This is a genomic window from Labedella endophytica, assembly GCF_003990045.1.
Taxonomy (GTDB): domain Bacteria; phylum Actinomycetota; class Actinomycetes; order Actinomycetales; family Microbacteriaceae; genus Labedella; species Labedella endophytica.
The window spans coordinates 1,366,574-1,422,076 of the sequence record NZ_RZGZ01000002.1; the positions used below are offsets into that span (position 1 = coordinate 1,366,574).

Genomic DNA, 55,503 nt, shown 5'->3' on the forward strand with positions numbered 1-55,503 from the left:
TCGGCCCGTCGGTGTCGATCGCGAGGTGTTTGCCGAACCGTCGCACCCCCGTGACAGCGTGCCCCTCGAGTTCACCGAGCGGCCGGGCCCGCGTCTTGAGCGCCCGGAACTCCTCGAGCTCCACGGAGCTGATCTGCTTCCCGAGGGCGTGCTCCCGCAGGAACCCGCCGAGCGCCTCCACCTCCGGCGACTCAGGCATGCGGATTCCCTCCGCCCAACGCCCGTGAGGTGTCACAATCTGCTGCCTCACGAGCCGGAGTGACAACAGATTGCGATACCTCAGGGGAGGGAGAGGGGGGCGTCATGCGCCGGGACCGGACTCGATGCGCCAGCCGGGACCGGCCTTGAGCTGGGAGCGGAGCGCGGAGGCCGCCGAGCGGGCCTGCTCCACGGTGGGCGCCGAGACGTCGATCGCCACGGGGAGCTCGTCCCCGAAACCGGCGACGGTCACCGACGCACGGGCGTCGTCGCGCAGCGGAACGGAGGCGTTCGCGGAGCCGGCGCCGTGCACCTCGGAACGGACGGTCTTCGCGATCGTCGCGAGGACCTCCGGCGCGGTAGCGACGATATGGGCGACGATCGTGACGGTGGTGGTCATGCGGGCAACCGTACTCGCGCCCGTTGCGGATCGCTGCCCCGTTGCGACGGGACGCGGACGAGTGATGACGACGCGGCCGCTTGCGCCTCAGGCTCCCAGTCGCTCGATGACGGCACGAGCTGGGTCCAGTTCGTAGCGGACGAGCGACGCCGTCGAGAGGAACGCCATGTGCGGCGTCACGATCGCGCGCGGATGGTCGCGCAGCGGCGAGTCGACCGCCGGCGGCTCCCCGTCAAGCACATCCGCGGCGAACGCCCCGAGCCGACCCGAATCGAGGGCATCGAGCACCGCCGCCTCGTCCACGAGCTCCCCGCGCGAGACGTTCACGAGCAGCGCGCCTGGCCGCATCGTCGCGAGGCGATCGGCCGAGAGGAGCCCCCGACTCTCGGCGGTAGCCGGGAGGTGCAGGGAGACCACGTCGGAGGACGCGAGCACGTCGTCCAGGGGAATCAGCTCGACCCCGTGTTCCGCCTCGGTTGCGACAGGATCGGCGGCGACGATCCGCGCGAACAGCGGACGGGCGATGCGGGCGAGTTCCCGGCCGATGCGTCCGAACCCCACGAGGCCGAGCGTGAGCGACCCGATGTCGGGCGGAACGGCGGCGAGGTCGCTCGTCCAGCCGCCGGAGACGACGACCGCGCGACCCGCGGGCAGCTCCCGGAGGGCGGCGAGGATGAGCGTGAGCGCGTGCACCGCGACCTCGGCGGTCGCGACCCCGCCGAGGCCGACGACCTCGATACCGCGTTCATCCGCCGCGGCGAGGTCGATCATGTCGACACCGGTGGACGTCGTGCAGAGCACGCGGAGGGCCGGCAGTCGGGCGAGTTCCGCCGCACCGATCGGCGAGAGTCCGACGATCGCGGCGGTCGCGGCTGCAACCCGCTCCGGCAGCGACTCCGCGCTCGATGCGTCGGGAATCCGGCCCGGGAGCACGACGACCTCGAACCCGCGGCTCTCGAGCAGCACGGCTCCCGCGCCGGGGTCGACGTCGTCGGCTTCCGTGAAGACGACGATCGGCCGGACGCCGGGTACGCTGCTCATGCGCCCGCCTCGACGAGCCGGTCGAGGTGCGTCGGTGCGAAGAGCCCGATCTTCTGCGGGAGTACGACGACGGAGGGACCGGACCGCGACAGGGACGCCGCGAGGTCCCCGGCCAGATCGGCCGGAGTCGTGACGACGGCGTGCACCCCGAAGGACGCGGCGAGCGCGGCGAAGTCGGGCATCGCGAGCTCGGTCGCCGTCGCCGCGCCGAACGCGCCCATCATGTACTCCTCGAGGATGCCGTAGCCGCCGTCCGCGACGATGAGCCACGTCACATCGAGGCCGAGCTGCACGGCCGCGCCGAGTTCCGCGATCCCGTACATCGCCCCGCCGTCGCCCGTGACAGCGAGCACCGGCCGAGCCCGGTCGGCGAAGGCCGCACCGATCGCGGCGGGGAAGGCGTAGCCGAGACCGCCGGCGCCCTGCGCGGTTGCGAAGCGCCCGTCCCGGCCCTCCCACGCCGACCAGGCCCAGTAGCCGATCATCGTCATGTCCCAGAAGCTGTCGGCGTCGTCGGGGAGCGCCTCGCGGATGGCCGCGAGGATCCCGAGCTCCGTCGCGAGTCCCTGCCCGTCCACCCGCGCCGCGACTGTCTCGGCGACGGCACGCACCTCGGCGGCCCGCACCGCACGCCGATCCGGATCAGTGGTGGAGGCGAGGCGGTCGGCGATGCGTTCTAGAGCGTCGCGGGCGTCCCCGTGCACGCCGAGGCCGGCATGATTGGAGCCGATGACCCCGAGGTCCGCGTCGAGCTGGATGAACCGTCCGCGCGGGCGGAAGGTGAAGTAGTTGCTCGACAACTCGCCGAGTCCGCTGCCCACCACGAGGAGCACGTCAGCCTCCTCGAGGTACTCCGTCACGGCGACGTCCTCGAGCCAGGACCCCCCGGCGAGCACATGCCCGGTGGGCACGGCGTCGCGCCCGGCGAACGTCGAGAAGACGGGAGCGTCGATCGCCTCGGCGACGCGCATCAGGGCATCGGACGCTCCGGCCCGCGCGGCTCCGCCGCCCGCGAGGATCACCGGTCGGCTCGCGCCGTCCAGGGCGGCGACGACCGCCGCGACGGCCTCGTCCCGTGCCAGGACAGGCCGCGGCTTCACGGCGACCTCGCCGACGGGCGGCACCGCGTCCCCGACGTCCTGGAGCAGCAGGTCCTGCGGGATCTCCACGAGCACGGGTCCGCGCGGCGCGGTGGCCGCGAGTTCCCACGCGGCGAGGAGAGCAGACGGGATCTGCGCGACCGTTCGCACGGTCCAGCTGCCCTTCACGACCTGGGCGAATGCGGCCGACTGGTCGTCGAGTTCATGCAGGTGTCCGTGGCGCGCTCCCCCGAGCCCGCTCACGGGGATCTGCGCGGACAGGGCGAGGACGGGGACGCTCGACCCCTTCGCCTCCATGAGCGCCGGCAGCGCGGTGAGGGCGCCGGGGCCTGTAGAGAGGAGGAGCGGTGCGACCGTTCCTCCCACGCGCGCGAGCCCGTCGGCCATGAACCCGCCGTTGTTCTCCACGCGCGCCGGCAGCAGCTCGATCCCGCCACGGCGGAGGGCATCGAAGAGGCCGAGCGCGTGCTGCCCCGGCGTGCCGACGAGCCGGTCGACGCCGAGCGCCCGTAGGGTCTCGACCGCGACATCCCCGCCGGTGCGGGCCGTGTCCGGCGTCATTCGGAGCGCCCCGAGTCACGCGTGGCGTCGAGGTCGCCGGCGGCGACGCGGGACAGGACCGCGGTCAGCACCTCGAGGCCCGCGAGCATGTCCGCATCGGAGGTGAACTCACGCTCGTTGTGAGAGATCCCGTCCACGCTCGGGACGAAGAGCATCACGGTGGGCACGACCTCCTTCATGTTCGTGGCGTCGTGGCCGGCCACGGTCGCCGAACGGCGGTGGCTGTAGCCGAGGCGTTCGGCCTCGGCGGCGGCGATCACGATGCCCTCCTCGAGGAACGGCCCGCTCGACCACTCGACGAGACCGCGCACCTCGATGTCGACGCGCGCCCTCCCCTCGATCACGGCCATCTCGGCCCGCAGCCGCTCCACGGCCGTCTCGAGCACGCCGCGCTCGGGCGAGCGGATGTCGACGAGCATGCGCACCTCGCGCGCGATCGCGACGGGCGAGTTCGGGTCGAGGTACATCTCGCTCACCGCCGTGTGCAGGAGCTCCGGCTCGAAGCCGTCGACGAGGCGCCGAACGGCGACGATGAGCTCGGCGGCTCCGTAGAGCGCGTCACGACGGTCGGCCATGCGGGCCGCTCCCGTGTGCGATTGCTCACCCGTGACCACGACCTCGAGCTTGTGCGCTGTCCAGGTGGTGGACACGAGCCCGATCGTCGATCCCGTGTCCTCGAGATCCCGGCCCTGCTCGACGTGGATCTCGAGGTACGCCACCACGTCGATGGGCGCGGCATCCCCGCGGCCATCGATCGCGTCGAGGGCACTCGCCACCGTGACGCCGGACGGATCCGCGGTCGCGAGGGCCGTCTCGAGCGGAAGCATCCCGGTGAAGACGGCGCTGCCCATCATGCTCGGCTTGAAGCGGCTGCCCTCCTCGTTGAACCAGTCCACGACGGCGAGGTTGAATGCACCGCCCGGCACCGCCGCGGCCGCGCGCACCGCGTGCGCTCCGGCGAGCACCCCGTAGGCGCCATCGAACCGGCCGGCGAGCGGCTGGCTGTCGAGGTGGGAGCCCACGACCACGTACGGTGCTCCCGGGATCCGCTCGATGAGACCGAAGATGTTCCCGATCGCGTCGACGCGCACAGCGAAGCCGTTGGCCTCGAGCCAGGAGGTGAACCATGCGCGGTTCTCGCCGTCGGCCGCGCTCGCGGCCTGACGTTCGACACCGCCCCCGGGGGTGGCGCCGAAGACGGACATGGTGCGGAAGTCGTCGAGGAAATCGCTCATCCCGCTCAGCTCCAGTCCCGCTGCAGTTCCATCGTGGAGCAGTGCAGTCCTCCGCCGTTCTTGAGCATCTCGCGGAACTCGATCGGTACGACCTCCACCCCATGACGGCTTGACAGCATCTCGGCCGTGCGCTCGAGGTGCGCCGGGAGGAGGACCCGCCGGCGGTTCAGCACGAGGAGGTTCGTCGACCACTCCTCGTCGGGGTGCACGTCGACCGTCTCGATCCCGAGATCCCACAGCGCCGTCATGAAGTCGTACGGGGCGAGTCGCGGATTGACGAGCGCGAGGTCGTCGTCGAGCATGACGGCGCACATGTCGAGGTGGATGAGGTACCCCGGCAGGCTCACCTGCTGAACCCGGATCCCGTAAGGCTCGAGGATGCGACCGAGCTGGCGGCCGCCCTCCGGGTTGCAGCGCACGGACGAGCCGTAGAAGGCGAGGTCGCGGCGCACCTTCATGAAGCTGCCGCCCTCCGCGAGCCCCGCTCCCGTGACGGTGCCGAGGATCGGCATACCGGCTCGCGCGACGGTGGCGGCGATCGACTGCTCCTCGCCGCGCCGCATACGCGGGGCGAGGCGGCCGATGACCGCGCCGCCCGGCACGGTCACGAGCGGGTCGCGCGTGTAGACGGACTTCGTGAACGACGGCGGGAGGTCGGGCGCGAAGACGACCTCGACCCCCTCGCGCTCGAGGGCTCCCACGAAACCGTCGTACTGCGCGTGGACCAGATCCAGGTCCGGGAGGTCCTCGCCCGTCCAATACCAACGGAGGTCGGGGTCGACGAACGCCCCCATGTCGGCGTCATACGCGTCGGTGCGCACGGCGGCGAGCCCTGCGCTCGGCCGACGCATGAGCACGCTCCGCAGCCGACCGACCTCGTCGGCTGCACCCCACCGGCGGCCCCACGATCCCTCGAGCTCGCCGAGATCGTGGAACGCGGGCAGCGCCTCCGGGCCCATCAGGCGGTGGAACCGGCCGTCCGCGATCTCCTTCGTGGAATCCATGATGCTCATGCGCTGACGCTCTTCCGTGTGGGGGCCGACGCCGCGGTGGTCGCGGTCTCGTCGGCGAGGCGGGTGACGATGGAGGAACGCGGGTCCCAGTGCAGGGTGACCGGCTGGCCGACCCCCACGTCGAGCGGCCGGGCGGCATTCTCCCGAGCGATCAGCTCGGCGCCGCCCGCGGTTTCGACGATGATCTTGCGGGAGTCGCCCGCGTACACGATGCCGCTCACGCGGCCGTCGACCCGCGAGTGCGCCTCGGGCGCCCGGCCGGGCAGGGTGATCTCCACGAGGGAGGGCCGCACCATGACGGCGACGGCGCCCGATCCGACGGCGGAGCCGTCGACGAGGGACGGCGGTGAGTAGACGACCCCGTCCGCCACATCGAGCGACCCGTCGCCACGCACGGCGCCGCGGAAGATGTTCGACTCCCCGACGAAGGAGGCGGCCGTGTCGTCGACCGGCCGGTGGTAGAGGTCGTCCGGCGAGTCGAACTGCACGAGGCGCCCCTTGTCGAGCAGGGCGATCCGGTCGCTCATGGTGAGCGCCTCCTCCTGGTCGTGCGTCACGTTCACGACGGTGAGTCCGAGCTCACGACTGAGGCGGCTGATCTCGAGCTGCAGGGCGTCGCGCAGGTTGCGGTCGAGCGCGCCGAGCGGCTCGTCCATGAGAAGCAGTCGCGGCCGGCTGACGATCGCCCGCGCCAGGGCCACCCGCTGCTGCTGGCCACCGGAGAGCTCCGTGATGCGACGCTTCGCGAAGCTCGGGAGGCGCACGGCCTCGAGGGCCTCGGCGACGCGGCGACGGCGCTCGGACGCGCTCACCTTCCGCATCCGCAGCGGGTAGCCCACGTTCTGCTCCACGTTGAGGTGGGGGAAGAGCGCGTAGTTCTGGAACACCATCCCGATGTCGCGGCGGTGCACGGGCACCGATCGGAGTTCCTGCCCGTCGACGAGGAGGGAACCCTCGTCGGCGTCGGCGAATCCGGCGATGATGCGCAGGAGCGTGGTCTTCCCGGAACCCGACGCCCCGAGGAGCGTGACGAACTCGCCGGCCTCGATGTCGAGGCTCACGGCGTCGACGGCGGGCACGTCGCCGTAGCGCTTCGTGATCGAGCGGACGTCGAGAGTGGCGCCGGGGGCGCGGTCTGCTGCTGGACTCATGATCTCGAGCTCCTTCTGGCGAGTCGGGCACGGATGGGCCCGACGGCGAAAACGATGAGGGCGACGCCGAAGGTGACGACGGTGACGATGAGCGACACCGCCGAGACCGAGGGCTCGACGCCCGAGCGGATCTGCCCGTACATGAGTACGGGGAGGGTCTGGAAGCGCGCGTCGCTGAGGAAGGTCGCGACGACCACCTCGTCCCACGAGGAGATGAAGGCCAGGAGGCCGCCGATCACCGTCGCGGGCGCGAGGAGCGGAAGCGTCACCGTCGCGAGCGTCCGGAGCTGGCTAGCCCCGTGGATGCGGGCGGCCTCCTCGATCCGTGGGTCGAGGGTGCGCAGGAGCGCGAGCACGTTGACGAACACGTAGGGCAGGCCGAGAACGCCATGGGCGAGCGCGAGGCCGACCACGTTGCCCGTGAGTCCGAGCCGCGCGTAGACGAGGTAAAAGCCGATGGCCCCCACGACGAGCGGGACGATCATCGGCAGCACCGACACGGCGGTGAAGACGGACGCGATCGCCCCGCGGGCGCGGGCCGCCCCGAGGGCGAGCGCCGCTCCCGCGACCATCGAGAAGACGGCGGCCAGGGCTCCCACGGCGAACGAGTTGCCGAAGGCGCGCATCCAGCGGCGGTCGCCGAGGACGTCCTCGATCCACCGGAAGGAGAACCCCTGCGGCGGGAACGTCACGGCGGACCCGCCCGTGAAGGCGGTGGCGCAGATGACGATCGTGGGGACGACGAGCACGACGGCGATGAGGACACCGACGATGCGGACCGAGACTCCGGCGTTCATCGGGTACTCCTCTCCGTGGCGATGCCGAGCACACGACCGAGCCCGAGGAACCGCGCGGCGACTCCGAGGATCACGATCACGATCACGAGGAGGAGCACGGCCATGGCCGATCCCACCCCCGTGTTCAGCAGGGTGTTGGTCTGTTCGACGATCGACTGCCCGATCACGGGGTTGCCGGCTCCGCCGAGGAGCTGAGGGGTCACGTAGTAGCCGAGCGTGAGCACGAACACGAGCAGGCTGCCGGCCGCGAGGCCCGGCATCGAGAGCGGGAAGGTGACGCTCCAGAACGCGCGGGTGCGTGTGGCGCCGAGGCCCCTCGCCGCCATCGCGAGGTCCGGCGAGATGCCGCGCAACTGCGCGTAGATCGCGAGGATCGTGAACGGCACGAGGATGTGCGTCATGCCGATGAGGGTGGCCGCGGGCGTCCGGATGAGCTGGAGCGGCTCCTCGATCACCCCGATCGCCTGGAGGAGCTCGTTCACGAGCCCGGTGTCGTTGAGGATGACCTGCCAGGCGTAGCTCCGCACGAGCAGGCTCGTCCAGAACGACAGCATGAGCGCCGTCATGAGGATCCGCGACATCGTGCGTCCCGAGCGGGCCATCGCGTAGGCGTACGGATAACCGATCACGGCCGAGCAGATCGTCGTGCTGATGGCGAGCTGCGCGGTGTTGCCGAGCGACCGGATGAAGGAGGCCGAACCGAGTGCGTCCGCGAAGTTCTCGAATCCGGCGTCGAGGCTCCGCTGCACGACGATCGCGAGCGGGACGACGAGGGCGAGGAGGACGAAGAGCAGGCCGAGGAGGCCGACGCTGACCCACCAGCGCCGGCCCCCTCCCTCGATGGTCAGGACGCGACCCATTCGGACACGGTCTCGAGCACGTCGGCGCGGTTGGCGTTCCACCACTCCCAGTCGGGCACGATCGGGGCGTCGTCTCCGGTGCCCTCATTCGCCGTGGGGACCTCGGCTGCGACGTCGTCGGCGATCTCGGCGTTCGGGTTGCCCGGGCCGTAGGTGATGTAGTCGACGAGGTCGCCGGCGTGCGCGGTCGACGTGATGTAGGCGACGAGCGCCATGGCGGCGTCCACGTTCTGGCTGCCCTCGGGGATGGCGACGTAGTCGGCCGACTGGATCTGCTGGTTCCACGACTGGGCGATCGGCAGGCCCTCGGACTGGGCGAGCGTGACGCGGCCGTTGTAGCAGGCGCCGGCCGTGGCCTCACCGGAGGTGACGAGGTCGATGCACTCGGATCCGCTCGTGATGAAGATCAGGTCGTCCTTGATGGGCTCCATGACGGAGAGCGCGCGGTCCACGTCGAGCGGGTAGAGCTCGTCGCGGCTGACGCCGTCGGCCAGGAGCGCGGCCTCCATGAGGCCGAAGAAGCCTTCACCTGCGTTGAGCGCACGCTTGCCGGGGAACGCGTCGGTGTCGAAGAAGTCGACCCAGTTCTGCGGCCCGTCCTCGCCGAAGGCGTCCGTGTTGTATGAGACGTTGGTGGAGTAGATGAACATCGGGACGCCCTTGGCGGTGACCTCCCAGTTGCCGTCGAAGGCGTCGCACTCGACGATCTCGCAGTCGATGTCGACGAGGTTGTCGTTCGCCTCGGTGAGGTCGAAGTCGAGCCCCACCTCCGCGACGTCCCACGTGACGTTTCCGCTCTCGATCATCTGGAGGAGCTTGGAGTTGTCCATCGACGGGTCGAGGATCGCATCGACACCGGTCTCGTCGGAGAACGGGTCGAGCCACGCGGCCGTGATGCTGTCGCCTCCGGCGCCTCCGTAGCCGGCGAAGGTGACCTCGCCGCTGATCCCGGAGCCGGACGCGCCGTCCGAGCCGGAGCCCGAGTCGGAGGAACAGCCCGTGAGGGCGAGGAGTGCGACGACGGCGGTGGACGCGGTCGCGAGTGCCGCTGTGCGGGTTCGGAGCATGGTGGACCTTTCGGGAGTCGATGGTGCAGATGCTGTGAGTTGTGGTGCGGCAGCCCCTCGCCACCTCGGACGTCTCATCGAGGAGCGTGTCCGGTCCGCCTATCCTGTTGGAAACCGATCAGGTGCCGGAATTGGATGAATGTCCGGATTCGCAGCCGGCCGTTGGAGACTTATCCAACGGCGGGGCACCCGCCCGGAGCTTTGTTTCACGTCGGTTACGAGACGTCGCGCGTCACGTTTCCCGGACGTTTCCGTGAGGGGTCGCACGAACCGGAAGGACTACGCATGAACATCGGAGACCTCCTCGCCGACCCCGGCCTCGCCCTCGCCCTGGCGGTCCGCGGCGACCTCGACGCTCCCATCGAATGGGTCCACGCGATCGACCGTTACCCGGCCTCCGAGTTCATGTCGGGCGGCGAGGTGGCGCTCACGTCCGGTCAGTGGTGGCCGGCCACGTCCGCTGACGAGTACGTCCGCGACCTCGCGGAGGCACGGGTACTCGCGCTCGGCTTCGGCCTCACGAGCACCATCACCGAGCTGCCGACCGAGCTCGTCGAGGCGTGCGAGCGCTACGGGCTCACCTTCTTCCTCGTCCCGCTCGAGGTGCCGTTCATCCGCGTCATCAAGTCGTTCGTGCAGGCGCAGCGACGGGTCTGGGAGCGGCCGCTCCGTCGCCACCTCGATTACTACTCCACCTTCGTCGCCGCCCTGCGGGAGGACCGGAGCCTCGGCTCCATGCTCGAGTCGCTCTCCTCGGGGCTCGGCGCTCGGATCGGCCTCGTCGCGGACCGGGAGACCTTCGGGGTGGATGGGACGGACGGCCTCCACCCCATCCCGCTCCTGAGCGAGGGAGTCATCGACGCCGAGCTGTACAGCGAGGTGGACCCCGCCCGCTTCAGCGTCGAGCAGGAGGCGGTCCTCTCCGTCGGCGTGCCGTTCATCGCCCTCGAGATCGAACGCATCCGCTCCGTGCGACGAGCGGTCGACGGGTACACGCGCGAACTTTTCACGTGGTTGCGCAGCGGCGAGCACGACGAGGTGTCGGTGCTCGCCCGGCTGCGGTCCCTCGGCGTCGAGGGCGTGGAGGACCTCGCCGTCGCGGCGGTGTGGAATGCCGACCCGGAGGCCGTCCTGCTCGCCACGCGGCGCGCGGCCGGTCTGCATGCCGCGGCCGCGCGCTTCGACGACGCGGTGCTCGTGTGCGTGTCCGGCGGCGACGTCCTCGATCGCCTCGTCGCCGGGCTCCCTCCGAGCGCCTCGGCTGGCATCGGTTCGGCCGGTGGACCCGACCGTCTCCGGCTCTCCCTCATCCAGGCGGAGCACGCGCTCGCGCTCGCGCGACGGGACGGCCCGGGGACCGTCGTCGGCGCGGACGACCTCAACAGCCCGTCGACCGTGCTCTACTCGCAGGCGTCGGAGCTGATGAGGGAGACGGGGAGCGCACTCCTCAGGCCGCTCCGCGACTACGACGAGTCACGCGGCGGCCAACTCCTGCAGACCCTCGAGGTCTTCCTCCGCACGGGTGGCCGGTGGAGTATCGCGGCGAGCGAGCTCTACATCCACCCGAACACGCTGCGGCACCGCGTGCAGATTATTGAGCAGATCACCGGCCGGAGCCTCGACTCCACGCGAGACCGCACCGACTTCGACATCGCGCTCGAGCTCGCCGCCCAGTCGGGCCCGTGAGGCGGCCCTAAGAAGACGCGGCGAGCGCCAGGCGCTCGCTCGCGAGGGTCGCGAGGCCGAGCGCGAGGTCGCCGAGCACGGAGTCGTCGAAGAGCACCTTCGCCGAGTGGTTCCACGCCGCGGTCACCGGATCGACGTCGGGAGGGGTGGCCGCGAGGAACACGAACGCACCGGGCACCTCGAGCAGCACGCGGGAGAAGTCCTCGGAGGCCATGAGCGGTTCGTTCCGATCGACGACGCGCTCCGCGCCGAAGACCGACGTGAGTGCGGCCGCGGCGCGATCCGCCTCCGCCCCGTCGTTCACGAGCACGGGGTAGTCGGCTTCGAACACCACCTCGGCGCGGCACCCGTGGGCGGCGGCGACGCCGTCGGCGAGTCGGGCCACCTCGACGCGGAGCCGCTCGTCCGACTCCCGCGACAGCGTCCGGACCGACGCCCCGAGGGAGGCCGCGTCGGGGATGACGTTCACGGCGTCCCCACCGCGCAGCTGCGTGACGGTCACGACCACGGGGTCGAAGACGGAGAACCGGCGCGTCACCATCACCTGCAAAGCGGTCACGAGCTCCGCGACCGCCGGGACGGGGTCCGCGGCGGTGTGCGGCTGCGAGCCGTGCCCTCCGGCGCCGTGCATCGTGATGCGGAGATCGGCCGTCCCGGCCATCATCGTGCCGGCCCTCGTGCTGAAGCGACCGGCCGGCCCGGGGATCACGTGAGCGCCGTAGGCTGCGATCGCCCGCTCGCCCGACGCGTCGAGCACACCGTCCGCGATCATGTGGGCCGCGCCGTCGACGCCCTCCTCTCCCGGCTGGAACATGAACACGACGTTCCCGGGCAGGTCCTCGCGGGCGGCGGCGGCGAGCAGCCGGGCGGCGCCGACGAGCCCGGCGGTGTGCAGGTCGTGACCGCACGCGTGCATCGCCCCGTTGGTCGACGCGTACTCGAGTCCGGTCGCTTCCGCGACGGGCAGCGCGTCCATGTCGGCGCGGAGCAGCACCGTCGGCCCGGGACGCCCGCCGCGGAGCACGGCGGTGACGGAACTGCACGTCGACCCCGTCGAGATCTCGAGTCCCAGCCCGGCGAGCGCGTCGAGGACGAGCGCCTGGGTGCGCGGGAGCTGGAGGCCCACTTCGGGGTCGCGGTGGAGTCGGCGCCTCAGCGCGACGAGGTCGGGGAGCAGGGCAGGATCACCCACGAGGGAAGGCATGGAGGAGTCGAGGACGCCGATCGGCTCAGATGCTCGCTGCGAAGCGATGGCTGTCGGCGAGCGCAGCGTCGTCGTCGCCGACCTCGAACTCCAGCGTGACGGACCGCACACCCGGCATCGCGCGCACCTGATCGACGATCGCATCGACGCCCGGGGTCGTCCCGAGCAGCGGGCCGCGCGCGGGCGCCGCGAGGTGGACGAGCGTGATCTTCTCGGCGTACCGCTGCAGGGACTCGATCGGGTCGAGCTCCTCATACGCGAGGTGGTACACATCGGCCAGCAGGCCGGCCCGGTCGTCGTCGATCATCGTCCGCAGGCGGTCGGAGTCAGCGAGCGAGTTCATCAGGAAGCTCTCCGAGCGGCGGAGGCCTTCGAGCGCGAGCGACACGTCGGCCGGCGCGTCGACGAGCACCTCGGAGATCGAGGCGGCGGCGCGCTCGAGGCCCCGCAGGCGGATCTCGTCGAGGGTCCAGGCCGTGTTGCGGCACGCGGGAAGGACGACGAGCTGGGAGGTGCCGAGCTCGTGCGCGAGCTCGAGCGATGCGCGCAGGTACGCCTGCGCCCGGGCCCGCGACGCGGGGTCGGGCGAACCCAATTCGCTCTCGCTGTTCCACGCCCAGCAGAGCGACGGCACAATGAGTCCCGCCTCGGCGAGCTCGTCCCGGAGCCGGGCGACGTCGACGTCCGGCGTCGCATCGAGCTCGATCGCGTCGAAGCCGGCCTCGCGAGCACGCCGGAACGCGGTGGGGCGGTCCCCGAGGACCCATTCGCTTGCACTGATGAACATGCTCTTCCTCACCGTCGTCGAACTCAAACCTTTACGAGTGTTCAGATTATGAGTACGATCGGCGGTGCGTCAAGAGAGCGACGCACCCGGTCCCGATGTGAGGAGCCCCATGCACAGCGACGAGAACCACGACGTGCTCATCGTCGGGAGCGGACTCATGGGATCCGCCGTCGCGCGGATGATCCGCGACGCGCGCCCCGACGTCCGCATCGCCATGATCGCCGGCGGGCCCACGATGGGCACCCGCGCGGGCCAGCACCTCCACGACGTGGCCGACCCCGCCGTGTGGGAGCGCTACAACAAGCGGATCGACTCGGGTGTGCAGGCCTTCTACACGGGCGTCGCCCCGAGCCCCGAGACGGGCGCGACCATGCACGGCGTCACGCCGGGGATGTACCACCTCACGTCCCTCGGCGAGCGCGCCGACGAGATGCCGAGCGCGTCCGTCGCCTGGAACGCCGGCGGCATGGGCATCCACTGGACCGCGGCCACCCCCACGCCGTGGGGGAGCGAGATCCCCACGGACATCGACCCGGAGCTCTTCGACCGCGACCTGAGCCGGGCGTCCGAGCTGCTGCGCGTGAACCGCGAGCCCTACCCGCAGACGCCGGCCGGACGAGCCGCCGTCCGCGCGCTCGGCGCCCACTTCGATCCCGTGTCCGCTCCCGGTCGTCACCTCCAGGACATGCCGATGGCCGTGAACAAGGACGGGACCGGCCTCAAGGAGCGCACGAGCCCCTCCGTGATCTTCCCGCCCATCGGCGACCCGTCGACCGACGCGAACTTCACGTTCGTGGCCGACGCCCTCGCCACGTCCCTCCTCCACGACGACGGTCGGGCGACCGGCGCGCAGTGCCGCCACATCGAGACGGACGAGGCCTTCACCGTGCACGCCACGCATGTGATCGTGTGCGCGGACTCGGTGCGGACGCCGCAGCTGCTGTTCGCGTCCGGCATCCGCCCGGAGGCGCTCGGCCGCTACCTCAACGAGCACTACTTCCTCACCGGGATCGTGAATGCGGACCCGGAGCGCCTCGGCATCGACCTCGCCGAGCTCGACCCGCCGACCGACCACGAGTGGTCCTCCGACTGCCTGTGGGTTCCCCACAGCGACGAGACCCAGCCGTTCCAGGTGCACCTGATGAACAAGGTCGTCGTGGACGAGCATCGTGAGCCCGTCGGCTACGCGGTGGGGATCGAGTACTACATCCGCACCGAGATCCAGCGCGAGAACCGGCTCGAGTTCTCGGACGACGAGGTCGATGCGCAGGGCCTGCCGCGCATCACGGTGCACTTCCGCTACACCGACGAGGACACCGCCAACCTCGATCGCGCTCGCGCCGAGCAGGCGACCGCCGCCCGCCTGCTCGGCGACTTCGACCCCGAGACCCAGTCGACGGCGCTCGAGGCCGGCGGATCGCTACACCTCACCGGCACCGTGCGGATGGGACCGGTCGACGACGGCACGAGCGTGTGCGACCTCGACTGCCGCGTGTGGGGGTTCGAGAACCTCTACGTCGCCGGCAACGGCGTCGTCCCCACGGCCCTCGTCTCGAACTCGACCCTCATCGGCATGACCACGGCGGTGCGCGCCGCCGACGCCCTCCTCGAGGCACTGCGATGACGAGCCAGCCGCGCGGACCGTACAAGACCGGCATCGAGTCGCGCCGTCGACTCGTCGAGAACGCGATCCTCGTCTTCGGCGAGCACGGCTACCGCGGCGGATCACTCCGCATGATCGCGGAGGCGGTCGGGGCCTCGGCCTCCCAGATCATCAACCTCTTCGGCAGCAAGCACGAGCTCCTCACCGCGGTGCTCGACCGCTGGGACGAGCAGCAGGTGGGTGAGGAGGCCCGGGAGGGCCTCGCCTACGTCGACACCCTGCGCGAGCGCATCCGCTACAGCCGCGACAACCCCACGTGGGTCGAGTTCTTCCTCACGCTCGGTTCCGAGGCCACCGGGCAGGGCCACCCGGCGCACGACTACTTCGTCGAGCGCTACGACCACATCACCAATCGCCTCCAGGAGGAGATCCTGCACGCCGCCGCGAGCGGCGAGATCGCCCCGATGGAGGCCGCGTCCGCGCGCGCCGAGGCCCAGCAGCTCAGCGCCATGATGGACGGCCTCCAGCTGCAGTGGCTGCTCGACCCGTCCGTCGACCTCGTCGGGACCTTCGACCGCTACCTCGACGTCGTCGTCGAGCGGTGGCGGACGGGGACCGCTCCCGCGTCCGCCTAGATCCCCGCTCCACCCACTCAGAAAGGTCCGTCATGGCCGTCCAGATCGGAATTCAGCTCTACTCGGTGCGCGACGCCCTCGCCGCCGACCCGGAGGCGACGCTCAACGCGCTCGCCGACCTCGGCTTCACTCGCTTCGAGGGCGCCAACCATCGCGCCCGCACCGAGGACGGCATCGGCTTCGGCATCCCCGCCGACTTCCTCGCCGACATCCAGCGCGAGCGCGGCGTCGAGATCATCGGCTGCCAGATCAACCCGCTCGAACTCGACCGCCTCCCCCAGGTGCTCGACTTCCAGGAGAAGATCGGGAACCCGCGCATCGGCTGCGACATCGAGTTCTACCCGTACGGCGACATCGAGTACGTGAAGCGTCGCGCGGAGTTCTTCAACGAGGTCGGTCGCCAGTGCGCTGAGCGAGGGATGGGCTTCTTCTACCACAACCATTTCCAGGAGTTCCAGCGCTTCGGCGACCGCACCGTCTACGACATGCTCCTCGAATACACCGACCCGGAGCTCGTGGCCTTCGAGCTCGACACCTACTGGGCGTACCGCGGCGGTGCCGACCCGCTGCAACTCTTCCGCGACCACGGCGACCGCTTCGTCATGATCCACCAGAAGGACTTCCCGAAGGACCACCACCAGCCGCTCGACGTCTTCGACGGGGTCCTCGCAGCCGACGCCACGATCACGATGAAGACGTTCGACGAGGTCGTGAAGCCCGACGGCTTCACCGAGGTGGGCACGGGCACGCTCCCCATCCAGGAGATCATCGACGCCGTCGACACGCTCCCGAACTTCAAGTACGTGCTCCTCGAGCAGGACTACGCGCCGGGCCTCGAGCTCGACTCGGTGACGATCAGCCGCGACGCCTTCACGCGCTACGCCAACGTCGACTGGTGAGCTGACGCGACGGGTGAACTGACACGACGACGGGGCGGCGCCAACGGCACCGCCCCGTCGCCCTACACGGAGGCGGCGTGCGCAGCCAATCGGTCGAAGAGCGCGTCGAGCTCGGGGTCGACCTGCTGGAGCTCTGGGTGGGTGTCGTAGTGGGCCAGGATCCGGCGAGCACCCTCGTCGAAGGTGATGGTCGTGCGGAACGCCGGCGACAACTCACGCACCCTCGTCGCGTCGAACACGACCGAGTGGGTCCTGTCGCCCAGCAGACCGGGGCCGAGGTCGGGCGCTGCCGCCGCGATCGTGTCACTCGCGACGTGGACGAGGTCGGGGGCGTCGACTCCCGCGGCGTCGGCGAGCCAGCGGTAGATCTGATCCCATGTGGGTGCATGGGAACCGGTGATCGTGAACGCCTCGCCGATCGCCGCGGGGTTGCCGAGGAGCCCCGTGAAGCCGACCGCGAAATCGTCGCTGTGGGTGAGCGTCCAGAGGCTGGATCCGTCGCCGTGCACGATGACGGGTCGTCCGGCACGCATCCGCGCGATGTCGGTCCAGCCGCCGAGGGTCGGCAGCAGGGTGTCGTCATAGGTGTGCGACGGGCGCACGATGGTGACGGGCAGCCCGCGGTCGCGGTGGGCCGCGACCAGCAGATCTTCGCACGCGATCTTGTCGCGCGAATACTGCCAGAACGGGTTCCGCAGCGGAGTGGACTCGGTGATCGGCAGGCGACGCGGCGGCTTCTCGTAGGCCGAGGCGGAGCTGATGAAGATGTACTGCCCGGCTCGCTCGCCGACCGTCGCGAGGACCGTCTCGACGTGCGCGGGCACGAAGGAGAGGAAGTCGGCCACGACGTCGTACGGGCGCTCTCCGACGACGGCGGAGACAGCATCCGCGTCTCGGACGTCGGCGCGGAGCTCGCGCACACCCTCGGGAAGAGGGCGAGCGCTGCGCCCCCGGTTCAGGACCGACACCTCGTGCCCGGCGGCCACCGCCGCGCGGACGCACGCGGTACTGATCACGCCGGAACCACCGATGAACAGGATGCGTCGTCGCAGAGTCATGCGTCGACCCTAGTCGCGCCAGGCACCACGGGACAGGGGCCGCCGGAAAGGCCGAGGCGAGCGATAACGTCGGAGCATGGCTCCGACATCCTCGCGCACCGCGAACCGTCGGGCGAGCTTCTGCTATGCGGCACAGGCCGTGGCGCTCGCGGTCGTTCTCATCATCACGACACGCACCTCCGCCCTCCCGGTCGAGGCGAACTTTCGCGACGGCACCCGGCTCCTCACCTCACCGATCGGGACGGTCGACCTCGGCTGGGCTCTCGTCGCTGTTCTGCTCGGCGGCGCCGCGACACACGCCCTGGCTGCGGTGTCCGCCACGCACCCGCACGCCGCGCGGCCCGGCGTCCTCGTCATGGCGGGGTGGTCGCAAGGTCTCGGCATCGTCGTCTTCCTGGTCGCACAGTCGAACGGCATAGTGGATGCCGCGGCACTCGTTCCCCTCTTCGCGCTGAGCGCAGGCGCCGTGTGCCTCCTCGCCGTGGACGACGGTTCGGCGACCGGATGGCGCCGGCCCGCCGCGTGGGCCGCCGTGATCGGAATCGTGCCGTGGGGCGTGATCGCGTTCGCACAGATCGGGGTGACGATCACCCTCGGTTCACCGCCGCTCGGTGTGCGGGTCGTCACGCTCGCGGCCCTTGCCGTGGCCGCGCTGAGTTGGTGGATCGCCTGGCGCCGCCCGCGCGCGGCGCGACCGACCGACACCGCCATCATGACGGTAGCGGTATCGGTTCTCGCGTGGGCGCTCGTGGCGCTGAGCGCTCCTGACGCGTGAACCCACGCGGCGTCCCCAGCGATCCCGATGGCAGGCCGGCCGTGACGGGAAAGAACAAACCCCCGGCAGGCTTCTGCCTGACGAGGGTTCCCTCGCGATCGAGGTGGAACATCGGCGGAGACGGCGAGATTTGAACTCGCGGTCCCCATAAGGGGACTCCACCTTAGCAGGGTGGTGCACTAGGCCGGACTATGCGACGTCTCCATGTGTGTCGATCCTGCTGACGCACGGCTACCAGCATAACCCGACCACGGGCGCGAGCCCAACCAGCCGGCGGAACCGCACGGTCAGTTCTTGACGACGCAGCTCTCCTGCGCGGCCGACTGGCCGACGAGGCCCGAGATCACACCGTCGCCGGGAGGCGTCGTCGCGGTGTCGTCGGGCGTCTCGCCGTCGGCGGGCGGGGCCGTCGCGGGATCCGCGGGCTCCTCGATCTCCGCGGGCTCCTCGGGTGGCGCGGACTCCTCGGGCGTCGTGTCCTCCACGCCCACGCGGCGCACGTCCGGATCGGACGAGAACGACGCGTCTGCCTTGATGGCGGCCATGAGCTGATCGGCCGTCTCGGTGCTCGGCACCACGCGGTTCGGGTCGTTCGGGGACTCGCCCACCGGGTACTGCACGAGCTGGATGTTGTCGAGGCCGAGGTTCCGCACCGTCAGCGCCATCGAGATCATGGTGTTCACGTTGGCGAGGTTGCTCGAGAGCGAGACGCTCTCCGCTGCGACCTTCGCGATGCCGAAGAGCTTCGAGGGATCTCCGAGGGTTCCGTCACTTTTGAGCTTCTTCACGAGCGACGACATGTACATCTGCTGGAGGGCGATGCGCGACAGGTCGCTGCCGTCACCGACTGCCTTGCGCGTGCGGAGGAAGGCGAGCGCGTCCTGCCCCTGCACCGTGCTGATGCCCTCGGGGAGGTCGAGCCCGGAATTGCGGTCCGTGATCGGTTCCTGGAGGCAGACCTCCACGCCGCCGATCGCGTTGGTGAGCTGCACGACGGAGCCGAAGGTGAACTGCGCGGCGTAGTCGATGTCGATGTCGGTGAGCTCCTCGACGGTGGCGACGGCGCACGCCAGCCCGCCCTTATTCCCGCCCTTCGGGAACGAGGTGTTGATCATCGCGGCGTACTCGTATCCGCGCGTCTCACCCGTCTCCGGATCGGTGCATTCGGGGATCGGGATGACGAGGTCGCGGGGGAAGCTCACGACGACAGCACTCTGGTGGTCGTCGGCCACATGCACGAGGAGGTTCACGTCGTTGAGCGCGACATCGCGTTGGCCGTACAGCGAGGTGTCCTGGCCCGAGTCGTTGTCCGCGCCGATGACGAGCATGTCGAAGCCGCCCTCGAACTCCCCGATCCCCAGATGAGGCGGGTCGGTCGGCTCCTCGCCTCCCGAGATGTCGACGGAGTTGTCGGAGATCCCGGAGGTGATGTCCCAGAACGCGTACGTGGCTATGGACGCCCCGCTCACGAGCACGACGGCGAGCGAGACGGCGATGACGCGGAGGATGGCGGCGAACGGTCCGTTCCGTCGTCCGCGCACGTGTCGTGCGGCGGGGATCCGCGAGGGGGATGTCGAACGGGCCATTCGTCGATTTTAGGGGGTGACCGGCGGAAAGCTCAGCCGTTGCCCTTGGAGCACGTGTAGTCGCCCGCGGTCTGGCCCTCGATCGAGCTCGGCAACTCCACCGCTTCGTCGCCCCCGGCGGTCGCCGGCGGAGTGGTCTCGGCCCCGCCATCCTCCGGCGGCGTCGTCTCCTCGGGCGGCGCCGTCTCCTCGGGCGCGGGCGTCTCGCCCGCCGCGGGGGCGTTCGGGTCCTCGACGGACCCCTCCCCGGTCGTTCCCGTGAGGGTCAGCGGACGGTCCGCCTTGATCGCGTCGAAGAGCTGGGTGGCGGCGTCGGTGAGCGGGAGCACTCCCTGCTGTCCCCCGCTCGAGCCGTAGGCGTTCGGGTACTGGACGAAGGAGATCTGCTCGAGGGGGATGTCCTTCATCGCCATGGCGATCGACACCATCGTGTTGATGTTCTGGAGACTCGTGGAGAGCTGCATGTTGCTCGCGGCGGCCTTCGCGATCCCGAAGAGTTTCGTGGGGTCGGAGAGGGTCTCCGAGCTCTGCAGGGTGCGCGCGAGGGACGAGAGGAAGACCTGCTGGTTGCTGATGCGGCCGAGGTCCGACCCGTCGCCCACGCCGTGACGGGTGCGGAGGAACTGGAGCGCGTCCTCGCCCTGGAGGTTGTGGGTGCCGGCGTCGAGGTACGTCTGGGTGTAGTCGTCCGAGATCGGCTCGGCGACGCACACGTCCACGCCGCCGACGGCGTTCGAGAGGGCGATCACGCCGTTGAACTGCACCTCAGCGGCGAACGGGATGTCGAGTCCCGTGAGCGCCTCCACCGTGAGGACGGTGCAGGCGAGGCCGCCGTAGGAGAGCGTCGTATTGATCTTCTGGGACGACATCGCGTTGTACGTTCCCGACCCGTCCACTTTCGGGCACTCGGGGATCGGGACGAACAGGTCGCGGGGGAACGAGACGACGGAGGCGCTCGAGTGGTCCTCGGAGATGTGGAGGAGCATCGTGACGTCGTTCAAGACGCCCGTCTCCTTGTCCGGGTCGCCGTACGCGTCGCCCTGTCCCTGTCGACTGTCGCTCCCCACGAGGAGGAGGTTCACCCCGCCCTCGATCGCGTCGATGTTGGGGACCGACCCGTCCTGGCCCGCGAGGGTCACGGCCGGCTTCACGCTCGACGCGACGTCCCACAGCGCGTACGCCGCCACGGCCCCGCCGCTCACGAGCACCACGGCGAGGGCGCCGGAGACGACCTTGAGCGCCGTCACGACCGCGCTGCGACCGCGGCGTCGCGCGTGCCGGATGATCGTGCGGTCGGTGGCGACGCGTCGGGACGACCGGGGGCTTTCGCTCACAGGGGTGCCTCTCCCATCGCGCAGATGCGCGGCTCGGATTCCGGGATGCGTCGGAACGGAGCAGTAGTGCACCGGACCGAGGTCGTGCTGATGGAGCGGGTGCCTCGCGGTGCTCGCACACCCTCCATCAGAGGCGCTCCCTGGCGGAGGGCGTGGGATTCGAACCCACGAGACATTTCTGCCCACCAGTTTTCAAGACTGGCTCCATCGGCCGCTCGGACAGCCCTCCTGGTGATCGATCGTGCAAGCACAACCGAGACACGAGTGTATCCGATGCGGTTCCGGCGAGTCTGCCAGCGCGATCTGGGAGCGCCCTGAAACATCCCCCGATCTGGGGGAATCGCGCGCCCTGCCGGCCAGGGCACTCCACCCGCCCCGTCTGCCATCCGAGTGGACGCGAAACGTCGCCATGTGCCCTCCCACACGACACAACGCGTCCACCCGAACCCCGGCCACTCCTCGACCGAACGCGAAGCGTCGCCACGCCCCCTCCCACACGACACAACGCGTCCACCCGCGCGACTTGTGGCACGGCCCGGTCCACCGCGTGGGGAGACGGAGGGATTCTGAGCGCGCCGGCCGGGGAGCGCGGTACGACGGGATCAGCGCGAGACGAGCAGGTGAGCGCGTTCCGGGTGGGCGGCGAACCAGTCGGCGACGTACCAGCACATCGGGATGACGGCGCGGTCGCCGGCCTTCTCGACGTCGTCGACCGCGAAGGCCGTGAGCTCGCCGGCGTAGCCGTTGCCACGGAAGGGCAGGTTCGTGAAGGCGCGGGTGAACGAGACGGTGCGGCCGTCGTCGCGGTAGTCGAGGGCGCTCACGATGACGCCGCCGCGTCGCATCGTGTACCGGGAGGCGTCGCGTTCGTTCGCGAACTCGGTCGTGGTCATCCCTCCATTCTGCGCCTGCGCTGCCCCATTCATCGCGGAAGTGCGGACTTCCGCCCCCGATGGGCTCCGGAGAGGGCCGAAGTCCGCACGTCGCGGAAGGAAGGGACGGGGTCAGAGGGAGTGGTGGCGGCCGATGGGGACGACGAGGGGCGTGCCCGTCACGGGGTCGTCGATCACGCGGGAGGACATACCGAAGACCGATTCGACGGTCTCGGGCGTGACGACCTCGCGCGGCGAACCGGACGCGAAGACCCGACCCTCCTTCACGGCGAACAGGTGGTCGGCGTAGCGGGCGGCGAGGTTGAGGTCGTGGAGCACGATCACGATCGTCGTTCCGCGGGAGCGGTTGAGGTCCGTGAGCAGATCGAGCACGTCCACCTGGTGCGAGACGTCGAGGAACGTCGTGGGCTCGTCGAGCAGGAGCACGTCGGTCTGCTGCGCGAGTGCCATGGAGATCCACACGCGCTGGCGCTGCCCACCGGAGAGCTCGTCCACCGGGCGCTCAGCGAGCTCGAGCGATCCCGTCGCCTCGAGCGCCTCCGCGACGGCCGCGTCGTCCTCGGCCGTCCACCGCGCGAACAGCCCCTGGTGCGGGTAGCGTCCTCGTCCCACGAGGTCAGCCACGACGATGCCCTCGGGGGCGATCGGGGTCTGCGGGAGCAGCCCGAGCACCGTCGCGACCTTCTTCGTCGGCATCGCCGAGATGGGGGCGCCGTCGAGCAGCACCGTCCCCGATGTGGGCGCGAGCAGTCGCGCCATCGCTCGGAGCAGCGTCGACTTCCCGCAGGCGTTGGCACCCACGATGATGCTGATGCGCCCGGGGGGCACGGCCAGGTCGAGGGCGTCGAGGACGACGCGGTCGCCATAGGCGATCGTGGCGGCGTCGACCTCGAGGGTGTGGGACTCGGTCACAGGGATCCTCCCGAGCGGTTGGAGCGGATGAGCAGGTAGAGAAGGTAGGGCGCGCCGATCGCACCCGTCACGATGCCGACGGGGAACGAGGTGTCGAACGCGAACTGCCCGAGCAGGTCGGCCGTGAGCACGAGCAGGCCGCCGACGAGACCGGCGGGGATCAGGAGCGAGCGTCCTCCCCCGACGAGTCGGGCGGCGATGGGGCCCGAGAGGAACGCGACGAACGCGATCGGTCCGGTGGTTGCGGTCGCGACCCCGGCGAGTGCCACGGCGACCACGACGAGGAGGAGCCGGGTACGGTCCACCCGCACCCCGAGCGCCGTCGCCGAGTCGTCCCCGAGCTGCATCGCCGTGAGCCGCCGCGTGAGCAGCATGATGGCGGGCAGCAGCACGACGAGGCTCGCCGCGAGCGGCGGGATGCCCTCCCAGAACGCGCTCCCGAGGCTGCCGGTGAGCCACCGGAGGGCGGCCTGCACCTCGAAGGCGCTCGACTTGAGGAGCAGGTAGCTCACGACGCTGTCGAGCATCGCGCCCACGCCGATGCCGATGAGGATGAGCCGCGCGCCCGAGAGCCCGCTGCGGTAGGCCAGGAGGTAGATCGCGAGGGCGGTGCCGAGGCCGCACACGACGGCGAGGACGGACACACCCGCTCCCCCGAGACCGAGGACGGTGATCCCGAACACCGCGGCGGCACTCGCTCCCGACGTGATGCCGATCACGTCCGGACTCGCGAGAGCGTTCCGGAGCATCGTCTGGAACGTCACACCGGCGAGGCCGAACGCGACGCCGGCGAGAAGCCCGGTGATGGCGCGCGGGAGGCGCAACGTGCCGACGGTGAAGGAGGCGCCGGGCACCTGCTCACCCAGGATCACGCGGAAGACCTCGGCGGGGGAATAGAACGTGTTGCCGACGCTCAGGGTCACGAGGAACACGAGGACGAGCGCTGCGGCGAGCGCGCCCATGACGAACCCGCGGCGGCGACCGCGACGACGCCGAGCCGACCCGAGCCGGGCGGCGGCATCGCCCGTTGGAAGCGTCGTGGGCCGGGTGAGCACGTGTTCGCGCGTCATCTCACAGCTCCTTGAGCTTCTGTCGGCGCACGACGGCGATGAAGACCGGCGCCCCGATGAGGGCGGTGATGATGCCCACCTCGATGTCGCTCGGCCGGGTCACGACCCGCCCGACGACGTCGGCGAGAAGGAGCAGGAGAGCGCCGAAGCCCACCGAGTACGGAAGGATCCAGCGGTAGTCGCTCCCCACGAGCATGCGGGCGAAGTGGGGGACGACGAGTCCGACGAATCCGATGGGTCCGGCGACCGCGGTCGCCGCTCCGCAGAGGAGGACACCGCCGAGGGCAGCGACGGCGCGCGCGGTCTTGATGCGGCCGCCGAGCCCGGTCGCGAGCTCATCGCCGAGCGCGAGCGCGTCGAGCGAACGGGCGGAGAGCAGCGACAGTGCCGCTCCGACGACGAGGAACGGCAGCACCGTGCTCATCGCGTCCCAGTTCGCTCCGCCGATCCCACCGATCTGCCAGAACCGGAACACCTGCAGCGCATCGACGCGCGGCAGCACGATCGCGGAGACGAGTGACCCCAGCGCCGCCGTCGTCGCCGCGCCCGCGAGCGCGAGCTTCAGCGGGGTCGCCCCGCCGCGCCCGAGCGAGCCGACCGTGTAGACGAAGACGGCGCTCGCCGCGGCCCCGGCGATCGCCAACCAGATGTAGTCGGTGACGGTCGTCATGCCGAAGAACGCGATCCCGGCGACGACGAAGAGGGACGCACCGGTGTTGACGCCGAGGATTCCGGGATCCGCGAGCGGGTTCCGTGTCACGCCCTGCATGATCGCGCCGGAGAGTCCGAGGGCCGCTCCGACGAGGAGGCCGAGGACCGTTCTCGGGACGCGCGCGCGGACGGCTTCCTCGGCCAGCCCGGCGGCCGACGGGTCGGTGAAGGCGCGGAAGATCTCGTCGAGCGAGACCTCCCGCGAGCCGATCGCCACGGAGAGCACCGTCACGACGACGAGGCCGACCAGGCACCCGAATAATCCGAGCACCCGCCGTCGACGACGGGACGCCGACCGGGACCGCGAGGGTCCGGCCGGCGTCACGACGCGCGGGGGTGCGATGGTCACTCGGCGTTCTCGGCCGCCTGAGCGAACATCCCGGTGAGCTCGTCGAGCGACCACGGGATGGTGAGGGGCGAGGGGGTGAGGGTCGCGGCGATCGGCAGGCTGTTGTCCATGACGACGACGGAGCCGTTGGCGACGGCCGGGATCTGGGAGAGCAGCGGGTCGGCCTCGATCGACGGGATCGTCGTCTCGTCGCCGTAGACGATGAGGATGTCGACGTCGTCGAAGGTGTCGGCGTTCTCGGCGCTCACGGTTCCGTAGAACTCGGGGTTCTCTTCGGAGAGCTCGATCAGGCTTTCGGGCATCTCGAGACCGAAGTCCGTGAGGAACTTGTTCCGGGAATCCTCGGTGGAGTAGTAGCCGATCGTGCCGAGGTCGCCGGGGGTGAAGTAGCCGACCATGGCGGTCTTACCCTCGAGCGACGGCTCATCGGCGACGGCGTCGGCCATCTGCTTCTCGATGTCGGCGATCAGGGCGTCCGCCTCGGATTCGAGTCCGAGGGCCTTGCCGTCGAGCTCGGTCATCTCGCGCCATGTGCTGCCCCAGGGGTCGTTCGGGTAGGCGACGGTGGGGGCGATCTGGGAGAGGGTGTCGTAGTCCTCCTGCGTGAATCCGCCGTAGCCGCCGAGGATCACGTCGGGCGTCGTGTCGGCGACGGCCTCGAAGTCGAGAGCGGAGGCCTCGTCGAAGAGCACGGGCAGCTCATCCGTGGCGCCGAGCTCCTCGAGCTTCTCGTACGTCCACGGGAGGATGCCGTCGCCGTCGTCGTCGCCGTACGTCTGCTTCGACATTCCGACCGGGACCACGCCGAGCGCGAGCGCGACGTCCTGGTTGGCCCACTGGATGGTCGCGACCCGCTGCGGCTGAGCGTCGATCTCGGTCTCGCCGAACACGTGGTCGACGGTCACGGGGAAGACGCCGGACGACGCCGATCCGGAGGACTCGGACGACGGGGCGTCGGAGCCCCCGGCGCACGCGGAGAGGCTGAGAGCCCCGGCCGCCGCGAGGGCGATGACGGAGAGTGTTCGACGAGAAGTGCGCACGGAAGTCCTTCGAAAGATGCGGGATTAGGCTTGCCTATCCTAAGCGCAAGTCCCGAGCATTCGAAAGTCCGTCAGGACAACCCCCTCCAACTCCCCTGGGGTGTCGCAATCTGTTGCCTCCCGGGCACTGGAGGCAACAGAATGCGACACCCCCGGGGAGCGGGGTGAGTCAGACGGAGAGGGAGAGGTGCTCCGTGAGGGCCAGGGCGAGGCCGTTCTCGGTGATGGATGCGGTGCGCGCGTTCGCGACGGCCGCGACCTCGTCGGGAGCCTGTCCCATCGCCACGGCGATGCCGCCGCTCGCGACGGCCCACTCGAGCATCTCGATGTCGTTGCGGCCGTCTCCCGCGACGAGCACACGATCGCTCGCGACGCCGAGCGCCTCCCGCACGTGCTCGAGGGCCGTCGACTTGTTGACGCCCTGCGGCGCGATGTCGAGCCAGGCCGTCCAACCGATCGAGTAGGCGACCTGATGCAGCCCCATGCGCTCGACGCTCTCGAGGAACTCCTGCTCGTCCTGGCCCGGCGACACCACGACCACACGGAGCACGGGCTCGTCGAAGAGGCGCTCGAACGCCACCTTCTCGGCGTTCTCGAGCGTCCAGTCGACCATGCCCTCCGTGTACTTCCGGAAGCCGTCCGGGAGCTCGACCATGTACCGGCCGTCGTCGAGGGCCGCATGGATCGTCTCGAGCACGGGACGGGCGTCGAAGGTCTCGATGAGGTGCCGCCGGTAGCCGGACGCTTCGGCGGCATCGCGCTTCATCACGAGGGCGCCGTTCGCGCACACGACGTACTCGGGCTCGAGCCCGAGCATCTCGAGCACGGGCTGCGTGGAGTCCCAGCTGCGGCCGGTCGCGAGGGTCACGATGTCACCAGCGGCCGCAGCCGCACGCACGGCGTCGCGCACCTCGTCGGCGAGCGAGCCGTCCTCGCCGAGGATCGTGCCATCGATGTCGAGGGCGACGAGTCTCATCCCGTCGCTCATCGGATCGGGGTCGCCACGTCGAGGCCGCCGAGGTACGGGCGCAGCACCTCGGGGATGACGACCGAGCCGTCCTCCTGCTGGTGCGTCTCGAGGATCGCCACGAGCCAGCGCGTGGTGGCGAGGGTGCCGTTGAGCGTGGCGACGGGGCTCGTCTTCCCATCCTCCCCGCGCGAGCGGATGCCGAGGCGGCGCGCCTGGAACGTCGTGCAGTTGGAGGTGGACGTGAGCTCGCGGTACGCGTCCTGCGTGGGCACCCACGCCTCGACGTCGAACTTCCGGGCGGCACTCGATCCGAGGTCCCCGGCGGCCGTGTCGATCACGCGGTACGACAGACCGAGGTCCGTCATCATGCGCTCCTGGTAGCCGAGGAGCCTCTCGTGCTCGGCCTCCGCGTCGTCCGGCGTGGTGTGCACGAACATCTCGAGCTTGTTGAACTGGTGCACGCGGATGATCCCGCGGGTGTCCTTGCCGTAGGAACCGGCCTCCCGGCGGTAGCACGTGGACCAGCCGGCGTAGCGGAGTGCGCCCTCGCCGAGGTCGAGGATCTCGTCGGCGTGGTACCCGGCGAGCGCGACCTCGCTCGTGCCCGTGAGGTAGAGGTCGTCGTCCGGGAGGTAGTAGATCTCGTCCTTGTGCGCCCCGAGGAACCCTGTGCCCTCCATGATCTCCGGCTTCACGAGCGTCGGCGTGATGAGCGGCACGAAGCCCGCTTCGAGGGCCCGGTCGAGCGCGAGGTTCATGAGCGCGAGCTCGAGACGTGCCCCGATGCCGCGGAGGAAGTAGAAGCGCGCGCCCGAGACCTTCGTGCCGCGCGTCATGTCGATGGCGCCGAGCAGCTCGCCGATCTCGAGGTGGTCACGCGGCTCGAAGTCGAACGCGGGGCGGTCCCCGACCTCGCGGAGCGTGACGAAGTCGTCCTCCCCGCCCGGCGGGACGCCGTCGATGACGATGTTCTGGATCTGCTTCATCGCCTCGGCGAAGCGCGCATCGGCGTCGTTCTGCTCCTGCTGTGCGCCCTTCACCTGCTCCGAGAGGCCTTTCGCCTCGGCGACGAGGGCGGCCTTCTCCTCCTTGGGAGCCTGCGCGACGCGCTTTCCGTGCGCGTTCTGCTCGGCGCGGAGCGTCTCGAAACGGGTGATCGCAGCGCGCTTGGCGGAGTCGGCCTCGAGTGCCGCGGAGACGGCCTCGACGGAGGCACCACGTGCTTCCTGTGAGCGGCGGACGAGGTCGGGGTTCTCACGGAGGAGCGCGGGATCGATCACAGGGCCCAGTCTATGCGGCGGGGTAGGTTGTCCCCATGGGAGCTGCGGAGTCGAGATGGGCCGCGGTCGTCTACAACCCGGTGAAGATCGACGTCGATACGCTCCGTCCGATCATCGAGCTCGCGGCGGTCTCCGAGGGCTGGGGCGAGACGCGTTGGGCGGAGACGAGCGTCGAGGACCCGGGTGCCGGGATCACGAGCGCCCTCGTCGCCGACGGCGCCGCCATGGTCTTCGCCGCCGGTGGTGACGGCACGGTTCGCTCGGTCGCCGAGGCGCTCGGGGAGACGGGCGTCCCGCTCGCGATCCTGCCCTCCGGTACCGGCAACCTCCTGGCACGCAACCTCGATCTCGTCCTCTCCGACGTGTCGCAGAGCGTGACCCACGCCTTCACCGGCACCACGCGCAACATCGATCTCGGCGACGTGCGCATCGAGCGCGAGGACGGCTCGATCGACTCCCACGCCTTCCTCGTGATGGCCGGGGTCGGTATCGACGCGCGCATCATGGCGAGCACGAACCCGGCGCTCAAGCGCGCCGTCGGCTGGCTCGCCTACGTGGACGCCGGCCTCCGCGCGATCCCGACCGCGAAGCCGTTCCGCGTCCGCTACCGCCTCGAGGGGCGGCACGAGCACAGCGCCCACGTCTCGACCGTGATCGTCGGCAACTGCGGGCTGCTCCCCGGCGGGATCGAGCTGCTCCCCGACGCGGCCGTCGACGACGGTCTCCTCGACATCGCCGTCCTCCAGCCGAAGGGGATCTGGGGCTGGGTGCAGGTATGGCGGCGGGTCACGTGGCAGAACCGCGCCTTGCGCCGCTCGAGCATCGGCCGCCAGATCATCAAGGCGCGGGCGCGCGGCGTCGCGTCGAAGACGATCACCTACCTGCGCAGCTCCGGCGTGCTCCTGACCCTCGACGAGTCGAACGAGATCGAGCTCGACGGCGACGGCGTGGGGAGCGGGCGCTCCGTCCGCTTCACGACGCGGCCGGGTGTCCTCGGTGTCCGCGTTCCGCATCCCACGACGACCGCCCGGCGGGGCGAGGCCGGTAGCGCGAGGCCGCCACGAGCATCCCGGTGATCGCGAGCACGAGCCCGATGGCGATCGGGGTCGTCACGAGGCGCGGGGCCCACGGCCGGGTCAGCGTCACGACCTCGTTCCCTCCGCGGAAGGCGCCGAAGGTGATGGCGATGTACCCGTCCCGGGGGACGAGGTCCACGCGGGGGACGGCATCGTTCACGAGGGACTCCGTCACCGCTCGTCGCACGAACGCCGGCGTGTCCATGAGGTCCACGAAATATTCGGACCCCGGCTGCTGAGACGCCGCTGCCTCGATCTCCGTCCTCACGGTCTCCACGCGCGCACGGGACTCGGCGACGAGGAGAGCCGCGCCGCCGACGACGAGCACCATGACCGCGGTCACGAGGGCGACCGCCCGCCTCATGCCGGATCGCCTCCGACGCGCTGTCGTGGCGACCAGCCGGCGGCGGCCACGAGGAGTGCCGTCGCGAGGAGCACTCCGCCGACGGCGACGGGGGCCACGATCAACCGCGCAGCCCAGGGGCGCTCGAGCGGGATGTAGGAGAAGACCCCGCCGAACGCGCCGTACGTTGCTCCGAGGAAGTTCCGGTTGGGCTCGGTGGCCAAGTCCGGCAGGGGACCGTCGTTCGCGATCGAGTCCGCGACGATGGATCGCAGGAGCGTCTCGCGGTTACCGACCTCGTACCCGTCTTGCGTCGCGTAATAGTCGACGAGCTCGTCCACGACCTGCTGTGCGGCCGCCGTCCGCGACTGCGCATCCGCGACCACGAGGGCAGCGCCCCCGAGGATGAGGATCACGCCGATCGCCGCGATCACGACGACGACCAGGCGTCGGACGCGCGTCATGGGTGCGACGCCGGCGACTCGCGTCCGACGGCTCCACCGAGGGGCGGGTCCTGCTCGGCCGTGGACGCGGGTCGCCAGCGGACGGCGACGAAGACGATCACGGCCAGGATCGCCGCGATTCCGAGGACGAACAGCACGGGCCCGAGCGACCACCCGATCTGCATCGACACGAGCTCGGCCACCGGATCCGGCGCCTCCTCCGACGATTGCTCGCCGCCGAAGATCATCCCGCTCTGCGCGAAGTCGACGTAGATCGTCTCGAGCGCCGAGCGGAACATCTGGAAGCCCACGAGCGCGAGGACGGCGCCTCCTGCGACGAGTCCGATGAGGTACGGGTTCCTCCACGGGGCCACGGACGACGCAGCAGCCGGCGGCGGACCGGGGCGCGCGTCCGATCCGGATGAGCCGCCACCCACGACGACCATGGGCTCGGCCTTCGCGTCGTGGGTCGCCGACGTGTCGCGTTCGTCGGCCCCACCGTCGCGCTCGAGCTCACCGAATGGAGACCACTCGGGCATGCTGACACGCGGGGACTCCGCGTCGCGCGGGGCGGTCGCGCCGCGAGGGCCCGCCGTACGAGCACGCGGCCCCTCGGTTCCATCGGGCTGGGGAGGGGCGAAGAGATCCTCGTCCGACGAACGCCTCGCGCGCGAACGCCGGGACGGCGCCGCACCGTCCGCCGGCGCCTCGCCACCGTGCACGGCGGGGTCGTACCCGCGCTGATAGATCGGGTCGTGCCGGGGATCGAGTCCCTGCGACTCTGCCATGGGTCTCCCTGTCCTTCCGTCGTCCGGGTCGCGGTCCGCTAGGGGCCGTCGATCCGCGGGGGCACGTCCGGTTCGCCGCTCACGATCGCGCGCAGCCAGTCGCGCGCGTCGATGAAGACGTCGTCCCCGTATCGCGGGTCGAAGCTGACACGCGCCCCATCGGCGCGCGGATAGGAGCCGAGGAACACGACGCTCGGGCTGAAGCGCCGGACCCCGAGCATCGCGTCGGCGACGCGCTCGTCGAGGATGTGGCCGTCGGCGTCGATGATGAACCGGTATCGACCGAGTTCGTCGCCGATCGGGCGGGACTCGAGCAGACTCATGTTGACGCCGCGCGTGGAGAACTGCTCGAGGAGCTCGAGCAGCGCACCGGCCCGGTCGACGGGCAGCTCGGCGACGAGGCTCGTCTTGTCCGCCCCTGTGGGCCGGGGCAGCTCGCGCGACGTGGAGACGAGGACGAACCGCGTGACCGCGTTGGGGTTGTCGATGATGCCGTGGGCGAGCGTGTCGAGCGCGTAGTGGTCGACGATGTTCGGGGGTGCGACGGCGGCGTCCGCGAGGTCGTTCTCCAGCAGCCCGGCGGCCGCCTGCACGTTGCTCGACGCGGGGATGTGGGCGTGGCCGGGCAGGGTGCGATCGAGCCAGCCGCGGCATTGCGCGTAGGCGACGGGGTGCGCGGCGACGACCTTCACGTCCTCGAGGCGCGTCCCGGGGCGCACGACGAGCACGAAACCGACCCGCACGAGGTACTCCCCGATGATGCGGAGCCCCGGCATCGTCGACAGGGCGTCCTGAGCGACCGAGACCCCGCCCTCGATCGAGTTCTCGATCGCGATCATCGCCGCGGTGCTGCGTCCGCTGACGACGTCCTCGAGCGCCTCACCCACGTTGTTGACGGAGCGCCACTCCTGCCCGCGAGCCTCGTCGACCTGGGCGAGCGCCGCCTCCGTGAACGTCCCGCGCGGCCCGAGATAGCTGTAGCTGCGGGGTTCGGGCGCTGGCGCTGTCGACATAGGGGAAGCCTAACGGGCACCCCAGCGGTCGGACCCTGTGCATCCGAGAGCGGTGTCGTGTCCGAACGCTGGGCATGGAACGATCAGGTATGCCCCGCCGCTCCCGCCTCCGCCGCACGCTCGCCGCCATCGGAGCCCTCGTGCTGGGCGGGTCCCTCGCCGCGTGCTCGGCGACGCCGGACCCCGAGTCCGCCGAGGTGCCAGAGGGCGACGGGCCCGTGGTCGCGTTCTACGGCGACTCGTACACCCTCGGCACCGGCGCGAGCGATCCGTCCGCCCGGTGGTCCACGGTGATCGCGCAGCAGCATGGGTGGCGCGAAGTGAATCCGAGCGTCAACGGGCTCGGGTTCGTCAACGCCCGCGGCGCGTTCGGTGAGGGCAGCGGGGACCTGCCGGACCTCATCATCGCGGCGGACCCCGACATCGTCTTCGTCACGATGGGCCTCAACGACAACTTCCGGTATGACTCGTCGGCCGACCTCATCCGCGAACAGATCTCGGCCGATCTGACCCGATTGAACGATGCACTGCCCGATGCCCGCGTCATCGTCGTGGAGCCGTTCTGGTACACGGAGGACCGGCCCGAGTCCGTCTCGACCATCATCGGCTGGGTGGAGGCGGCCGCCGCGGACATCGACGCGGACTACATCCCGGGAGCGAGCCGGTGGTTGGACGGCCACTACGCAGGCTCGGACGACAGCTGGATGGCCTCCGACGGTCTCCACCCCGACGACACCGGCTACGCCCACATGGCCGAGCAGATGGACGCGGCCCTCGCCGCCCTCACCCCACCCCTCTGACCTCCCTCTCTCCCCCCTAAAAACTTCGTATGTGCTCGAAAATTCGAACACATACGAAGTTTTCAGGGGGGAGAGTCAGGGGGTGAGGGAGGGGGCGGCGGGGTTGGGGGTCTCGATGTGGGAGGCGGTGACGCGCACGTCGAGACCGCCGTCGTGCTCCATCGCGTCGAGGTGGGCCCGGACGGCATCACCGACGGTCCGCAGCGTCCGCGGCACGGGGTAGGTGGAGAGGACGCCGACGGCGACCTCCACCCGCAGGCCCTTCTCCTTATCCCGGACGAGCGACACCTTGGCGGGAGCCTGGTCGTCCGACGCCGCCACGTTGACGACCGTGAGCCCCACCGCACGATGGAGCGGACCGGCCGGATAGACGCCCACGACGCCGGGGATCCCGGCGACGAGCGTCGTCAACTCGCGGGACAGGTCGAGATCGTTCACCGGGGGACCTCCGTGCTCGCCGTCCGCTGGGTGTGGACGTCCTGAATGGTCACATCGATCGAGGTGACGTTGAGTTCGGTGTGCTCGCGGAGCGAGGCCCCGATGACGGCGCGCATCTCGCGCGCGAGCTCGAGGAGGTTGCGTCCGAACACGCCGGAGGCCGTCACGTCGATCGAGATCGGCTCCCCCGGGACCGTGACGTCCCCGTCGAGCCGGACCCGGCCGACGATCGCGCCGCCCACTCCGTCGCCGGCCGCGCGGATCAGACCGCGCACCGAACCCTCGGTGACCGTGAGCCGCACCTCGGGATCGACACTCGTGATCGGGATGTCCCGGCCCGCCCGCGCCTCTCTGCTGATGTTGTCCATCACGTTCTTGATCCATTTGTCGTCGCGCCCGCGATCCTCGGCGGCCTCGGCCTCGAGCATCGCCCACGTGGCCGACCGCAAGCGGCCGAGCGCGTCGAGGGCGATGAGGCAGCCCGGCGAGTTCTCGATGTCGGGGTTCCGCGGCGATCGCCCAGAGTCGAGGTAGTCGGAGAGCTCCTCGACGCTGTGACCGTCGAGGAATTCCGGGTCGAGGCCGTCGAGCACCTCCTCGGGACCCACGTCGCCCTCCTGGTCGTCCCTCATCGCCATTCCTCCATGTCCTTGAGCAGGGCGCGACGGGCACGGGAGAGCAGGCCCCGAACCGTCGACACGGGCAGGTCGAGCTCCTCCGCGATATCGGCGTACGCCAGCCCGCCGACCTCCTTCAGTACCCAGCATTCACGTTGCTCGGCGGGCAGCCGCCCGAGCGCGTCCGACAGCGCGCGCATCTGCATGCTCGCCTCGACCTGACGCTCCGGGGTGTTTCGTGCAGGACCCGGGGCGTCCCAATCGGCGATGTCGCGGTGGTACTTGCGTCGGCGGAGACGTTCGATGGCCTTGTTCGAGACCAGCCGCATGAGCCAGGATCTCACGACGGTCACGTCGGCGAGCTCGGCCACGTGGTTCCAGGCGTTGATGAACGACTCCTGCACCACGTCGTCGGCCTCGTCGTTCGATCCGAGGACCTTCACGGCGTAGGCCCGGAGCATCGGACCGTAGCGTCGCATGAGGGCCTCGAACGCGGCCGGATCGCCGTCGGCGGCCCGGGATGCGAGGATGCCGTCCGAGGCGTCGGAGAGGGGAGAGCGCGCGTCCATCCCACCCTTCCCGTTCGCGGCGAGAAAAGAATCTCGAGAAATTTCGCGATTCCGCGTGACGAAACCCGCCGTGGTGTCGTCCTATGAGTGACTATCGCACTCGGGCGGTGGTCGGCGAAACGGTCCACCACCCGCTCACCCGGATCTTGACAAACAGAAGGAGAACCATCATGACGAACACCACGGCCGCGACCACATCCACCGACCTCACCGAGGCCGGCTCGGGTAAGACGGTCATCGTCGATGGCGTCGTCTCGAAGGTCGCCGGCATCGCCGCGGCCCAGGTTCCCGGCGTCCACGCGCTCGGCGGCGGCGTCACCCGCGCGATCGGCGCGATCCGCGAGGCCATCAACCAGACCGACAAGGGTCAGGGCGTGTCCGTCGAGGTCGGCGATACGCAGGCCGCCGTCGACATCACGCTCGTCGCCGAGTACCCGGTATCGCTGCAGAAGGTGGCGGACGACGTGCGCGAAGCCGTCACGACCGCGATCGAGCAGATCGTCGGACTCGAGGTGACGGAGGTCAACGTGACCATCAACGACGTGCACCTCCCGACCGACGACGACGCCGAGCAGCACGACGCGCGCGTCCAGTAAGGACCCCAGAGCCCGGAAGCCCCGACCGAACCCCCTCATCGGTCGGGGCTTCCGTTCGTCGTCGGAGCAGCGCCGATCGGCGCGCGTGGCCCTCCCGACGCCCACGGCAACCTCTGGTCGCGCATCCCGCGGTCCTGCCAGAATGGCCCCATGACCGACCGCGCAGGAACACCCGCAACCGAATCCGATCTCGTCGACCTCGATGCTCTGCACGAGGCGTACTACGCCCTCAAGCCCGACGTCTCCATCGCCGAGCAGCGCGTCGTGTTCGGCACGAGCGGTCACCGCGGCTCGTCGCTGTCCACCTCCTTCAACGAGGACCACATCGCCGCGACCACCCAGGCGATCGTCGAGTACCGCGCGAGCCAGGGCATCACCGGCCCCCTCTTCATCGGAGCCGACACGCATGCGCTCAGCCGTCCGGCCCTCACGACGGCGCTCGAGGTCCTCGTGGGCAACGACGTGCGCGTGCTCGTCGACGAGTTCGACGACTTCGTGCCCACGCCTGCCCTCAGCCACGCGATCCTCGCCTACAACAACGCCGGCCACGACGACGAGGCCGACGGCATCGTCGTGACCCCGAGCCACAACCCTCCGCGCGACGGCGGCTTCAAGTACAACCCCCCGCACGGCGGCCCGGCCGACTCCGACGCGACGTCCTGGATCGCGAATCGCGCGAACGAACTCATCGCCGCGGGCCTCGCGGACGTCACCCTCGCGGAGCCCACCGCCGTGGAGACGTACGACTTCCGGAAGGCGTACGTCGACGATCTCGCGAACATCATCGACTTCGACGTCATCAAGACGGCCGGTCTCCGCATCGGCGCCGACCCGCTCGGTGGTGCGAGCGTGCACTACTGGCAGGCGATCGCCGACACGTACGGCCTCGACCTCACGGTCGTGAACCCCGACGTCGATCCCACGTGGCGCTTCATGACGCTCGACTGGGACGGCAAGATCCGCATGGACCCGTCGTCGGCCAACGCGATGGCCTCGGTGCTCGCCCACCGTGACGAGTACGACATCCTCACGGGCAACGACGCCGATGCGGACCGCCACGGCATCGTCACGCCCGACGGCGGTCTCATGAACCCGAACCACTACCTCGCCGTGGCGATCGAGTACCTCTACGCCAACCGCGACGGGTGGAAGAAGGATGCCGCGATCGGCAAGACGCTCGTCTCGTCGAGCATGATCGACCGCGTCGCCGAGTCCCTCGGCCGCCGCCTCTGGGAGGTCCCGGTGGGCTTCAAGTGGTTCGTGCCCGGACTCGTCGACGGCTCGGTGGGGTTCGGGGGCGAGGAGAGCGCGGGCGCGAGCTTCCTGCGCTTCGACGGCACCGTCTGGACCACCGACAAGGACGGCATCCTCCTGTGCCTGCTGGCGGCGGAGATCACGGCGAAGACGGGCAAGACCCCGTCGCAGCTGTACGCCGAGCTCACCGAACGCTTCGGCTCCCCCGCCTACGAGCGCGTCGACGCGGCGGCCTCGAAGGAGCAGAAGGCCAAGCTCGGCAAGCTCGACGGCGACGCGATCACCGCCACCGAGCTGGCCGGCGAGCCGATCATCGCGAAGCTCTCGGCCGCTCCCGGCAACGGCGCGGCGGTCGGCGGTCTCAAGGTCGTGACGGAGAACGCGTGGTTCGCCGCGCGCCCGTCGGGCACCGAGGACGTGTACAAGATCTACGCCGAGTCCTTCAAGGGCGCCGAGCACCTCAAGCAGGTGCAGGCCGAGGCCAAGCAGATCGTCGACGCCGCCATCGCCTGACCCCTTCCTCTCTCCCCCCTTTTAACTTCGTATGTGCTCGAATTTTCAAGCACATACGAAGTTTTTAGGGGGGCGGGAAGGGAGGGGTCAGGGGACGGCGTAGTACCAGACGGTGGAGTCGGGGTGGTCGATCGTGATCGCGTCGTCGACGTCGCGGAAGTCGCGGTTCTCGTTGTGTCCGGCCACCTTGATCTCGAGTCCCTCCGGGCCCTCGACGATGTCGGAGACGACCATCACGTGGTCGGGATTGTCGTTGAAGTTCCAGTCGAAGAACGCGATATCACCGACCTTGAGCTGGTCGCGCTGGGAGTCGTCGAGTCGCGTGAGCCCGGGGCCCTCGTCGCTCGCGAGCCAGTCCTCGAGCGACGGGGCGTACACCCATGCCCGCGTGCCCTGCGCGTTCGCGCTCGACCACGCGGGGGTCATCTCCCAGCCACGCGCGAGCAGGGTCTGGGAGACGAAATTGGCGCAGTCGCCGCCTGACGGGTTGTAGTCGCCGAAGTCGGCGTTGTAGCTCTCCCAGTGGGTGAGCGCGTAGCCGAGCTGCTTGTCCACGGGGGTGAGCGCCTCGTAGGTGTACGTGCTGGTGCCGATCTCGGGGATCTTGGTCTCCCCCGCGAGCACCGTGATCTCGGCCGTCGTCGGCTGGTAGTCCGCGGTTCGCGGGACGGCAGCGGTCACGCGGGTGTCGTCGACCACCGTGAGGGAGGTGACCGGAACGCCGCCCACGAGCACCTGGGTGACCTCGGAGAGTCCGAGGCCCGTGATGGCGATCTCGCCGCCGCCGCTCACCGGTCCGACGGGTGCGTCGATGTTCGCCACGACGCTCACGTCCATCGAGACGGGCTCGAAGGCGATGGGCTCGGCCGCGGGGGCCGTCGTGCAGCCGGACATGACCAGCCCGCTGACGACCGCGACGACACCGACCAGGAGGGTCGACCGACGGCGGCGACGGGGCGATGGTGCGGTCACGGCAGGGGCATCCTCGAAGATCTGGGGTCGCTCCATGGTACGACGCGACGATGGGAGGAGGCCGACGGCCACGGCGGTGTCGGGGATCGGGTCCTGCCGCCCACCGGCTTCCCGAAACCGCCCGGAACATCCTAGGCTGTGATTACAACGATGTAACCGGGAGACGCACATGGCTGACGCACGACTGATCTTCGACCACCGCCGCCCCGTCGGCGCCGTGAACCGGCGCGTCTTCGGGTCCTTCATCGAGCACCTCGGGCGCGCGGTCTACGACGGTCTCCACGAGCCCGGACACCCCACGGCCGACGCCGACGGATTCCGCGAGGACGTGAAGGAGCTCGTGCGCGAGCTCGGCGTCAGCGCCGTCCGCTACCCCGGCGGCAACTTCGTCTCCGGCTTCCGCTGGGAGGACAGCGTGGGTCCGCGCGAGGAGCGGCCGAAGCGCCTCGACCTCGCCTGGCACTCCACGGAGACCAACGAGGTCGGCCTCCACGAGTTCGCCGCGTGGCTCGACGCCGTCGGCAGCGAACTCATGCTCGCCGTGAACCTCGGCACGCGCGGCACCCTCGAGGCGATCGACCTCCTCGAGTACTCCAACCTCGCGCAGGGCTCGGCCCTCGCCGACCGGCGCATCGCGAACGGCCGCACGAGGCCGTTCGACGTGAAGATGTGGTGCCTCGGCAACGAGATGGACGGCCCGTGGCAGCTCGGTCACCGTTCGGCCGACGACTACGGAAAGCTCGCCGCGCAGACCGCGAAGGGCATGCGCATGTTCGACCCGTCGCTCGAACTCGTGGTGTGCGGTTCCTCCGGTCGGGGCATGCCCACGTTCGGCGAGTGGGAGCGCGTGGTCCTGAATCACGCCTACGACGACGTCGACTACATCTCCTGCCACGCCTATTACGCGGAGAAGGACGGCGACCTCGGCAGCTTCCTGGCCTCGGCGATCGACATGGACTCGTTCATCGAGCAGGTCGTCACGACGATCGACCATGTGAAGGCCGTGAAGCGCAGCGACCACGTCGTCAACATCTCGTTCGACGAGTGGAACGTGTGGGACATCGCCCGCTTCGAGAACGTCGACAAGATCGAGGGCGTCGACAACTGGCCGGTCGCACCGCGACTGCTCGAGGACGCCTACACGGTGTCCGATGCGGTCGTCGTGGGCAACCTGCTCATCTCGCTGCTGCGCCGGGCCGACCGCGTGACGAGCGCGTCGCTCGCGCAGCTCGTCAACGTGATCGCCCCGATCATGACGGAGCCGGGTGGGATCGCCTGGAAGCAGACGACGTTCTTCCCGTTCGCCGTGACGTCGGCGCTCGCGACGGGGCAGAGCGTCCCGACCCGGGTCGATTGCGACACCTACGAGACGAAGGAGTTCGGCGACGCTCCTCTCGTGGACGCCGTGACGACGGTGGACGAGGAGACGAACAGCGCGAGCGTCTTCGCCGTGAACCGCTCGCAGACCGAGAGCGTGCGCCTGACGATCCCCGTGGGCGAATTCGGCGACATCGCCGAGGCGACCGCCCAGACGCTGTCGGACGAGGACCCGTACGCCGTGAACACGCTCGAGAACCCAGAGCGTGTCGGCCTGAAGGCGAACGACTCGATCCGTGTGGAGAACGGAGAGGTCGTCGTCGACCTGCCGCCGATCTCGTGGACCGCGATCGCCCTGACGCGCGCCGTCGGCGCGACCGCCTAGGGCGATTCCGACCGCTCGTCCCGGCCCTCCGCGAGCGCACGCTCGCGGAGGGCCAGGAAGAGCGGGAAGGCGAATGCGAGCGCGATGAAGGGCGCGGTGAGGACGACGAGCCAGACGCGCTTCATGCGCAGCCGCCTCCCCTCCACGATCATGAAGATCACCGCGGCGACGGCGACGACGAGGAGGTCCGTTGTGAGCGATGACACGGACGGGCCGCCCCCGAACCAGTCGCCGAGGACGTCGCGTCGCTCGATGATCGCGATGACGTTGTACGTCCATGTGCCCACGAGGCCCGCCGCGGCCAGTGCCAGGTAGAGGTATGCGCGCGGGGTCCACCGACGATGAGTCGGGACCGGACGGGACGATGTACCGCTCATCGGATCGACCCCCGATCGGACTCCACGGGGCGGACGGCACCGCTCGAGTCGGACGCTCCGCCGGCTCTCCCCCGGACGAGGACGATCACCGTGCTCGTCGCGACCGCGACCACGAGCGCGGTGACCACGAGCGTGGTCAGCGCGTCCGGCGAGACGATCGACTGGCCGCGGAGGGCCTGCCACGTGACGATCGCGACCAGTCCGGCGAACCCGCACACGGCGACGAGCACGAGGCGCGCCCGCACGACCGCATCGCGGAGGACGGCGACCCGCCGTGCCAGCACCTCGAGACCGATCACGACGAGAGGGAGCGCCTGGAGGGCGTGCATGCCGATGAAGTGCGGAACCCGGAGGTCCCCGCCTTCGGTGCTCCAGCCGAGCAGCGGCAACCCGGGACCGCCGTCGGCCACGCCCACCGCGTGCGCACCGGCGACGCCCTGGAAATCGTTCAACTGCTCCGACGTGGGACTCGTCATGAGGAACGCGAGCCCCATACCGATGATTCCGATGACGAGGCCCGCGCGGATCGCGAGGGCGCGCGCCGGGTCGCCGAGCGGAGCGCGGACGAGCGCGACGGCGACGACAGCAGTTGCCACCCACACCACCACGATGGATACCGCCATGAGCGACCATGCGGCCGTTGCGAGCGGGGTCGAGACGTTGAAGTGACTCGTCGTGTTCGTCACCACGGCGCCCACGATGACGACCATCTCGAGGACGAGCGCCACCACGACGATGTTTCCGACGGCGGACAGGAGTCGGTGCGCTCGGGGAGCGAGGCCGATCATCCACGCGAGCGTCACGGCGTAGACGGCGATGGAGAGCCCGAACTTGAGGGGCTTCGCCCATGCCGGCTGGCCGAGGACCTCGCGGGGATCGACGACGACCCCCACGACGCAGACGACGGCGAAGACGGCCGAGATCACCGCGAGTACGAGGAGGGGCCGGTGGGGGTGGGAGATGGAGAGGAACGGAGCGTTCGCCGGCGGAGCGGCGGAGCGAACGGTGGAAGCGATACGGGTCACGAGGATGACTCCTGTCCGGATGTCGTTTGCGCGGTCTACACGGCCGGCGGGGAAGCCGGCGGGGGCGACGGGAAGCGGCGCTCCCCCTCGGTCGCCTGCGCGATGCGGCGCAGCGACTGGAAGACGACATCGCCGAGCGCCGTCCCGACGGCGACGATGCGGGCCTGGGCTGCGGGATCCGGACGACGTTCGAGCTCGTCGAAGTCCGCACGAGCGACGATCGCCGCCGCCTCCGCGTACCGCTCGAGCCACGCGGCACTGATCGGTTCGCCGGCCGCCTCGAACGTGTCGAGAGCGCGAGCGGCGGACGCCGCCGCGGGGTGACCGACCGCATGCGGATGGATCACGTCGCGTATCGCGTCCGTCGCGTGTGCGGAGGGTTCGGTCCCGTCCGTCGCGCCGACGAGGGGCACCGCCGACTGCGCCACACCGAACGCCTCATTCACCGGGATGCCGGCATCGAGCGCGCCTGCGATGCGCTTGACTCCCGCGATGCTCACCCCGGCGGAATCGACGAGCCCGCGGATGAGGCGCAGGCGCGCGAGATGGTCGCCACCATAGGTCGCCCGGTTGGGGCCGTCGGACTCCCCCGCGGCCAGCACGCCCTCCCGGATGTAGTACTTGATCGAGGCGACACTGACTCCGGAGAGACGACTCAGTTCGGAGATGCGCATGCGGATAGCGTAGCTATCGGATAGTCCGACTGTCTATGAGATCCGACAGACGACGCCGAAGGACTCAGAGTTCGACCGATTTGTCCATCATCTGTCCGATATCTCCTCATTCAGGCCTGATCGGGCGTGACCCGTTGTGGTGATCCGGTCAGCGGCTTAGCGTTCACCTCAGGTGGTCGGGATCACGGCGGTTAGGCTTTCTGCCCGGTTCGAGATCCGCCACCCGTAAGACGGGAGGGTCGGTGTTCGGGCATCGACCCTTTTATGTGCCCGCGGGGAGAACTCCCCGTGGAGGCGAATGACGCTCGACTCTAGACTCGGGGGACGCCAAACGCCGGAAGGACACCGTGACCAGCCCGACTCCTCCCCCGACCGTCCCGCACGAGGTTCCGCCGCCCGGCTACAAGGGAACGGGAGCTTGGGCCCTCGGCTTCCTCGCCTACGTGCCGATCCCCTTCATCGCCCAGATCATGACGGGATTGATCATGGCGGGGGTCTATCCCACGCACAAGAAGCGCGGAGCGATCGCCCACGCGAACGCCCGTCACGCGGCCAACTGGGGGCTGACCTACTCCACGCTCACCGTCGTCCTGATCCTGCTCGCGATCGGCTTCGCCGCCCTCATCACGAACGGCGGATCGACCACGGCCTCGGGGTCCGTGACCGCGCTCCCGCTCATCCCCCTCGGGCTCTGGATGCTGGTGAGCCTCGTGCACGTCATCGTGACGATCATCGGCACGGTTCAGGCGTCGCGGGGAGCGGTCTTCCGCTTCCCGCTGGCGATCCGCTTCATCTCGCAGTAGGGACGCCGCGCGATCGCCGTCGTCAGGCGGCGACGCGCTCGTGGGCCTCGGCGAGGAGCTCGACGGACCGCAAGCGCGCGGACGTGGTGAGCGACGAGTGCGCGACGATGACCTCGTCGACGTCTGCAGAACGAGCGAACTCGGCGACGTAATCGGCGACCTCCGCGGCCGTTCCCACGCCGGTGTAGGTGGTCATGCTCTGCACGTGCGCTCCGGCCGGGGTCGTGAGGAGGTAGTCGAGCTCCTCGTCGGTGAAGGTGCGATCGAGGGGGATGCGACCGCCCTGGCGCAGCATCATCTCGAGTCGCGCCCGCTTGGTCCGCGTGAGCTGCTCACGGGCCTCGTCGGCGTCGACCGACGCGATCGCGTTGACGCCGGCGATCGCGTACGGCCGCTCGAGCTGCTCGGACGGCTGGAATTCGCGGCGGTAGACGGCGATGGCGTCGTGGAGGGCGTCGGGCGCGAAGTGCGAGGCGAACGCGTACGGGAGGCCGAGAGCCGCGGCGAGCTTCGCGCCGAACAGCGACGAACCGAGGATGTAGAGGGGCACGTTGGTTCCTGCTCCGGGTGTCGCGCTGACACCGGGGACGCGGGACTGCCCGGCGAGGAAGCCCTGCAGCTCGACGACGTCCTGCGGGAACTGGTCGGAGGCCGACGGGTCGCGACGCAAGGCGCGGAACGTGGCCATGTCTCCCCCGGGAGCGCGTCCGAGACCGAGGTCGATCCGGCCGGGGTGGAGGGTCTCGAGAGTGCCGAACTGCTCGGCGATCGCGAGGGGCGAGTGATTCGGAAGCATGACGCCACCGGAGCCCAGGCGGATGCTCGACGTCTGACTCGCGACGTGCGCGATGAGGACAGATGTCGCGCTCGAGGCGATCGACGCCATGTTGTGGTGCTCCGCGTACCAGACGCGCCGGTATCCGCTCCGCTCGGCCTGCTGCGCCAGGGCGACGGATGCCGCGAAGCTGTCGCGCGCCGTTTCACCGGGAGCGATGGGGGCGAGGTCGAGGACAGAGAGGGGAACGGTCATAGTGGGTGGAACGTCGGCGAGGGCGATCCTGTTCCCTCCCGTCGCTCGGCCCGCTCGATCCGGCCCTCAGGCGGTCGCGGCGAACGCCTGACGCTCGCCGTCCGCCATCTGGGCGAGCTCGCGGCCCAGGAGGATCGCGGCGAGGCGCACGTTGCTGAGGGCGAGGCGGGCGAGGCGCACGTCCTCGTCGTCGACCGTCCAGGGGAAGTCGTCGCCGAGGTAGCCGATCGTCTCCGCGGGGAGCCGGCACAGGAGCCGGTCGGCCTTCTGCTCGGTGGCCCAGAGCGCGTCCGGGTCGATGTCGGCTCGGCCCGAGATGTCGGCTCGGCCCGAGATGTCGGCACGGAATGCGGCGGCGGTGTTCGCGGTGATGTCGGTGAGCATGATGGCCTCGTCTCTTCGGGTGAGCTTCCTACCCCGTGAGACGCAGCCGGTCCGAGATCATGACGCGGGTTCGACCAATACGTCGGCGACCGTCAGATCCCGGGTCGCCCGCTCTCCGCCACGACGCGCGATGGTACCGGCTGTGACGGGTGCGGCTCGTCCCCCAACCGGTGCTGCTCGCGCCACATCGCCGCCTCGAGGTCCGTGCGCACCTCGGCGTACTCCGGATCGTCGGCGACGTTCCGGACTTCCTCCGGATCGCGCGCGAGGTCGTACAGCTCCCACTCGCCGGGATACGAGAACGGCCCCGTCCCGGCCAGCCCCAGGCCGTCGTTGTAGAAGAAGATGAGCTTGTAGCGTTCCGTCCGATAGCCGTAGTGGGCCGGGGCGTTGTGGAACACGTCTCCGTTCTCCCAGTAGCGGTAGTACATGCCGACCGCCGGATCGCTCGTGGGCTGCCCGACCAGGTCGCCCCAGAAGCTCCTTCCCTGCATCCTCGAGACCGCCGGGACGCCGGCCGCATCGAGGATCGTCTGAGCGATGTCGACGTTCGTCACGATCCCGTCGTGCACGCCCCCTGGGCCGACCGCGGCGGGGTAGCTCACGAGGAACGGCATCCGCAGCGATTCCTCGTACATGAACCGCTTGTCGAACCATCCGTGGTCCCCGAGGAAGAAGCCCTGGTCGGACGCGTACATGAGCATCGTGTCGTCGAAATCGCCCCGCTCACGCAGCCAGTCGATGACCCGTCCGACGTTCTCGTCCACGGCGTCGACGCAGCGGAGGTAGTCCTCCATGAACCGCTGATACTTCCAGCGTGCGAGAGCGTCGTAGTCGAGGCCGGCCGGCGGATCCTGCTTGAGGTCCTCCGAGTTGAGGTTCTCCGCGAGACGCATGAGCGCCCGCCGGGCGGACGCGGTGCGGGTGGCGTAGTCGTCGTCCCACGTCGCCGGCAGCGGGATCGGGTCCGTGTGCCGGTCCGCGTGGCGAGGATGGGGCTCCCACGACCGGTGCGGCGCCTTGTGGTAGATCAGGACGCACCACGGATCGTCTCCCTCGAGACCCTCCACCCAGTCGAGGGCCAGATCGGTGATGCGGTCGGTCGCGTACCCCTCCACGGTCCGCTCGCCCTCCGACGAGCGGAACGTGGTGTCCCAGTAGTCCCCCTGCCCGAGGAGCACGTCCCAGTAGTCGAAACCCTCGGGATCGTGCCCCTCGCCCTCCCCCATGTGCCACTTCCCGATCATCGCGGTCCGGTAACCCGCCGCCTTCAACTGCGAGACGAACGTCGGTTGTGCCGCGTCGATCGGCGTCTCGAGGGTCGTGACCCCGTTGACGTGACTGTATGTCCCCGTCAGGATGCTCGCGCGGCTGGGGGAGCAGAGCGAGTTGGTCGCGAAGCAGTTGTCGAATCGCCAACCCTCGCGGCCGATCTCGTCGATGCGCGGCGTCGTCGTGATCGTCGAGCCGTAGGCTCCGATCGCATGGGCCGCATGGTCATCGGTCAGGATCATCACGACGTTCGGGCGTCGACGCGAACCCGACGCATCCGCCCCCGCCCCTGTCACGGCGTGGCCCCTTCCGTCCGCGAGCCGTCGTAGGTGGCCTCATCGAGGCCCGAGAGCGTCGGGTCGTAGCCGAGCTCTCCGACGTCGTACATCGAGGTCATCCAGTGATAGAACTTGTCGCCGCGTTCGCGGAGCACCGAATAGAGCCGGGTCATGAGCTCGGTCCTCGTGCCGAACATCTCGGGGAGCTCGTAGACGTTGAGGAGTTCGTCCGGATCGACGTGGAGGTCGTAGAGCTCGTTCACGGAATCCGGATTGACGACGAGCTTGAACCGGTCGGTGCGGATCATCCGCTGCGGGTACGGGAAGTGGTGGCCGTGGAACTCGCACACGATGTCCTCCTCCCAGGCGACCTCCTCGCCCCGGACGAGCGGGAGCAGGCTCCGCGAGTCCACGGCGGGCGCCGCGTCGAGTCCCGCGAGCTCGAGGATGGTCGCCGTGCAGTCGAGGAGACTGACGAACTCCTCGCGGACCACGCCCTCGGGCGCCCCCGGCACGCGGAGAAGGCCGGGCGTCCGGTAGATGTCCTCGTACATGGCCGGCCCCTTGTCGTGCAGCCGATGGGATCCCGTGAACTCCCCGTGGTCGCACGTGAAGAACACCGACGTCTCGTCGGCGAGCCCGAGCCGGGTCATGGCGTCCATGACCCGGCCGATCTGCTCGTCGATGAGTTTGACGTATCCCCAGTACACCGCGATGAGCTTGCGGCTGACCTCGATGTCCATGGAATCGAAGGTCCAGTGAGCGCTGTAGTTCTTCTGCACGGGCGGCTTGCCCTCGAACGTCTCGAACATCGACTTCGGCATCTCGATCTGCTCCGGATCGAACATGTCGAAGTACTCGTCGGGGACGATGTACGGCAGGTGCGGGCCGAAGAAGTGCAGCGCGAGGTAGAACGGCTTGTCGTCCCGCTGGTAGTCCTCCGCGTACCTCTCCAATTGCTCGATCGCCCGTGTGGCCAGGTAGTACTCGAACGTCGCCTCCACCGGCTGGTGGAGCCGGGCGGCGAGGAGGTTCCCCGGCCCGCCGTTCGGAAGGGTTCCACGGATGCGATCACTGATCTCATAGGGCGGCAGGGCGTTCTCGTCGAGGTAGGCGAGGTAGTCCGCGTTGTCGATCGGATTGTGCCAACCCGGCAGATCCGGGCCGTCGAAGCCGAAGTCCGCGGCCCGCTTCTCGTTACCGACGTGCCATTTTCCGATCAGCCCCGTGTTGTATCCGGCGTCTCGGAGCGACTCGACGAACGTGAACTGCCCGTCGGAGAGGTCCTCGATGTAGCCGACGTTCCTCTCGTGGTTCGCAAGGAGCTTGTGGCGGAACGGCGCATAGCCCGTCAGGAGGCTCGCCCGGGCAGGCGTGCAGATCGCCGTGGGCGTGTACCAGCGGTCGAAACGCGTTCCCGTCCGTGCCAGCTCGTCGAGCACGGGGCTCGTCCCGGCCGGGTTCCCGTAGGTACCGAGGGTGTCCGAGCGGTGCTGGTCCGTCATGAGGAAGAGGATGTTCCTCGGGGTCGTCATCTACTCACCCGCCGACGTGAAGATGTCCCCGAGGTAGTACTCGGAGGGCTCGACGGGCGAGGGCAGCTTGCCTGCGCCGACGAAGTACTCGTTCATCCCGGTGAGCCACGTGTCGATCGTCCCGTCGGCGGTCCAGCCGTCGAGCTCCTCCGTCGACAGGATCTGCACGTTGCCCGCGTCGGCCTCGACCTGGGCGGGTTCGACGGACAGCATGGCCGCCGTCGCCTCGATGGTGGCGTCGAGGTCCGTGGAACGGAACTCCATCGCCTCGCGGAGAGCAGCGACGACGCGTTCGACCTTCTCCGGCTCCTCCTCGACGACATCGTTTCCGGCGACGAACGCCGTCGGGAAGGCCACGACGTCCTCGAAGTCGCTGTTCTGCGCGAGCTCGACGAGGTCGGGCACCTGCTCCTTCACCGTGGCGAGCGCCGGATACCAGAACCCGGCGCCGTCGACCTGCTGCGAGGCGAGCGCAGCCACGATGGCGGCCGGCTCCATCGGGACGAGATCGACGTCGTCCTTCGTCATGCCCGCCTCCTGGAGGGCGAGGGTGAGGATCATGTCACCGCTCGTTCCCTCCGGCACGGCGACGGTCTTCCCGCGCAGATCCTCGATGCTCTCGATACCCGGTTGCGCGACCACCCGATCGGCCTGGCCGAGCGTGTTGATCGCGACCACCTTGGCCTCGCCGGAAGCCGGCAGCCACATGGCCCCCGGGCCGATGTATCCGAAGTCGAGGTCGCCCGTGCCGAGCGCCTGGATCTGCAGCGGCCCGTTGGTGAAGACGCTCGCCGTGACGTTGAGTCCGTGCTTCTCCCAGATGCCCTGCTCCTCCGCGACGGCGAGCAGGCTCGCCCCGTTGAAGTCTCCGATGTAGCCGAAGTTCACGTCGATCGTCTCCTCTGCCGAACCGCCGCCGCCCCCGCCATCGGCGCTGCACCCGGTGATGGCGAGCGTGCTGGCGGCCACGAGCGCGAGGGCGCCGAGGAATTTCTTGTTGAAGGTCATGTCGTTTCTTCTCGTTGTCAGGTCGTCGGCGATGACGACGCGGTGCGGTGGTCGGAACTCCCGGCCGTCGCGGTGGATTGGTGGTAGACGGAGTGCCAGACGCGGTTGCGCAGCTCTCCGAATTCGGGGCTGAGTCGGACGTCCTCGGTGCGGGGATACGGCAGGTTCACATCGATGACGTCGAAGATCCGGCCGGGTCGCGCCGCCATGACGACGACGCGGTTGGCGAGGAACACCGCCTCGTCGACGTCGTGCGTGATGAACATGACCGTGCGCTTCTCCTGGCTCCACGTGTCGAGGAGCTGTTCCTGCAGCTTCACGCGGGTGAGGGCGTCGAGCGCGCCGAACGGTTCGTCCATGAGCAGGATCGACGGATTCACGGCGTAGGCACGAGCAATGGCGCAGCGCTGCTTCATTCCGCCGGACAGCATCTTCGGCAGGGCGTCGGCGAACTGCTCGAGGCCCACCATGCGGATGAAGTAGTCGGCACGTTCACGACGCTCCGCGCGCGGCACCTTCGCGGTCTTGAGTCCGAACTCGACGTTCTGACGGACGGTGAGCCAGGGGAACAGCGCGTACTGCTGGAAGATGACACCGCGCTCGGGGCCGGGGCCGTCCACGGCCACTCCATCGACGAGCGCCTCGCCTGCCGTCGGTTCGTCGAGCCCCGCGAGGATGTTCATGAGCGTGGACTTGCCGCAGCCAGATGGCCCGACGACCGTCACGAACTCGTTGTCGGCGATGTCGAGATCGACGCCGCCGAGAGCGACGAACTCCTCGTTCTTCAGCGTGAAGGTCTTCTTCACGTCCCTGACCGAGATCTTCGGGGACGCGGTGGCCCCTCGGCGATCCGTCGTCGTGTCGCTCATCGTCGCTCCTGCCAGCCGGTCAGTTTGGATTCCGCGAGCAGCAGCAACCGGTCCATGACGAGACCGAAGATCCCGATCAGGACGATTCCCACGAAGATCGTCGCGAGGTCGTAGTAGATCTGCGCCGCCTGCATGCGCGCGCCGATGCCGCGCTGCGCACCGAGCAGCTCCGAGGCGACGAGCGTCGCCCACGACGATCCGAGTCCGACGCGCATGCCGACGAGGATGAACGGCGTCGACGCCGGCACGACCACTCGGGCGAAGATCGTGCCGTCCTTCGCACCGAGCACCCGGGCGGCGTTGAGCATCGTGCGGTCGACGCTCACCACACCCTGGTAGGTCGAGATGACGCAGGCGAGGAAGGCGGCGAGGAAGATCACGAAGATCTTCGGGATCTCGCCGATGCCGAGGAGGACGAGCACGAGCGGGAGGAGTGCGAGCGGCGGGATGGTGCGGAAGAACTGGATCCACGGCTCGAGGAGTCCGCGTCCGATGGTGTACCACCCCATCAGGAACCCCACCGGAATCGCGAGGGCCGAGCCGAGGAGGAAGCCGGAGAGCACCCGGCCGAGGCTCGCGGCGATGTCCTCGACGAGGATCCCCTGCTGCGCCAGCGCGATCCCCTTCTCGAGGACCTCCGGCGGCGTCGGCAGCTGGAACCCGTTGAGCGCGAGCACCCACCAGAGGCCGATCCCGCCGATGATGGAGATGGCGTTGAGGACGAGGACGGAGGAGCGGCTGCCCAGCAGGCGGCTGCGCTTGACGCCGGTCCTCGTCGTGGGCGTCGGGGTGGACACCGTCCGATCGGTCACGGTCGACATGGTGTCCCCTCAGGTGTCGGTGCGGTCATCGGATCGAGCTCCTCATCGTCGGGGAGGGGGTGACGGCGTCGGCGACGCCCGGGTAGTTGGCCAGAAGGGGGGACTCGCGGAAGACGGCGGCGATCGCGCCGACCGCCCCCGCCAGGTCTCCGAGGGTGGAGGTGCGGAAGTCGGGAAGCGCCGGCGAGATCGACGCCAACTCGAATCGGAGCGCCGACCGGGCGGCGTCGACGAGGGCGGGGGCTACGTCGACGACGGGACCGCCGAGCACGATGCTCGAGGGGTTGAGCGTCATCGCCGCGGTCCCGAGGGCGCGGCCCACCGCCCCTCCGATGTCGCGGAGCACCGCATCGACCACGGGATGAGCGCGTGCGACCTCGCGTCGCAGGTCGTCGAGGTCGTTCACGTCCACACCCCGTCGGCGACACTCGGCGAGGATCTCGGGCGTCGCGGCGACGGTCTCGAGACATCCCGTCTTCCCGCATCGGCACGACCGCGTCCCGCCGGCCACGGCGACGTGTCCCAGTTCCCCGGCGAGCCCGGCGGATCCGACGACGAGGCGCCCTCCGATCACGAGACCGCCGCCGACTCCGTCGGAGAGCCGGAGGTAGATGACGTCGTCCCCACCGCTGCTGCCGATCGACAGAGCCTCGGCGAGAGCCGCGAAGCGGGTGTTGTTGTCGACGACGACTCGGGCTCCGAAGCGGTCGTGGAAAGCCTCGTCGATGCCCTCGGCCGGCTCCCTCCTGCCCCAGCTCATGCCCGGCTCGGCGGTGGTGGTCCGTGCGTAGGGCCCGGGGACTCCGATACCGACGGCCTGGAGGGCTCCGAAGTGGGTTCCCCGCTCCGAGGACACCTCCTCGATGAGGGCGAAGGTCGTGTCGAGGCGCGCGCGCCAGTCGATTCCGTCGTCGTAGCGGGCTGAGCCCGATGCGATGATCTCGTGGGACGCGTCGGCGACGGCGACCTGGACCCGGCGGTGGCCGAAGTCGACTCCGAGATACTGCCCGGAGCGGGGGTCGAGGGCGAGACGTTCCGCCGGCCGACCGCTCCCCGAGCGGGAGGTCGCATCGGTGTCGACGACGATGATGGCGCCACGGGCCAGGAGGCTGCCGGTGATCTCGGAGAGCGTCGTCCGTGAGAGTCCGACGACGGTGGCCAGCTCGCTGCGGCTGAGCGCGCCGCGCTCGCGGAGAGCCACGAGGACGCGGTCCTCGTGGGTCCGACGGACCAGCGCGTGCACTCCGATGGGCTTCACAACGCTCACCTTAGGGACCTCAGAATTTTTCCGTCAACCGCCCGGCAGAAAGAATCCGGCAATAAGTCGAAGCCCTGGCAGAACACATCCCGTCGCCTGGCCGACGCCGATGACACTCGCGCCTTTCACCCCCCGTCCGATCGTTCGCGCTCGACGCCCGGTGGGCTGTGGCAGACGACCGAATCGCCCTCCCGAGCGGCGCCTTCCGGCGCTCGTCGCCTCGATGACGTTCGCGGCCGACCGATCAGTCCTACTCGGCGGTCAACGCGTCACCGAGGGCTGCGAGAGCTGTGGCACCGAGCGAGGGGAACATCTGGGCGAGCTCGTAGACCGACGCCCCCGCGTACATGCGAGCCGTTCGCTCGTCCGACAACATGGGCAGGTGCTCGAGCACCGTCGGCCAGCGATCGTCGTCCTCGGCGACGGACCCGAGCTGCCGGAGGAGGATCGGCCAGCGCTGCGACACCGTCGTGCGCGAGGGCAGGGCCGTCAACGCCTCCCGCGCGTTGGCGTGCTGCGATCGGGTGAGGAGGTGCCGATCGGTGATCTCTCCGTGCTCGGGAAGACCGAGCCGCTCGAACTGCGAGGGCGGCGCATCGGCCTCCACCATCGCCGTGACGAGCATCCCCACCATCCGCCGTTCCAGCTCGGGATCGACCAGAGGGTGGAGCTGGTCCGGGTCCTCCAAGAGATCGAACAAGAGGGTGCCGAAGCTCCACGGGTCACCCCAGGCCGCAGCGGGCATCCGCAGGACGGGGACCTGCTTGCTGAACGCTAGCGGCGGGATCAACTCGGCCTCTCGCAGTTCCTCCGGGCGGAATCGCGACGCCATGTGGGTCGGCATGAGCGTGTGCTCGTAGAGCGGTCCGTTCTCCGGGGTCGCGCACGCCCGCATGTAGACGTAGCGACCATCCGTGACGTTGACGTGCCCGCCGAACGAGCCGAAGAGCCCGACCTCCCGCGGCCGGACGCCCTCGGCGAGGAGCGGCCCGATGGCGGAGCCGAGCATGTCGGCAGGCAGGGGAAGTCCGAAGTAGTCGAGGAGCGTCGCCCCGAAGTCGATGGTCTGCACGAGGGCGTCCGAGCGCTCCCCCGCTCGACCGCTCCTCGGATCCCAGATGAACAGCGGCGTATGGATATTCTCCTCGAACCACGGCTGCACGTTCTTCCCCCACCACCCGCGCTCGCCGAGGAGCAGTCCGTGGTCGGTGCAGACGATCAGGAGCGTGTCGTCCCAGAGGCCCTGCGCGTCCATCTCGTCGAGGACGCGTCCGAGCGACTCGTCGCACATCGTGAGGAGGGAGCTGTACTGCTCGCGCATGTGCGCGATCTCGGCATCCGATTCCCCCACCCGGCCGTAGTCCGGCCAGTCGTAGGCGCCCTCGTCCATCGTCGGGGCGTCGTCCTCGGATCTGTACCAGCGCCGATGCTCCGGATAGCTGACGAACGGCTCGTGGGGGTCGAAGCACTCGATCTGGAGGAACCAGGAGTCCTCGCCCGAGTTCGTGCGCAGGAACTCGATGCCCGCGTCCACCGTGAGGGTCTGGGGGTGGGTCTGCGCCGTCGGATAGTACTGGCGGTTGATCCGGTCCTGCCGCACGATCGCTCCCGTGCGACGGCTCACCGTTTCGACCGGATCCGGGTCGCCGACGTGACCCTTCCACCGGTCCCCTTCCTGGCCGCGGAAGAACTCGAACGTGTCGTAGCGGGAGTGGTAGGTCGCCCCGCCGTCCTCCCAGTAGTGCTGGTGATCGGTGACGAGGTGTGTGTACACGCCCGCGTGCGAGAGCAGCTCGGGGACCGAGTCGTCGAAGGGCTCGAGCGGGCCCCACGAACGGTGCAGGAAGTTGTAGCGTCCCGTGTGCATCTCGCGACGGGCCGGCATGCACGGCATACTGCCCGCGTAGCAGGTGTCGAACGTGACGGATCGCTCGGCCAGGCGCTCGAAGTTCGGAGCATGGACGCCTTCAGCACCGTACGGCGGCAGGAATCCTCGGTTGAGGGTGTCGAACATCACCATGATCGCCCGCACGTCAGCTCCTCGCCGATCCTGTAGCGTCGACGCCGCTCGGAGCTGTGACACCCGACGCGTCGAACTCCTCCAGCGTGCGCTCAAGCCACCCGATCCACGTGTCGATCTCGAGCATCCCCCGACGGTGGGACGCGTCGGCCAGGACGTTCGCCCGCTCGACGTCCAGTTCCTCGATCGGGTCCGGATAGGTCCGGGTCCTGTCCCGATCGCGGGATTCGGCGACCTGGCGCCGCCGCGCGTCGAGCTCGGTGACGAGGAGATTCCGCAACGACTCCGGGTCGAGCGCGCCGGCGATGTCGAAGCGCACATGGAAATCCGCATCCTGGAACCGCGACGGCGGCGCGTACGGTTCACGCGACCATCGGACGACCTCGGCGCGTCCGGCCTCCGTCATCCGGTACACCTTCGCGTCGGGGCGACCCGTCCGGGGGTCGACGACGTGTCCGATCCACCCGGCGTCCTCCATTCGTTTCAGGACGCGATAGATCTGGCTCTGATCGGTGTTCGAGCGATAGAACCGCCCCTCGCGCTGCATCCACTTGCCGATGTCGTACCCGCTGACGGGTCCTCGCGCGAGGAGGCCGAGGAGGATGTACTCGAGTTTCATATGCCGCCATTCTCCTGCGATCGGCTCTCAGACGGCACCCCGGACGGAATCGCCCGCTCACGTCGTCGTCGTCCGCTCATGCGGCAGGGTTCACGGTCTGGGCCAGCCGGGAGCGTTCGCGGCGCCGTTCGGCCTGAACGACGGGGTCGGCGACGGGCGCCGCGAGCATCAGCTGTCGCGTGTACGGGTGCTCCGGTGATGCGGTCACCTGGTCGGCCTCCCCCGTCTCGACGAGGCGCCCGCGGAACATCACAGCGACCCGGTGGCACATCTCTCGGACCACCTGCAGATCGTGCGAGATGAAGAGGTACGACACCCCCGTACGTTCCTGAATGCCGATGAGCAGGTCCATGACACGCGCCTGGGTGGACAGGTCGAGGGCCGACAGCGGCTCGTCGCAGATGATGAGACGCGGCTCGAGTGCGAGGGCACGGGCGATCGCGATCCGCTGTCGTTGGCCACCCGAGAACTGCCGGGGGAAGCGCGACTCGGCGTCCGCCGGCAGATCGACCTGCTCGAGGAGCTCCCGCACGCGGGACGCTGCATGAACGCGCTTCAGCCCCGCCGCCCTGATCGGCTCGGCCAGGATGTCGCCGACACTCATGGACGGGTTGAGCGAGGTGTAGGGATCCTGGAAGACGACCTGGATGTCGGCCGCGAGCGCTCGACGTCCGCGGCGTCCGAGTGCGTCGATCCGGCGTCCGTCGAACGAGATCGATCCCGCAGTGACGGGCGCGAGACCGAGCACGGCACGGCCGAGCGTGCTCTTCCCCGACCCGGACTCGCCGACGAGGCCGACACATTCCCCCGCTCCGATCTGCAGGCTGATGCCATCGAGCACGCGATTCCCGGCGCGGCGGCCAGAGGCACGGTAGGTCACGACGAGGTCCTCGATGCGGAGGAGAGGTTCGGTCGTATTCATGAGGTCTTCCTCCTCGAGACGGGCACCACGGGCGCCCTCAGGCGGGTGCCGTTGGGTATGGCGGACAGCAGTTGCTTCGTGTAATCCTCGCGAGGATCGGCGAACACCGCCGTCACGTCGCCCTCCTCGACGACCCGACCGGTGCGCATGACGACGACACGTTGGCAGAGGTCGGCGACGACACCGAAGTTGTGCGTCACGAGGAGGACCGCCATGCCGCGTTCCTCCTGGAGCCGCCTGAGCAGGTCGAGGATCTCGGCCTGGACGGTCACGTCCAGGGCCGTCGTGGGCTCGTCGGCGATGAGGAGCGCGGGGTCGCACGAGACGGCACCCGCGATGAGGACCCTCTGGGCCATTCCTCCGCTGATCTGGTGCGGGTAGGAGGCGAACGTGCGCGCGGGATCCGCTATCCCGACCTCCTCGAGCAGTTCGAGGGCACGGGCTCGCGCGGCGGATCGGGAGAGTCCTCGAACCGCACGCAGCGGCTCCGTCAGCTGGGCGCCGATCGTGAAGGAGGGGTCGAGGTTCGACATCGGCTCCTGCGGGATGTAGGCAATCCGCGACCCGCGAAGCCGCGCGCGCTCCGTCGGCGACGCGGCGAGCAGGTCCCGGCCGTCGAAGTGCACGATTCCGCGCCGGATCGAGGCCTCCGGCGGGAGCAGGCCGAGGATGCTGAAGGCCGTCTGCGACTTGCCCGATCCGGACTCGCCCACGAGCCCGACGACCTCGCCGGCCGCGATCGAGAATCCAACGTCGTCGACGACGACGGAGACGCCGTTCCCCGCCGGGTACCCGATCTGCATCCCGCGGACCACCAGGAGGGAGGTGTCGTCCGGCGTCGGATCCGCGGGAGCCTCCGGCGGGACGCGCCGGGCACGGCTCGGCGCCGATCGACCGTTGACGCTGTCCCTCAGGGCGTTGCCGACGAGGGCGAGTGAGGCCACCGTGATCGCGATCGTGATCCCCGGGGGGAAGACGAGGTGCGGGGCAGCGTAGATGTTGGTGAAGGCGTCGGAGAGCATCTGCCCCCAGCTCGGCGTCCCCTGCTCCCCTAACCCCAGGAACTGGAGCCCCGTCTGGACGAGGACGGCGGCCCCTGCACTGAACGACGCCTGGATGATGAGAGGACCGCGGACGACGCCGAAGACGTGGCGGGCGATGATGCGCGCGTCACTCAGCCCGGAGACGCGCGCCGCATCGACGTACAGCTCGTTGCGCACGTTCTGAACCGCTGTCCTCGCCAGCCGGAAGAAGCCGGGCGACAGCAGG

General features: G+C 69.6%; 56 protein-coding genes and 2 tRNA genes (2 of these 58 only partly in view). 11 read left to right on the forward strand and 47 right to left on the reverse strand.

The genetic code is table 11. The features are described 5' to 3' along the window. The 10 genes from ELQ94_RS09865 to ELQ94_RS09910 all read right to left on the reverse strand — a co-directional run. On the reverse strand, positions 1-199 hold the 5' end (the start) of the coding sequence (locus ELQ94_RS09865) for a DNA-formamidopyrimidine glycosylase family protein (RefSeq protein WP_127049597.1). Its footprint begins 641 nt before the window's first position; the window shows 199 of its 840 coding nt (coding positions 1-199); the start codon lies at positions 197-199; the stop codon falls past the left edge of the window. Positions 200-301: 102 nt separating this feature from the next. Next, positions 302-598: a hypothetical protein gene (locus tag ELQ94_RS09870; protein ID WP_127049599.1), complete on the reverse strand. Its 297-nt coding sequence runs from the start codon at positions 596-598 to the stop codon at positions 302-304. 87 nt (positions 599-685) lie between these two features. Further along, positions 686-1,639: a C-terminal binding protein gene (locus ELQ94_RS09875; protein WP_127049601.1), complete on the reverse strand. Its 954-nt coding sequence runs from the start codon at positions 1,637-1,639 to the stop codon at positions 686-688. Next, a complete protein-coding gene (locus tag ELQ94_RS09880; RefSeq protein WP_127049603.1) occupies positions 1,636-3,300 on the reverse strand; it encodes a thiamine pyrophosphate-binding protein in 1,665 nt (554 codons plus the stop codon). Before ELQ94_RS09880 ends, ELQ94_RS09875 begins: the two co-directional genes overlap by 4 nt. Then, positions 3,297-4,535: a M20 family metallo-hydrolase gene (locus tag ELQ94_RS09885; protein WP_127049605.1), complete on the reverse strand. Its 1,239-nt coding sequence runs from the start codon at positions 4,533-4,535 to the stop codon at positions 3,297-3,299. The genes ELQ94_RS09880 and ELQ94_RS09885 overlap by 4 nt, the downstream gene beginning before the upstream one ends. 5 nt (positions 4,536-4,540) lie before the next feature. After that, positions 4,541-5,548 carry a dimethylarginine dimethylaminohydrolase family protein gene (locus ELQ94_RS09890; RefSeq protein ID WP_127049607.1) on the reverse strand — a complete coding sequence of 336 codons (1,008 nt, stop codon included), beginning with the start codon at positions 5,546-5,548 and terminating at the stop codon, positions 4,541-4,543. Then, positions 5,545-6,699, reverse strand: coding sequence for an ABC transporter ATP-binding protein (locus ELQ94_RS09895; protein ID WP_127049610.1), 1,155 nt, complete (start codon positions 6,697-6,699; stop codon positions 5,545-5,547). The genes ELQ94_RS09890 and ELQ94_RS09895 overlap by 4 nt, the downstream gene beginning before the upstream one ends. Further along, the gene (locus tag ELQ94_RS09900; protein ID WP_127049612.1) at positions 6,696-7,496 is read right to left on the reverse strand and encodes an ABC transporter permease; all 801 of its coding nucleotides are present in this window, start codon (positions 7,494-7,496) and stop codon (positions 6,696-6,698) included. The genes ELQ94_RS09895 and ELQ94_RS09900 overlap by 4 nt, the downstream gene beginning before the upstream one ends. After that, on the reverse strand, positions 7,493-8,356 hold the full coding sequence (locus tag ELQ94_RS09905) for an ABC transporter permease (protein ID WP_127049614.1): 864 nt from the start codon (positions 8,354-8,356) through the stop codon (positions 7,493-7,495). Before ELQ94_RS09905 ends, ELQ94_RS09900 begins: the two co-directional genes overlap by 4 nt. After that, positions 8,341-9,423 (reverse strand): extracellular solute-binding protein, encoded by a 1,083-nt coding sequence (locus tag ELQ94_RS09910; RefSeq protein WP_127049616.1) that lies wholly within the window; start codon positions 9,421-9,423, stop codon positions 8,341-8,343. Before ELQ94_RS09910 ends, ELQ94_RS09905 begins: the two co-directional genes overlap by 16 nt. A 285-nt stretch (positions 9,424-9,708) precedes the next feature. Between ELQ94_RS09910 and ELQ94_RS09915 the strand changes: the two genes are divergently transcribed. Next, positions 9,709-11,109 (forward strand): PucR family transcriptional regulator, encoded by a 1,401-nt coding sequence (locus ELQ94_RS09915; protein ID WP_166404717.1) that lies wholly within the window; start codon positions 9,709-9,711, stop codon positions 11,107-11,109. Positions 11,110-11,116: 7 nt separating this feature from the next. Here the strand turns inward: ELQ94_RS09915 and ELQ94_RS09920 are convergent, their stop codons facing one another. Continuing rightward, complete coding sequence (locus ELQ94_RS09920; protein WP_127049621.1) at positions 11,117-12,313, reverse strand: M20 metallopeptidase family protein; 1,197 nt, start codon at positions 12,311-12,313, stop codon at positions 11,117-11,119. Positions 12,314-12,338: 25 nt separating this feature from the next. Beyond that, positions 12,339-13,100: a sugar phosphate isomerase/epimerase family protein gene (locus ELQ94_RS09925; protein ID WP_127049623.1), complete on the reverse strand. Its 762-nt coding sequence runs from the start codon at positions 13,098-13,100 to the stop codon at positions 12,339-12,341. A 109-nt stretch (positions 13,101-13,209) separates the two neighbouring features. Between ELQ94_RS09925 and ELQ94_RS09930 the strand changes: the two genes are divergently transcribed. The 3 genes from ELQ94_RS09930 to ELQ94_RS09940 are packed head-to-tail and all read left to right on the forward strand — an operon-like array spanning position 13,210 to position 16,237. Continuing rightward, on the forward strand, positions 13,210-14,724 hold the full coding sequence (locus ELQ94_RS09930; protein ID WP_127049625.1) for a GMC oxidoreductase: 1,515 nt from the start codon (positions 13,210-13,212) through the stop codon (positions 14,722-14,724). Next, positions 14,721-15,338, forward strand: a complete 618-nt coding sequence (locus ELQ94_RS09935) for a TetR/AcrR family transcriptional regulator (protein WP_127049626.1) — start codon at positions 14,721-14,723, stop codon at positions 15,336-15,338. Before ELQ94_RS09930 ends, ELQ94_RS09935 begins: the two co-directional genes overlap by 4 nt. A gap of 32 nt (positions 15,339-15,370) precedes the next feature. Then, positions 15,371-16,237: a sugar phosphate isomerase/epimerase family protein gene (locus tag ELQ94_RS09940; RefSeq protein WP_127049628.1), complete on the forward strand. Its 867-nt coding sequence runs from the start codon at positions 15,371-15,373 to the stop codon at positions 16,235-16,237. Between the two features lie 62 nt (positions 16,238-16,299). Here ELQ94_RS09940 and ELQ94_RS09945 read toward each other — a convergent pair whose 3' ends face one another. Further along, entirely contained in the window at positions 16,300-17,295 is a 996-nt protein-coding gene (locus ELQ94_RS09945; RefSeq protein ID WP_127049630.1) for an SDR family oxidoreductase, read from the reverse strand. A 76-nt stretch (positions 17,296-17,371) separates the two neighbouring features. Between ELQ94_RS09945 and ELQ94_RS09950 the strand changes: the two genes are divergently transcribed. After that, on the forward strand, positions 17,372-18,070 hold the full coding sequence (locus ELQ94_RS09950) for a hypothetical protein (RefSeq protein WP_127049632.1): 699 nt from the start codon (positions 17,372-17,374) through the stop codon (positions 18,068-18,070). A 115-nt stretch (positions 18,071-18,185) separates the two neighbouring features. Here ELQ94_RS09950 and ELQ94_RS09955 read toward each other — a convergent pair. The 11 genes from ELQ94_RS09955 to serS form a co-directional block, all read right to left on the reverse strand. Continuing rightward, positions 18,186-18,274 (reverse strand) — tRNA-Ser (locus ELQ94_RS09955). An 83-nt stretch (positions 18,275-18,357) separates the two neighbouring features. Continuing rightward, a complete protein-coding gene (locus ELQ94_RS09960; RefSeq protein WP_127049634.1) occupies positions 18,358-19,656 on the reverse strand; it encodes an LCP family protein in 1,299 nt (432 codons plus the stop codon). Between the two features lie 32 nt (positions 19,657-19,688). Continuing rightward, a complete protein-coding gene (locus ELQ94_RS09965; RefSeq protein ID WP_127049636.1) occupies positions 19,689-20,990 on the reverse strand; it encodes an LCP family protein in 1,302 nt (433 codons plus the stop codon). Positions 20,991-21,131: 141 nt separating this feature from the next. After that, positions 21,132-21,219 (reverse strand) — tRNA-Ser (locus tag ELQ94_RS09970). 373 nt (positions 21,220-21,592) lie between these two features. Further along, complete coding sequence (locus ELQ94_RS09975; protein ID WP_127049638.1) at positions 21,593-21,883, reverse strand: GNAT family N-acetyltransferase; 291 nt, start codon at positions 21,881-21,883, stop codon at positions 21,593-21,595. 111 nt (positions 21,884-21,994) lie between these two features. Further along, entirely contained in the window at positions 21,995-22,795 is an 801-nt protein-coding gene (locus ELQ94_RS09980; RefSeq protein WP_127049640.1) for an ABC transporter ATP-binding protein, read from the reverse strand. Next, positions 22,792-23,865 (reverse strand): FecCD family ABC transporter permease, encoded by a 1,074-nt coding sequence (locus tag ELQ94_RS09985; protein ID WP_127049642.1) that lies wholly within the window; start codon positions 23,863-23,865, stop codon positions 22,792-22,794. Before ELQ94_RS09985 ends, ELQ94_RS09980 begins: the two co-directional genes overlap by 4 nt. Before the next feature lies 1 nt (position 23,866). Beyond that, positions 23,867-24,925 carry a FecCD family ABC transporter permease gene (locus ELQ94_RS09990; RefSeq protein WP_424977111.1) on the reverse strand — a complete coding sequence of 353 codons (1,059 nt, stop codon included), beginning with the start codon at positions 24,923-24,925 and terminating at the stop codon, positions 23,867-23,869. Next, positions 24,922-25,965, reverse strand: coding sequence for an iron-siderophore ABC transporter substrate-binding protein (locus tag ELQ94_RS09995; protein WP_127049644.1), 1,044 nt, complete (start codon positions 25,963-25,965; stop codon positions 24,922-24,924). Before ELQ94_RS09995 ends, ELQ94_RS09990 begins: the two co-directional genes overlap by 4 nt. A gap of 169 nt (positions 25,966-26,134) precedes the next feature. Beyond that, positions 26,135-26,953, reverse strand: a complete 819-nt coding sequence (locus tag ELQ94_RS10000) for an HAD family hydrolase (RefSeq protein ID WP_127049646.1) — start codon at positions 26,951-26,953, stop codon at positions 26,135-26,137. Next, positions 26,950-28,215: a serine--tRNA ligase gene (serS, locus tag ELQ94_RS10005; RefSeq protein ID WP_127049648.1), complete on the reverse strand. Its 1,266-nt coding sequence runs from the start codon at positions 28,213-28,215 to the stop codon at positions 26,950-26,952. The genes ELQ94_RS10000 and serS overlap by 4 nt, the downstream gene beginning before the upstream one ends. Before the next feature lie 35 nt (positions 28,216-28,250). On the opposite strand from serS, the gene ELQ94_RS10010 reads away from it, so the two are divergent. Further along, the gene (locus ELQ94_RS10010) at positions 28,251-29,291 is read left to right on the forward strand and encodes a diacylglycerol/lipid kinase family protein (protein ID WP_127049650.1); all 1,041 of its coding nucleotides are present in this window, start codon (positions 28,251-28,253) and stop codon (positions 29,289-29,291) included. Here ELQ94_RS10010 and ELQ94_RS10015 read toward each other — a convergent pair. Genes ELQ94_RS10015 through pheA form a run of 4 tightly spaced genes read right to left on the reverse strand, consistent with a single transcriptional unit; the run spans position 29,188 to position 31,878 of the window. Beyond that, positions 29,188-29,655, reverse strand: coding sequence for a hypothetical protein (locus ELQ94_RS10015; RefSeq protein ID WP_127049652.1), 468 nt, complete (start codon positions 29,653-29,655; stop codon positions 29,188-29,190). The two genes, ELQ94_RS10010 and ELQ94_RS10015, sit on opposite strands and share 104 nt — an antisense overlap. Further along, positions 29,652-30,098 carry a hypothetical protein gene (locus ELQ94_RS10020; protein ID WP_127049654.1) on the reverse strand — a complete coding sequence of 149 codons (447 nt, stop codon included), beginning with the start codon at positions 30,096-30,098 and terminating at the stop codon, positions 29,652-29,654. The genes ELQ94_RS10015 and ELQ94_RS10020 overlap by 4 nt, the downstream gene beginning before the upstream one ends. Continuing rightward, positions 30,095-30,865 carry a hypothetical protein gene (locus ELQ94_RS10025; protein WP_127049656.1) on the reverse strand — a complete coding sequence of 257 codons (771 nt, stop codon included), beginning with the start codon at positions 30,863-30,865 and terminating at the stop codon, positions 30,095-30,097. The genes ELQ94_RS10020 and ELQ94_RS10025 overlap by 4 nt, the downstream gene beginning before the upstream one ends. Before the next feature lie 38 nt (positions 30,866-30,903). After that, a complete protein-coding gene (pheA, locus tag ELQ94_RS10030) occupies positions 30,904-31,878 on the reverse strand; it encodes a prephenate dehydratase (protein WP_127049658.1) in 975 nt (324 codons plus the stop codon). Between the two features lie 89 nt (positions 31,879-31,967). Between pheA and ELQ94_RS10035 the strand changes: the two genes are divergently transcribed. Continuing rightward, complete coding sequence (locus tag ELQ94_RS10035; RefSeq protein WP_127049660.1) at positions 31,968-32,678, forward strand: SGNH/GDSL hydrolase family protein; 711 nt, start codon at positions 31,968-31,970, stop codon at positions 32,676-32,678. A gap of 75 nt (positions 32,679-32,753) precedes the next feature. On the opposite strand, the gene ELQ94_RS10040 is transcribed toward ELQ94_RS10035, so the two are convergent. The 3 genes from ELQ94_RS10040 to ELQ94_RS10050 are packed head-to-tail and all read right to left on the reverse strand — an operon-like array spanning position 32,754 to position 34,302. Beyond that, positions 32,754-33,116 (reverse strand): hypothetical protein, encoded by a 363-nt coding sequence (locus ELQ94_RS10040; RefSeq protein ID WP_127049662.1) that lies wholly within the window; start codon positions 33,114-33,116, stop codon positions 32,754-32,756. After that, positions 33,113-33,748: an Asp23/Gls24 family envelope stress response protein gene (locus ELQ94_RS10045; RefSeq protein ID WP_127049664.1), complete on the reverse strand. Its 636-nt coding sequence runs from the start codon at positions 33,746-33,748 to the stop codon at positions 33,113-33,115. Before ELQ94_RS10045 ends, ELQ94_RS10040 begins: the two co-directional genes overlap by 4 nt. Further along, positions 33,745-34,302: an RNA polymerase sigma factor gene (locus ELQ94_RS10050; protein ID WP_127049666.1), complete on the reverse strand. Its 558-nt coding sequence runs from the start codon at positions 34,300-34,302 to the stop codon at positions 33,745-33,747. Before ELQ94_RS10050 ends, ELQ94_RS10045 begins: the two co-directional genes overlap by 4 nt. Positions 34,303-34,472: 170 nt before the next feature. On the opposite strand from ELQ94_RS10050, the gene ELQ94_RS10055 reads away from it, so the two are divergent. Then, a complete protein-coding gene (locus tag ELQ94_RS10055; protein WP_127049668.1) occupies positions 34,473-34,898 on the forward strand; it encodes an Asp23/Gls24 family envelope stress response protein in 426 nt (141 codons plus the stop codon). A gap of 150 nt (positions 34,899-35,048) precedes the next feature. After that, positions 35,049-36,665 (forward strand): phosphoglucomutase (alpha-D-glucose-1,6-bisphosphate-dependent), encoded by a 1,617-nt coding sequence (gene pgm / locus ELQ94_RS10060; RefSeq protein WP_127049670.1) that lies wholly within the window; start codon positions 35,049-35,051, stop codon positions 36,663-36,665. Positions 36,666-36,752: 87 nt separating this feature from the next. Here pgm and ELQ94_RS10065 read toward each other — a convergent pair whose 3' ends face one another. Beyond that, on the reverse strand, positions 36,753-37,673 hold the full coding sequence (locus tag ELQ94_RS10065) for an amidase domain-containing protein (RefSeq protein ID WP_166404719.1): 921 nt from the start codon (positions 37,671-37,673) through the stop codon (positions 36,753-36,755). Between the two features lie 133 nt (positions 37,674-37,806). Between ELQ94_RS10065 and arfA the strand changes: the two genes are divergently transcribed. Then, positions 37,807-39,339 carry an arabinosylfuranosidase ArfA gene (arfA, locus tag ELQ94_RS10070; RefSeq protein WP_127049674.1) on the forward strand — a complete coding sequence of 511 codons (1,533 nt, stop codon included), beginning with the start codon at positions 37,807-37,809 and terminating at the stop codon, positions 39,337-39,339. Here arfA and ELQ94_RS10075 read toward each other — a convergent pair. The 3 genes from ELQ94_RS10075 to ELQ94_RS10085 are packed head-to-tail and all read right to left on the reverse strand — an operon-like array spanning position 39,336 to position 41,415. Then, a complete protein-coding gene (locus tag ELQ94_RS10075; RefSeq protein WP_127049677.1) occupies positions 39,336-39,716 on the reverse strand; it encodes a DUF2834 domain-containing protein in 381 nt (126 codons plus the stop codon). The genes arfA and ELQ94_RS10075 overlap by 4 nt on opposite strands. After that, positions 39,713-40,741, reverse strand: coding sequence for a hypothetical protein (locus ELQ94_RS10080; RefSeq protein WP_208007602.1), 1,029 nt, complete (start codon positions 40,739-40,741; stop codon positions 39,713-39,715). Before ELQ94_RS10080 ends, ELQ94_RS10075 begins: the two co-directional genes overlap by 4 nt. Before the next feature lie 35 nt (positions 40,742-40,776). Continuing rightward, positions 40,777-41,415: a MerR family transcriptional regulator gene (locus tag ELQ94_RS10085; protein WP_127049679.1), complete on the reverse strand. Its 639-nt coding sequence runs from the start codon at positions 41,413-41,415 to the stop codon at positions 40,777-40,779. 347 nt (positions 41,416-41,762) lie between these two features. Here ELQ94_RS10085 and ELQ94_RS10090 point away from each other — a divergent pair, with 347 nt between their 5' ends. Continuing rightward, positions 41,763-42,218 carry a magnetosome magnetite crystal formation protein family gene (locus tag ELQ94_RS10090; RefSeq protein WP_127049681.1) on the forward strand — a complete coding sequence of 152 codons (456 nt, stop codon included), beginning with the start codon at positions 41,763-41,765 and terminating at the stop codon, positions 42,216-42,218. 22 nt (positions 42,219-42,240) lie between these two features. On the opposite strand, the gene ELQ94_RS10095 is transcribed toward ELQ94_RS10090, so the two are convergent. From ELQ94_RS10095 to ELQ94_RS10150, 12 genes are all read right to left on the reverse strand, one after another. Then, positions 42,241-43,248, reverse strand: coding sequence for an LLM class flavin-dependent oxidoreductase (locus ELQ94_RS10095; RefSeq protein ID WP_127049683.1), 1,008 nt, complete (start codon positions 43,246-43,248; stop codon positions 42,241-42,243). Positions 43,249-43,314: 66 nt separating this feature from the next. Continuing rightward, complete coding sequence (locus tag ELQ94_RS10100) at positions 43,315-43,632, reverse strand: hypothetical protein (RefSeq protein ID WP_127049685.1); 318 nt, start codon at positions 43,630-43,632, stop codon at positions 43,315-43,317. A gap of 92 nt (positions 43,633-43,724) precedes the next feature. After that, positions 43,725-45,146, reverse strand: coding sequence for a sulfatase family protein (locus ELQ94_RS10105; RefSeq protein ID WP_127050277.1), 1,422 nt, complete (start codon positions 45,144-45,146; stop codon positions 43,725-43,727). A 50-nt stretch (positions 45,147-45,196) separates the two neighbouring features. Further along, positions 45,197-46,717, reverse strand: coding sequence for a sulfatase family protein (locus tag ELQ94_RS10110; protein ID WP_127049688.1), 1,521 nt, complete (start codon positions 46,715-46,717; stop codon positions 45,197-45,199). Continuing rightward, a complete protein-coding gene (locus tag ELQ94_RS10115) occupies positions 46,718-47,725 on the reverse strand; it encodes an aliphatic sulfonate ABC transporter substrate-binding protein (protein WP_127049690.1) in 1,008 nt (335 codons plus the stop codon). A gap of 17 nt (positions 47,726-47,742) precedes the next feature. Further along, positions 47,743-48,594, reverse strand: coding sequence for an ABC transporter ATP-binding protein (locus ELQ94_RS10120; RefSeq protein WP_127049692.1), 852 nt, complete (start codon positions 48,592-48,594; stop codon positions 47,743-47,745). Next, a complete protein-coding gene (locus ELQ94_RS10125; protein WP_127049694.1) occupies positions 48,591-49,415 on the reverse strand; it encodes an ABC transporter permease in 825 nt (274 codons plus the stop codon). The genes ELQ94_RS10120 and ELQ94_RS10125 overlap by 4 nt, the downstream gene beginning before the upstream one ends. Before the next feature lie 25 nt (positions 49,416-49,440). Next, complete coding sequence (locus ELQ94_RS10130; RefSeq protein ID WP_127049696.1) at positions 49,441-50,682, reverse strand: ROK family transcriptional regulator; 1,242 nt, start codon at positions 50,680-50,682, stop codon at positions 49,441-49,443. A 241-nt stretch (positions 50,683-50,923) separates the two neighbouring features. Further along, entirely contained in the window at positions 50,924-52,705 is a 1,782-nt protein-coding gene (locus ELQ94_RS10135; protein WP_127049698.1) for a sulfatase family protein, read from the reverse strand. Position 52,706: 1 nt separating this feature from the next. After that, positions 52,707-53,312 carry a PadR family transcriptional regulator gene (locus tag ELQ94_RS10140; protein WP_127049700.1) on the reverse strand — a complete coding sequence of 202 codons (606 nt, stop codon included), beginning with the start codon at positions 53,310-53,312 and terminating at the stop codon, positions 52,707-52,709. 76 nt (positions 53,313-53,388) lie between these two features. Beyond that, the gene (locus tag ELQ94_RS10145; protein ID WP_127049702.1) at positions 53,389-54,234 is read right to left on the reverse strand and encodes an ATP-binding cassette domain-containing protein; all 846 of its coding nucleotides are present in this window, start codon (positions 54,232-54,234) and stop codon (positions 53,389-53,391) included. Then, positions 54,231-55,503, reverse strand: partial view of a dipeptide/oligopeptide/nickel ABC transporter permease/ATP-binding protein gene (locus tag ELQ94_RS10150; RefSeq protein ID WP_127049704.1) — the 3' portion only. It continues 494 nt past the right edge of the window; the window shows 1,273 of its 1,767 coding nt (coding positions 495-1,767); its start codon lies beyond the right edge, outside the window; it ends in the stop codon at positions 54,231-54,233. Before ELQ94_RS10150 ends, ELQ94_RS10145 begins: the two co-directional genes overlap by 4 nt.

What these genes read in the sequence shown, in the direction of transcription:
- ELQ94_RS09870 (WP_127049599.1), bottom strand. Translation starts at nt 598, where the DNA reads ATGACCACCACCGTCACGATCGTCGCCCATATCGTCGCTACCGCGCCG.
- ELQ94_RS09875 (WP_127049601.1), bottom strand. Translation starts at nt 1,639, where the DNA reads ATGAGCAGCGTACCCGGCGTCCGGCCGATCGTCGTCTTCACGGAAGCC.
- ELQ94_RS09880 (WP_127049603.1), bottom strand. Translation starts at nt 3,300, where the DNA reads ATGACGCCGGACACGGCCCGCACCGGCGGGGATGTCGCGGTCGAGACC.
- ELQ94_RS09885 (WP_127049605.1), bottom strand. Translation starts at nt 4,535, where the DNA reads ATGAGCGATTTCCTCGACGACTTCCGCACCATGTCCGTCTTCGGCGCC.
- ELQ94_RS09890 (WP_127049607.1), bottom strand. Translation starts at nt 5,548, where the DNA reads ATGAGCATCATGGATTCCACGAAGGAGATCGCGGACGGCCGGTTCCAC.
- ELQ94_RS09895 (WP_127049610.1), bottom strand. Translation starts at nt 6,699, where the DNA reads ATGAGTCCAGCAGCAGACCGCGCCCCCGGCGCCACTCTCGACGTCCGC.
- ELQ94_RS09900 (WP_127049612.1), bottom strand. Translation starts at nt 7,496, where the DNA reads ATGAACGCCGGAGTCTCGGTCCGCATCGTCGGTGTCCTCATCGCCGTC.
- ELQ94_RS09905 (WP_127049614.1), bottom strand. Translation starts at nt 8,356, where the DNA reads ATGGGTCGCGTCCTGACCATCGAGGGAGGGGGCCGGCGCTGGTGGGTC.
- ELQ94_RS09910 (WP_127049616.1), bottom strand. Translation starts at nt 9,423, where the DNA reads ATGCTCCGAACCCGCACAGCGGCACTCGCGACCGCGTCCACCGCCGTC.
- ELQ94_RS09915 (WP_166404717.1), top strand. Translation starts at nt 9,709, where the DNA reads ATGAACATCGGAGACCTCCTCGCCGACCCCGGCCTCGCCCTCGCCCTG.
- ELQ94_RS09920 (WP_127049621.1), bottom strand. Translation starts at nt 12,313, where the DNA reads ATGCCTTCCCTCGTGGGTGATCCTGCCCTGCTCCCCGACCTCGTCGCG.
- ELQ94_RS09925 (WP_127049623.1), bottom strand. Translation starts at nt 13,100, where the DNA reads ATGTTCATCAGTGCAAGCGAATGGGTCCTCGGGGACCGCCCCACCGCG.
- ELQ94_RS09930 (WP_127049625.1), top strand. Translation starts at nt 13,210, where the DNA reads ATGCACAGCGACGAGAACCACGACGTGCTCATCGTCGGGAGCGGACTC.
- ELQ94_RS09935 (WP_127049626.1), top strand. Translation starts at nt 14,721, where the DNA reads ATGACGAGCCAGCCGCGCGGACCGTACAAGACCGGCATCGAGTCGCGC.
- ELQ94_RS09940 (WP_127049628.1), top strand. Translation starts at nt 15,371, where the DNA reads ATGGCCGTCCAGATCGGAATTCAGCTCTACTCGGTGCGCGACGCCCTC.
- ELQ94_RS09945 (WP_127049630.1), bottom strand. Translation starts at nt 17,295, where the DNA reads ATGACTCTGCGACGACGCATCCTGTTCATCGGTGGTTCCGGCGTGATC.
- ELQ94_RS09950 (WP_127049632.1), top strand. Translation starts at nt 17,372, where the DNA reads ATGGCTCCGACATCCTCGCGCACCGCGAACCGTCGGGCGAGCTTCTGC.
- ELQ94_RS09960 (WP_127049634.1), bottom strand. Translation starts at nt 19,656, where the DNA reads ATGGCCCGTTCGACATCCCCCTCGCGGATCCCCGCCGCACGACACGTG.
- ELQ94_RS09975 (WP_127049638.1), bottom strand. Translation starts at nt 21,883, where the DNA reads ATGACCACGACCGAGTTCGCGAACGAACGCGACGCCTCCCGGTACACG.
- ELQ94_RS09985 (WP_127049642.1), bottom strand. Translation starts at nt 23,865, where the DNA reads ATGACGCGCGAACACGTGCTCACCCGGCCCACGACGCTTCCAACGGGC.
- ELQ94_RS10000 (WP_127049646.1), bottom strand. Translation starts at nt 26,953, where the DNA reads ATGAGCGACGGGATGAGACTCGTCGCCCTCGACATCGATGGCACGATC.
- ELQ94_RS10010 (WP_127049650.1), top strand. Translation starts at nt 28,251, where the DNA reads ATGGGAGCTGCGGAGTCGAGATGGGCCGCGGTCGTCTACAACCCGGTG.
- ELQ94_RS10015 (WP_127049652.1), bottom strand. Translation starts at nt 29,655, where the DNA reads ATGAGGCGGGCGGTCGCCCTCGTGACCGCGGTCATGGTGCTCGTCGTC.
- ELQ94_RS10020 (WP_127049654.1), bottom strand. Translation starts at nt 30,098, where the DNA reads ATGACGCGCGTCCGACGCCTGGTCGTCGTCGTGATCGCGGCGATCGGC.
- ELQ94_RS10025 (WP_127049656.1), bottom strand. Translation starts at nt 30,865, where the DNA reads ATGGCAGAGTCGCAGGGACTCGATCCCCGGCACGACCCGATCTATCAG.
- pheA (WP_127049658.1), bottom strand. Translation starts at nt 31,878, where the DNA reads ATGTCGACAGCGCCAGCGCCCGAACCCCGCAGCTACAGCTATCTCGGG.
- ELQ94_RS10035 (WP_127049660.1), top strand. Translation starts at nt 31,968, where the DNA reads ATGCCCCGCCGCTCCCGCCTCCGCCGCACGCTCGCCGCCATCGGAGCC.
- ELQ94_RS10045 (WP_127049664.1), bottom strand. Translation starts at nt 33,748, where the DNA reads ATGAGGGACGACCAGGAGGGCGACGTGGGTCCCGAGGAGGTGCTCGAC.
- ELQ94_RS10050 (WP_127049666.1), bottom strand. Translation starts at nt 34,302, where the DNA reads ATGGACGCGCGCTCTCCCCTCTCCGACGCCTCGGACGGCATCCTCGCA.
- ELQ94_RS10055 (WP_127049668.1), top strand. Translation starts at nt 34,473, where the DNA reads ATGACGAACACCACGGCCGCGACCACATCCACCGACCTCACCGAGGCC.
- pgm (WP_127049670.1), top strand. Translation starts at nt 35,049, where the DNA reads ATGACCGACCGCGCAGGAACACCCGCAACCGAATCCGATCTCGTCGAC.
- ELQ94_RS10065 (WP_166404719.1), bottom strand. Translation starts at nt 37,673, where the DNA reads ATGGAGCGACCCCAGATCTTCGAGGATGCCCCTGCCGTGACCGCACCA.
- arfA (WP_127049674.1), top strand. Translation starts at nt 37,807, where the DNA reads ATGGCTGACGCACGACTGATCTTCGACCACCGCCGCCCCGTCGGCGCC.
- ELQ94_RS10075 (WP_127049677.1), bottom strand. Translation starts at nt 39,716, where the DNA reads ATGAGCGGTACATCGTCCCGTCCGGTCCCGACTCATCGTCGGTGGACC.
- ELQ94_RS10085 (WP_127049679.1), bottom strand. Translation starts at nt 41,415, where the DNA reads ATGCGCATCTCCGAACTGAGTCGTCTCTCCGGAGTCAGTGTCGCCTCG.
- ELQ94_RS10095 (WP_127049683.1), bottom strand. Translation starts at nt 43,248, where the DNA reads ATGACCGTTCCCCTCTCTGTCCTCGACCTCGCCCCCATCGCTCCCGGT.
- ELQ94_RS10100 (WP_127049685.1), bottom strand. Translation starts at nt 43,632, where the DNA reads ATGCTCACCGACATCACCGCGAACACCGCCGCCGCATTCCGTGCCGAC.
- ELQ94_RS10105 (WP_127050277.1), bottom strand. Translation starts at nt 45,146, where the DNA reads ATGATCCTGACCGATGACCATGCGGCCCATGCGATCGGAGCCTACGGC.
- ELQ94_RS10110 (WP_127049688.1), bottom strand. Translation starts at nt 46,717, where the DNA reads ATGACGACCCCGAGGAACATCCTCTTCCTCATGACGGACCAGCACCGC.
- ELQ94_RS10115 (WP_127049690.1), bottom strand. Translation starts at nt 47,725, where the DNA reads ATGACCTTCAACAAGAAATTCCTCGGCGCCCTCGCGCTCGTGGCCGCC.
- ELQ94_RS10120 (WP_127049692.1), bottom strand. Translation starts at nt 48,594, where the DNA reads ATGAGCGACACGACGACGGATCGCCGAGGGGCCACCGCGTCCCCGAAG.
- ELQ94_RS10125 (WP_127049694.1), bottom strand. Translation starts at nt 49,415, where the DNA reads ATGTCGACCGTGACCGATCGGACGGTGTCCACCCCGACGCCCACGACG.
- ELQ94_RS10140 (WP_127049700.1), bottom strand. Translation starts at nt 53,312, where the DNA reads ATGAAACTCGAGTACATCCTCCTCGGCCTCCTCGCGCGAGGACCCGTC.
- ELQ94_RS10145 (WP_127049702.1), bottom strand. Translation starts at nt 54,234, where the DNA reads ATGAATACGACCGAACCTCTCCTCCGCATCGAGGACCTCGTCGTGACC.